At 48.3% G+C, this 46,200-nt stretch carries 34 protein-coding genes and 1 pseudogene; 8 read left to right on the top strand and 27 right to left on the bottom strand.

The annotated features are described in order from the left end of the window. Window positions 1-181: 181 nt before the first annotated feature. From F4X88_09225 to F4X88_09240, 4 genes are all read right to left on the bottom strand, one after another. Complete coding sequence (locus tag F4X88_09225) at window positions 182-1,006, bottom strand: phytanoyl-CoA dioxygenase family protein (GenBank protein ID MYA56463.1); 825 nt, start codon at window positions 1,004-1,006, stop codon at window positions 182-184. Between the two features lie 188 nt (window positions 1,007-1,194). Next, a complete protein-coding gene (locus tag F4X88_09230) occupies window positions 1,195-2,295 on the bottom strand; it encodes a hypothetical protein (GenBank protein ID MYA56464.1) in 1,101 nt (366 codons plus the stop codon). A gap of 19 nt (window positions 2,296-2,314) precedes the next feature. Continuing rightward, complete coding sequence (locus F4X88_09235) at window positions 2,315-4,846, bottom strand: T9SS type A sorting domain-containing protein (protein ID MYA56465.1); 2,532 nt, start codon at window positions 4,844-4,846, stop codon at window positions 2,315-2,317. A gap of 13 nt (window positions 4,847-4,859) precedes the next feature. Further along, on the bottom strand, window positions 4,860-5,606 hold the full coding sequence (locus F4X88_09240; GenBank protein ID MYA56466.1) for a hypothetical protein: 747 nt from the start codon (window positions 5,604-5,606) through the stop codon (window positions 4,860-4,862). 415 nt (window positions 5,607-6,021) lie between these two features. Here F4X88_09240 and F4X88_09245 point away from each other — a divergent pair, with 415 nt between their 5' ends. Next, on the top strand, window positions 6,022-6,459 hold the full coding sequence (locus F4X88_09245; GenBank protein MYA56467.1) for a hypothetical protein: 438 nt from the start codon (window positions 6,022-6,024) through the stop codon (window positions 6,457-6,459). 36 nt (window positions 6,460-6,495) lie between these two features. Here F4X88_09245 and F4X88_09250 read toward each other — a convergent pair. Continuing rightward, window positions 6,496-6,588: pseudogene (locus tag F4X88_09250) on the bottom strand (hypothetical protein). A 31-nt stretch (window positions 6,589-6,619) separates the two neighbouring features. Between F4X88_09250 and F4X88_09255 the strand changes: the two are divergent. Next, a complete protein-coding gene (locus F4X88_09255; GenBank protein MYA56468.1) occupies window positions 6,620-7,438 on the top strand; it encodes a phytanoyl-CoA dioxygenase family protein in 819 nt (272 codons plus the stop codon). Window positions 7,439-7,566: 128 nt separating this feature from the next. Here F4X88_09255 and F4X88_09260 read toward each other — a convergent pair whose 3' ends face one another. The 10 genes from F4X88_09260 to F4X88_09305 all read right to left on the bottom strand — a co-directional run bounded on the left by F4X88_09260 (window position 7,567) and on the right by F4X88_09305 (window position 17,469). Beyond that, window positions 7,567-8,664 (bottom strand): amidohydrolase, encoded by a 1,098-nt coding sequence (locus F4X88_09260; protein ID MYA56469.1) that lies wholly within the window; start codon window positions 8,662-8,664, stop codon window positions 7,567-7,569. Between the two features lie 136 nt (window positions 8,665-8,800). Next, window positions 8,801-9,520, bottom strand: a complete 720-nt coding sequence (locus F4X88_09265) for a restriction endonuclease (GenBank protein ID MYA56470.1) — start codon at window positions 9,518-9,520, stop codon at window positions 8,801-8,803. Next, entirely contained in the window at window positions 9,510-10,625 is a 1,116-nt protein-coding gene (locus F4X88_09270; protein ID MYA56471.1) for a DNA modification methylase, read from the bottom strand. The genes F4X88_09265 and F4X88_09270 overlap by 11 nt, the downstream gene beginning before the upstream one ends. Before the next feature lie 194 nt (window positions 10,626-10,819). After that, a complete protein-coding gene (locus F4X88_09275; GenBank protein MYA56472.1) occupies window positions 10,820-11,866 on the bottom strand; it encodes a hypothetical protein in 1,047 nt (348 codons plus the stop codon). 154 nt (window positions 11,867-12,020) lie between these two features. Further along, on the bottom strand, window positions 12,021-12,164 hold the full coding sequence (locus F4X88_09280; GenBank protein ID MYA56473.1) for a type II toxin-antitoxin system VapC family toxin: 144 nt from the start codon (window positions 12,162-12,164) through the stop codon (window positions 12,021-12,023). Continuing rightward, entirely contained in the window at window positions 12,115-12,333 is a 219-nt protein-coding gene (locus F4X88_09285; protein ID MYA56474.1) for a hypothetical protein, read from the bottom strand. Before F4X88_09285 ends, F4X88_09280 begins: the two co-directional genes overlap by 50 nt. Continuing rightward, window positions 12,327-13,418 (bottom strand): amidohydrolase, encoded by a 1,092-nt coding sequence (locus tag F4X88_09290; GenBank protein MYA56475.1) that lies wholly within the window; start codon window positions 13,416-13,418, stop codon window positions 12,327-12,329. Before F4X88_09290 ends, F4X88_09285 begins: the two co-directional genes overlap by 7 nt. Before the next feature lie 122 nt (window positions 13,419-13,540). Further along, window positions 13,541-14,614 carry a pyridoxal-phosphate dependent enzyme gene (locus F4X88_09295; protein ID MYA56476.1) on the bottom strand — a complete coding sequence of 358 codons (1,074 nt, stop codon included), beginning with the start codon at window positions 14,612-14,614 and terminating at the stop codon, window positions 13,541-13,543. Between the two features lie 26 nt (window positions 14,615-14,640). Then, window positions 14,641-16,185, bottom strand: coding sequence for a GMC family oxidoreductase (locus tag F4X88_09300; GenBank protein ID MYA56477.1), 1,545 nt, complete (start codon window positions 16,183-16,185; stop codon window positions 14,641-14,643). Between the two features lie 114 nt (window positions 16,186-16,299). Then, the gene (locus tag F4X88_09305) at window positions 16,300-17,469 is read right to left on the bottom strand and encodes a tetratricopeptide repeat protein (GenBank protein MYA56478.1); all 1,170 of its coding nucleotides are present in this window, start codon (window positions 17,467-17,469) and stop codon (window positions 16,300-16,302) included. Between the two features lie 154 nt (window positions 17,470-17,623). On the opposite strand from F4X88_09305, the gene F4X88_09310 reads away from it, so the two are divergent. Together F4X88_09310 and F4X88_09315 are read left to right on the top strand one after the other, a co-directional pair. Continuing rightward, on the top strand, window positions 17,624-18,472 hold the full coding sequence (locus F4X88_09310) for a phytanoyl-CoA dioxygenase family protein (protein MYA56479.1): 849 nt from the start codon (window positions 17,624-17,626) through the stop codon (window positions 18,470-18,472). 134 nt (window positions 18,473-18,606) lie between these two features. Next, the gene (locus F4X88_09315; protein MYA56480.1) at window positions 18,607-19,635 is read left to right on the top strand and encodes a Gfo/Idh/MocA family oxidoreductase; all 1,029 of its coding nucleotides are present in this window, start codon (window positions 18,607-18,609) and stop codon (window positions 19,633-19,635) included. Window positions 19,636-19,754: 119 nt separating this feature from the next. Here F4X88_09315 and queF read toward each other — a convergent pair whose 3' ends face one another. The 9 genes from queF to F4X88_09360 form a co-directional block, all read right to left on the bottom strand. Continuing rightward, window positions 19,755-20,147 (bottom strand): NADPH-dependent 7-cyano-7-deazaguanine reductase QueF, encoded by a 393-nt coding sequence (queF, locus tag F4X88_09320; protein ID MYA56481.1) that lies wholly within the window; start codon window positions 20,145-20,147, stop codon window positions 19,755-19,757. Window positions 20,148-20,352: 205 nt separating this feature from the next. Continuing rightward, complete coding sequence (locus tag F4X88_09325; GenBank protein MYA56482.1) at window positions 20,353-23,154, bottom strand: T9SS type A sorting domain-containing protein; 2,802 nt, start codon at window positions 23,152-23,154, stop codon at window positions 20,353-20,355. Between the two features lie 234 nt (window positions 23,155-23,388). Further along, the gene (locus F4X88_09330; protein ID MYA56483.1) at window positions 23,389-24,006 is read right to left on the bottom strand and encodes a hypothetical protein; all 618 of its coding nucleotides are present in this window, start codon (window positions 24,004-24,006) and stop codon (window positions 23,389-23,391) included. Between the two features lie 42 nt (window positions 24,007-24,048). Next, a complete protein-coding gene (gene queG / locus F4X88_09335; protein ID MYA56484.1) occupies window positions 24,049-25,230 on the bottom strand; it encodes a tRNA epoxyqueuosine(34) reductase QueG in 1,182 nt (393 codons plus the stop codon). Window positions 25,231-25,300: 70 nt separating this feature from the next. Continuing rightward, the gene (pheA, locus tag F4X88_09340) at window positions 25,301-26,368 is read right to left on the bottom strand and encodes a prephenate dehydratase (GenBank protein MYA56485.1); all 1,068 of its coding nucleotides are present in this window, start codon (window positions 26,366-26,368) and stop codon (window positions 25,301-25,303) included. A gap of 573 nt (window positions 26,369-26,941) precedes the next feature. Further along, window positions 26,942-30,109, bottom strand: a complete 3,168-nt coding sequence (locus F4X88_09345) for a UPF0182 family protein (GenBank protein MYA56486.1) — start codon at window positions 30,107-30,109, stop codon at window positions 26,942-26,944. A gap of 233 nt (window positions 30,110-30,342) precedes the next feature. Further along, on the bottom strand, window positions 30,343-33,438 hold the full coding sequence (locus F4X88_09350; protein ID MYA56487.1) for a BamA/TamA family outer membrane protein: 3,096 nt from the start codon (window positions 33,436-33,438) through the stop codon (window positions 30,343-30,345). 124 nt (window positions 33,439-33,562) lie between these two features. Beyond that, window positions 33,563-34,279 carry a hypothetical protein gene (locus tag F4X88_09355; GenBank protein ID MYA56488.1) on the bottom strand — a complete coding sequence of 239 codons (717 nt, stop codon included), beginning with the start codon at window positions 34,277-34,279 and terminating at the stop codon, window positions 33,563-33,565. After that, on the bottom strand, window positions 34,221-34,700 hold the full coding sequence (locus F4X88_09360; GenBank protein ID MYA56489.1) for a tetratricopeptide repeat protein: 480 nt from the start codon (window positions 34,698-34,700) through the stop codon (window positions 34,221-34,223). Before F4X88_09360 ends, F4X88_09355 begins: the two co-directional genes overlap by 59 nt. A 285-nt stretch (window positions 34,701-34,985) precedes the next feature. Here F4X88_09360 and F4X88_09365 point away from each other — a divergent pair, with 285 nt between their 5' ends. From F4X88_09365 to F4X88_09380, 4 genes are all read left to right on the top strand, one after another. Continuing rightward, window positions 34,986-36,323: a hypothetical protein gene (locus F4X88_09365; GenBank protein MYA56490.1), complete on the top strand. Its 1,338-nt coding sequence runs from the start codon at window positions 34,986-34,988 to the stop codon at window positions 36,321-36,323. A 318-nt stretch (window positions 36,324-36,641) separates the two neighbouring features. Further along, window positions 36,642-38,327 carry a site-specific DNA-methyltransferase gene (locus tag F4X88_09370; GenBank protein MYA56491.1) on the top strand — a complete coding sequence of 562 codons (1,686 nt, stop codon included), beginning with the start codon at window positions 36,642-36,644 and terminating at the stop codon, window positions 38,325-38,327. 12 nt (window positions 38,328-38,339) lie between these two features. Continuing rightward, complete coding sequence (locus F4X88_09375; GenBank protein ID MYA56492.1) at window positions 38,340-40,940, top strand: restriction endonuclease subunit R; 2,601 nt, start codon at window positions 38,340-38,342, stop codon at window positions 40,938-40,940. Window positions 40,941-41,185: 245 nt separating this feature from the next. After that, the gene (locus F4X88_09380; GenBank protein MYA56493.1) at window positions 41,186-42,286 is read left to right on the top strand and encodes a Gfo/Idh/MocA family oxidoreductase; all 1,101 of its coding nucleotides are present in this window, start codon (window positions 41,186-41,188) and stop codon (window positions 42,284-42,286) included. Window positions 42,287-42,312: 26 nt separating this feature from the next. Here F4X88_09380 and F4X88_09385 read toward each other — a convergent pair whose 3' ends face one another. The 3 genes from F4X88_09385 to F4X88_09395 form a co-directional block, all read right to left on the bottom strand. Beyond that, window positions 42,313-45,021 carry a PIG-L family deacetylase gene (locus tag F4X88_09385; protein MYA56494.1) on the bottom strand — a complete coding sequence of 903 codons (2,709 nt, stop codon included), beginning with the start codon at window positions 45,019-45,021 and terminating at the stop codon, window positions 42,313-42,315. Between the two features lie 62 nt (window positions 45,022-45,083). After that, entirely contained in the window at window positions 45,084-45,947 is an 864-nt protein-coding gene (locus F4X88_09390; GenBank protein MYA56495.1) for a sugar phosphate isomerase/epimerase, read from the bottom strand. 47 nt (window positions 45,948-45,994) lie between these two features. Then, on the bottom strand, window positions 45,995-46,200 hold a 206-nt coding region (locus tag F4X88_09395), incomplete at its 5' end, for a transposase (protein MYA56496.1).

Below are 46,200 nucleotides of genomic sequence, written 5' to 3' on the forward strand. Positions count from 1 at the left end.
AAGGCGGTAACGATTTTTAATAGAAGAGTATGTCCGACTATTCCCAGCGCGCCCAGACGTTCGGTTCCATGTTTTTAACTATTGCTCCTGGGCTGTGCTCCATTACATTACGCACAGGTTTTTGGCTAATTTCATGCTGCATTCAAGGCGGTAACGATTTTTAATAGAAGAGTATGTCCGACTATTCCCAGCGCGCCCAAACGTTCGGTGTGACATAGCCTTCGTCAATATACGGATCTTCGCCTGCGACAGTAACAACACCGCGATAATTCCGCTGCCCCTTCCAACCTAACCATGATGCCGTTGAACAGTAGTGACTCACCAGAATTCGCCGGAATGTATCGCTTCGATTCTTTTTGGAGCGGTGCAAGAGGTAACCGTTGAAAAAGAGAACGCTACCGGCTGACATCTCAATCGGGATTTCGTCTGTGTCATCAAAGCCAGCGGCTTCATGACAACTGTCGAATTCGTGGCGTTTGTTGTGTGGGAAACGGTCATAAATTACACCCGAACGATGGCTGTTCGGCAGAACCCAGAGACACCCGTTTTCAATCGTAGCATCATCTAATGTAATCCAGACACCGATTAGCGATCGATCACGTGTCGGAATCGGGTGCTCGTCCTGATGCCATGGATTCCCCGTATGCCCCGGCACCTTGCCTAACATCATTGACTGCATACATTTCACACCCCCCTCCCAAAACGGGATGTGTGCGCCGACGATCACTCGGAGGATTTCACAAATTGTTGGATGTTCAATGTAACGCCGAACCAATGAGCTAAAGACATGGGGTTCGCCGACACACATAATTCTATCCAAAACTTCCATTTCACGGGCTGTCTCCGGCATGGGTGGGATCGCCTCACACGGGTAATCTCCACGAAAGATTTTCAGCATCTCTGCTTTCAGGTCATCGCATTCTCCCGGCGTAATGAGATCTGGAAGCAGTAAATATCCATCATTGATGTATGATTTTGCCCAAAGATTGGACTGCTCTTGTACCATTTTTTACTTCTGTCCTCCTGGACATCGTTCCACTTCGTTTCACGATGGTTTCTGGTGAAGGTGCAGCCCGGTAAAGAAACCGCTCGGTCTTAGCAAAAAGCTGCCTAAAAGGAGTGGAAGGCAGTCAAGAAGCGATTATTTAAAGAGCGTTTTCACCCAGTGTCATCGGAGGTTGGAATCGTCGTGGATTATTCTGCCCGGATAATGCGCCACGTCTCCGCTTCATTCGCGAAAACCAACGTTAATTTGCCAGATGTCTGTTCCACCTGACCGTTCTCTTTCGGTGCATATTGCAACGTGTAGTCCCCTGTTACAATCGCTGTATCGTCAACAATGTTCGGATGGATGTCAACATCGGTCAGTGTCATGTCAATCTGATGATAGACCTGAAAAAAGTGTGCCGCCTTTGTTTTAACGTCTTGGTATGTGCGACCATTGGAGAGATACGCTTCCGAAAAACAGGACATAACCTGTGTTAGGTCGGACATGTCGTATCCGAGTTCATATTGGTTTAGGACGCGCTGAATAATCTCTTTGATCGTTGGTTCGGTTTGCGGTTCACCTTCCTGTGTCTCTGTTGCTACAGGATGCGCCATTGATTCCGGTGGAATCCCTTGTGCGATCTGCTTGAGCGTATGGACCTCTGGAGCGGCATACCCCCAAACCTCCAATTCCATAACACGTGCAATACCGTCTACTTCATACACAGGTCGCCTGCCTGCCATGTGCTGGTAGTTGCGCACTGTATCATTTGAAGAAACGGGAACGAGCCGTATTTTGCTCGCAATTAGGCGTTGGTGGACTTCATGAACCCGCTTCCCTTTGGTATTATCTCGCGCTGTATACTGCTTATCTTTGGTATCGCCTGATGGAATAAGCCCCCACCCCGTGCCGTGCCAATACTCAATTCGATAGTCCTTCAACCCGAATTGCGGTGCGGGATATTCCTCGGAGTCGATTGTCCACATAACAATCTCACGAATATCGACCGGTTTCGCGAGCGTCACGGACACATAAGGACGCTTATTCAGATCTGAAGTGCGTAGATGTTCTAAACTGCTCCCCCACCCACTCCCTTCATCCCATGTCTCGGAGTTGGTATCACCATCAATAACCTCTTCTGCGCGATGGTTGGGAACGGATTGTGAGGCATGCGCGGTTGCTCCGTTTCGGTTCAGCGCGAAATTGATGAGAGGGGGTGGGGGCTTTAAAAGATGTTCTTGAAAAGTTTGTGATTTACAACCCATCACTGAAAGTAAGAGTGTCAGACATACACATATACGAAGCATCTTTAACCTCCTTCTTATTTCACCGTAACACTGCTAAACGTCCGAATGTCTGTGCTGTCTGGTCTCCGACGACAGCACGTATCCTGAAAAAATAGACACCATTGGCAAGCAATATACCGTCAGCGTCTCGGGCATCCCACATAAATTCGTTGTAGCCTTCATTCCCAGAAGCCCCTTTCAAGATATTCACGACCCGTCCGGATGTGGTGTAAATTTTAACAGAAACTTCATCTGCATCCAACGATAATTGATAGGTAAACGTTGTTTCTTCTTTCAGAGGATTCGGATAGTTGTGAACATCCCAAATTCGGAAAGGGGTTTCCTCGGGTGAGAAACCCGCATCGTGTTTCTGGAGCGTTTTATAATCGAAACTCGTTAACCAAGCAACTTCTGCGTTTAAGGCACTCAGTAACTCTGCTTCAATCGTCCGGTGCGAATACCCGAAGAGCGGGATAAATTCCTCAATCCCTCTAATATGTGGTTGTATAGACTTTGAAAATTCTATTGCACTCGTGATTTTTGAACGGATCGTTTCTTCCGTCCCGGGTTCATAGCCGAGTGCTATTGCTTCCACCAACTTGGCTCGACTTTCAAAGAAAAGCACCCAGAGTTCCATCAAGCGAACGGCATCTCGTAAATCCTCGGTCGCTTCCACATCAAAAGGTTCTGCGATCTCACTCGCTACTCGCATCTCGTTTGCGGCTTGCTGTTGTGGTGCCAAAAGTGCAGTGAACCGATTTACGGCGAGTCTTGCGATGTCCAGTTCTGGGATAGCCAACGTATCTTCAACAGCCCGCGGTCCAATCAAGGTCCAGAACCGTGTTGCGAGTCCAGCAGAGCCGCTGCCATAAGTGCCCCCAACGGTCAAGGATCCAGCATAATCTGAGAAATAACTTGCCATGTTCCATCCGTTGACTCGCAAGGCGCTGAGAATGTGTGCCGCGGCTTCGGGGTTTCCGTATCGGGCTACCAACTCATTTCGGAGGAGTTGATAATGGTCAAGATTGATATCCCAATTGAGACTTGCGCTGACAAGCCGATCAAGGTATCCTAACCCTTGTGTTGCGCCTTGGACAGTAAACCCCCCGAGTCCGACGACTTCGGGGTTATTGGCAAGTTGTCGGACACCTTGCACGAACAGATCGCTCTCCAGCATCCAGAACGGCATTACCTCCTCTACTTCATGCGAAAGGACTATAAAACGGTGTCCGATTTCTCCGAGTGCCCTCACTTGTGGGATCGGCACGCCTGCACTTGCGACGGGTTCGCCATCAGCGCCCCATTTCCGCGAGAAAATAGTGCCTTTCGGTAACTGCTGTGCATAAACGCCTGCGGCATCTTTGAGCCAACTGCTGTCATACCCGGAAATATAAAATTTGAAGTCTGGACGTATCTCCCGTGCAGCACTGATAATCGTAAAGTAGACTTGCCAAAGTTTTGCTTGTCCCTGTTCCGTTCTATCACCACATTCAGGACAATCACAGCCGCGGGTCTCATATCCCCAAGAACGTAGATGAAAACCCGCAAGCGCAGGATAGGTGCGCACGATCGCCTGTGTCAGCTCCCGCGCGAGCGTATGAAACTCGGGTTTAGACCAACAGAAGGGTCGATAAGATACTTCATTGCGAGACGCACCGTAAAGCACCGCCGGTCCAAGGACATCAGGACGCTGTTGAATCAATGCCTCTGTCGGTTCACCCGTTACATACATGAAAAGATAGGCATCAATCCCGCGTTGTTTGAGTGCCTTAAACCGATCTTGTAGTGTTGTAATGCGTTCTCGCCGTTGTCCTATCGGTTCATCCTGCAAGGCTTCAAAGGCAGGCGTGTCAACGTATTTAAACGCCGTTCCGAATCCATCTTCAATACCCGTGCCTGTCCATACCCCCTCGCCCCCACTCATGTTGATACGGTGGCGTGCGAGCCAATCAGGATCCTCTATCTCCAACACAGCACGCACAGGATAAAATGGCGATGAGGTTTCATTCATGAACGGCACGAGCAGTGCTTGCGCCTTGGCAACCGGTAACTCTGAATGGACAGGTTGTAAACCCGTTAACGCCGTAATACAGTTTTCTATGAAAGCGTAGGCACCATAAATCACACCTCTCTCGGTGTGCGCCGTCACAACAATGACGATCTCTCTGCCGACCTCTACTGTTTTGATACGATACCCTTCGTCTCCGAGTTCTTTTGCCAATGTCAATTCTACATTCGCCTGTAATCCTGCGATCGTTGGATTCGACTTTGGAGTGCCGATTACAATCACGGTTTGTGTTTCCGTTTGTTGGCGATTGGTCCGGATGTCGAGTGTGGCACCTGTGAATTGCTGGATGAAGAATTGGATTTCAGTAGCTGCGAACTGCTCCTGTTCCGAGGCGTTCGCACCCACCTGAAGCGTCGCCCTCGGTTCACCGGATACTGCAATCGGAATTTGATCACTCCTCGCTGGCAGGACGCACACGACACTACAGAAGATTGCCGTCATTAGAATAGCTATCAGTGGGCCCGCTGAAAACCGATTGCTAACTGTTGATGGTTTCCAATGCACCGATGGTTTCCATTTAGTGAAAATGTTCACCCTCAAATCCCTGAAAGAAATAGATAACGCAAAAGGTTAAGACGAAGCTGATGACGAAAAGCACTTTGGCAAAACGACTCAAACCGGTCTTTGCGGTGGTATAGTTGCCACGAAATCCGTCCATTACGACGTGTAAGAGCGTGCCGATAGCGAATGCTGTCAGGTAGTCTGTCAATTCACCGAAAGCCCCACGGAGGAGTTGCTCCCCGAGCGCTGCTCCAACAACCGGTCCAAGTATCAGCGGTGTCAGTCGAATGAGTGCCTTAACAAAAGTCTGATTTCGCAGGAGCGCGACGGCGATAAGCGTTCCGACGGGTAAGCGATGGATCAATATGCCGAACGCGAGCGCGCCGCCGAGCATCTCCTCTCTCGCAGCGATAACCAAATTAAGTCCATCTGCCAGTGAGTGCAACGATAGCCCAAGAACGGTTAAGTTGAGGCCCCATCTTTTGTCTGTGCTGTTTGTGTGCCGCTCCGTGTCCGCGTGTTGATGTGTCGTGAGATGTTCTATTGCCGAAATTAAGAAAAACCCGCCCCACATCACAAGGATCGTGATGTAACCGACCTTGTCGTAAAGGTGTATCATCATCGCTAAGACGATACCGAGTACTGCGCCCGCCGTCAATCCAAAAATGTGTCTGAAATGTCGCTGCTGTCCTCGTGAAACAAAAGCGATTCCCGCCCCAAGTGGAACCGTCGCCACCGCAATTGCCAGATAGAATATAAGCATAATGCAAGTATAACAGACTTCAGATCGTAATGCAATTCTTTAATTTTACCTTGCGGTTCGGTCAGGTGCGTTGGGGTCTGAAAGTACCTATCCGTCCGCCGCTCCGCTTACGGGCTACGCGTTTAGATTTACCGTTTTTCCACTAAAACTTCCAATCCCGTAGCGATGGGGTCCCCCCTGACTGTCTTAACCGAAAATCCGTAAGGATAATGGACGCAGCGGCTCAGGCACAATAAATTAAAAATCCACTTTCAAATTGCTGGACGGATTTATTTTTTTTGCTTGACGCGTTTTCACATTAATGTTAAAATTTTCTTCCGATAGATACGACTTAGCACGAACCAAACCCGAAGTAGGTGTTACGTTTATAATTTGCTATATGCATAATTTGCTATATGGTAGAGGATTAATAGAAATGTTAGACAAAATTTTTGATGCTATTATTGGATTTATGCTTAATCGAGACTTGGAAAAAGAGGTCGGCATTCGGCATAAGTTATTGAAAGGTAAAGTATTACAGATTCCCTCAAAAATCTTAGATAGATTCATTGATTTTATGATAAGTACTCGATACGCTTACTACGTAAAGATGCGAAGTAATATGCTCGAGGGGGGTGTTGTTGAGATGCCCTCAAATATCTTTGATTGGAAAGCACTTGAACGCACCAGTGGCTATCTACGCGTCTACATGGAAGACTGCCACGATCAGTTCAAAGAAGAGTATGACGGGAACTTCCTTGATGAAGATTTTAAAGAATGGTTCCATCATTTTCATGTTGAACGTCCAGCGCGTAAAGCGGCGAAAAAATCTGTTTCCGAGGCTTTACTCGCGGACGATTTGCCGAGGGTTTGAAGCTAAAGTTCTAAGATGCCGGGAGTCGCGAGAATGTTAAACCGGCATCTCATCATAAGTTCGTCCGTTTAGTTTTCTTCCTGTTTTCGATTTACGTTTGCCGCCCCACTGTTTAAAGAAAAACGGCACGTTGGCATCTGCACAAAGGAAAATTAAAAGAATGGAATTCGTCCAGTTGACAGACGCACAACGTGAGGAATTTGAGGAGAACGGATACCTTATCGTGCGGTCGGTACTTGACAGCGACATGATAGATCGTTTGACTGAGGCAGGAGACCGACTCATGGTGTCGTTTGAATACAATGGCTACTATGCGCATAAGCGGGACGGTTTGGTGCAGGAGCCTGTCTTCGCAGAACTCACATCGCAGACAACAGCGATTCCCTTAATCATCCAACTGCTTGGCACAAATATCCATATCACGAATACTGCACTCATCTACAAACACCCACAACCGCCTGAGCAACTGGAGAGCCGTGGATGGCATCGAGATGCGGGTATATTTTTAGACCTCGGATACAAGAATTGCCCACGCGTCGGCTTGAAAGTCGGCTACTGTTTGACGGATTTCACCGTGCCGAATTCTGGTGGGACGCTGTTTGTTCCAAAAAGCCATCTATCCGACGAACCGTTGGGTATCCCTGAAGGCGAAATTGATCCAATCGAACCCTGCGATGAACCCGTCTTGCGTGCAGGCGATGCGTTTTTCTTTGAAAACCGAATCTATCACGCCGCCGGTGTCAACTTTACGGAGAATGTCGCTAAGGTTGTTATCTACGGATACCACTACGCATGGCTCAAGCCGGAACCTTATTTATTATATTACAACGACACACTGCAACCTGAAGCGTCGGTGATGGAGAACCTTGACGATCTTGGCAATCAATTTCTTGGTGGCGGCGGGGGTGCAGCGGCGGCGTGGGCAGCAGCACATAATTTGCAGTTTGAGGAAGTCCCACACGTCGTGACAATTTTTTAATTTTCCTTGCGGTTAAATGAAGCAGTCTGAACACTGAAGTTTTTCGCCTTAGAGTCGCCCTCCATTTCATTACGGGCTTAGTTCCAGCTAGTAAAAAAAGATAGAGAGCCCGTTTTCGCTGACTCCTGTTAGGTGGCTGCCGAGATAGGCATCTTGTAGAGGGCGCGAGCATTTTCTGCCATGATTTTGCGCCTGAGCGTTGGAGAGAGACTTTTCGGGAGTGCTTGATCGGGAGAATCGAAATCCCAATGCGGATAATCGGTTGCGAACATCAACCTATCATCCAAGTCGAGTTGCGCGAGCAGTTGATCGAAGTATTCCTGTTTGGGTGGTTCTTCAATCGGCTGTGTTGTAATCCAGAAGTGTTCCCGGATGTACTCAGAAGGCAACCGTTTCAGCTCAGGTACCTCGTCCCGTAGTTTTTTCCATGCCCGATCCAGTCGCCACATCAACGGGGGTAGCCACGCGAAACCGCCCTCAATGAGAGCTACCTTGAGCGTCGGGAATTGTTCAAAGACTCCTTCGCAGACGAGACTCGTTACCTGTGTCTGAAATGCCTGTGTCATTCCGGCGTGGTCTTCAATGTAGTGTGAGGGTCTCCCGACAGCGGTAATCGGTCCGACACCGACACCGGTGAAATGGATACCGATGGGAAGGTCGTGCTGGACTGCCGTTTCATACATCTTCCAGTATCTCCGTCTTCCTAAAGGTTCCATCGTGCGAGCGAGCAGGAGTATTTGCACGAACCCCGGATGGTCAGCCACTCTATTGATCTCGGCAGTGGCGAATTCTGCGTCGTCGCATGCGACGATGATGGAGGCGCGGAGTCTCGGTTCTTTTTCAAGCCATTCCTCAATCTGCCAGTCGTTCACAGCACTTGCCCACGCCGCGGCGAAGGCGAGATTGGGCATCTCGCAGACCGGAGTCAAGCAGTTGAGGATACCGTATTCGATGTTGAATGCGTCCAATAACTGCTCACGTAGGAAATCGAGATCGGAGCCGGGACGTTGCCCGGAGGGGGTCCATGCATCGTATCTCGCACCGAAGGGGTGGGCGCGAGGGATATATGCGCCGACGCGGTCGGTTGTCCCGACCATACCGTGATGTTTCCGCCACCGTTCGGAGAGATAGGGATACAACACCGTCTCGGAAGCGAGGGTGTTATGCACATCACAGTCAATAACTGATGGTTTCTGCTGTTGTTTGCGTGCCTCTGTTTTTGCCATCTTTTTCCCTCCTGACAGTTAAATGCCCGGTTTGGTTATGAGCAGCTTTATCGCCCATTATTCTTTTGGCGTTCTCGGTACTACTGATGCCTTCTAATGAGGTCTATGTATTCCATGTTTCACCATAGTTGACTATTCAATGAGAAAAATCAGTGAAATAATCTTCACGGTACTTAGAGAAGTAGTATAGCACAGCGCGTTCTGCAATATCTGTCATAATGTCGAACATTTCATCAACGGTCCATTCCTCGGCACGGAAATAGAAACTACCACGATTGAATCGTCCATCTCCCTCATTATGGAGGTAGGTTTTGTTGAGTCTGCCAAACATTGCCATAGTTGAGACCCGATCCAAAATTGGGGATGTTTCCTCAAAATCGCAACCATATCCGAAACAAACAAACGGGAAAATACTTTCGCGCAGTAACGCGGTCCGAAATCCTATTAAGTTCTTGCCAAGACGTTCAATAGCGTTCCCCTGTGCTTGCTTGCGTAAACCTTCCTTTGCCCGTAAATCGTTTGTCCCCTGATTTTTGACCTCCGAGATCAGAATTGGATAGGTTAAGTTGTTGTCTTTGATGCTCTTTATTGCGAGAATACCTCCATCCGGTTTCATATGAGTTTTCTCAGAATGACAATGTAAGTCAATGTCAGGGAAATCTGGTTTCAGTTCATTGATAATGTCTTTCAAGCCCCACTGTTTTTTATGAATTAAAGTGATTCTTTTCTCAAATCTGTCTTCCAAGTATTCAACAACCTTGTACAGTGCCTGAATAAGTTCACTTTCTTGCTGTTTAGCCGTTGCGTTGATTACAGTGTCTGTCCGCGCTTCTCGCAGTCGCTCTTTATTTCCCATTGAAATTCCTCTCTACAAGAAATAACTGCTCAGTAACATGAATGTTTCGGTTTCTTAGATTCCTCGATCCACGAAATGTATTGTACCGAATCTCAAACTCATCAACAGTGCCTATTTTTCGGAGCATAGCACGCATCTCATCTGGCGGAATAAACCCTTCATTATTAAAGGAAATAAGAAAAAAGCGTGTGTCAAGTGTATGCAGTAGATCCTTAAATAGTTCTTTAGATTTTGTTTGAACATTATAGCCCGAGCGTTTCCAGCCTTTTGGAATACCTGATATTCGACTTATCTCTGTAGGTTCTTTATAATGCACAAGTAAATTTAGCATAAAGTAGTTTGAACCATAAGGATGTTGATTGTAAGGGGGATCAATATAAGTCAAATCAAGTTCCCTTATCTGATTAGCGACTTTATTTGTGTCGTCATGATACACCTCGTAATCACATTCAAATTGGCTTAGGACAGGCGGTTCCAGTTCAATTTGCCCTTTAATACGACTTAGTGCATCGGAGTTAGTTCCCCCGTATTGCCCAATTCCAGTCATCTTGTTTTTGTAGAAGCCCTTAAATATTCCTGAAGTGTTTGAGTGGACAGATGCTTTACTAAGCAAAGGTCCTAACAGTGAATCACGAAAGTTTAAGGGGTAGTCCTCAACCATTCTACGATAATTATCCAGCCGGCGGGCATTATCGCGTGTGTAGAAAACTCGATCGTTTCGCGTAATTCTTGATTCATCTTCAGGGGCATAAAGTCTCTCAATAAATCCTTTAGGAGATGATTCATTCACACGGTGATTGAGTTCTGCAATAATTTTGGCAATTGTAGTTAAATCAACTGAACTGCGGTTTTGGAGATAGCATCTTGATATTGATGCAGCATAGTCTTCAAAATCATTGCTTGCAAGATACGAGGTATGAGCTTTCATAAACCGGGAGACAATACCAGAACCACTGAAAGCGTCAAATACACGAAGGTGGGATTTACCTATTCGTTTTTTCACTTGTACAACTGCTCTGCCTATATGACCCAGCAGCGAACGCTTATTGCCTATATATGTAATGAGTTGATTTGAAAGGTAGTCAATGTCTTCTATTCCAATCATGGAGAGTACTTCCTCAGGAATATAGTGCTTTGTCATGCCAAAGTTGGTGGATGGAAACGTCGCGCTTCGGAACTCGTCCTTATAAAAACTCAGCAAACATCGGAATATCCAGACGCGCTGAATACGTTTCACCCATCATTTTACGTTTCACCCATCATTTAAAGTGGACAAAGCATTAGCAACCTTAAAATTCCTTAAACAATTTCTACTTTCAGTGGCTCACCGAGATCTGCGGCAATTTCCTCAAGAAGGATTTTTTTCTTCTTAGTGCTATTGTGAGTCATTATGTAATATCGTCCGGATTCGCGTTGGGTGTATTTGTCATTTTTGTCGGTTGATATGATAGGGATGATGTCTGATTTATTCAGATCCCTCACCCGCTCTATTCCAAATTTTTCAATTACTTCAGTGAAGGTAGTTGCTGCAGTGTTATGATCAATTACCTGTCGATCGGGCATAGTAACAACAAGACGTGTCTGCGGTGTCTTCTGTGTTCTATGCGTACGGGATTGTGTCGATTCTCCAGATGGAGCAGATGGAGAGAAGGCTTCTTGCCGATCCAGTTCGGTTTCTCTTTCGAGGCTTTTCAGAAAACTTAATACTTGTTCATCGACAGGTCTATATCCACACAGACTTTCCACCTTCTCTGCCACAACATCTAATAAAAACTCATCTGCTTCTTCTACTAATTTACTCCATGCTTCCGGTAACTGTATTGCAACCCGCCTTTGCTGAACAACCGTTTCATAGTCCTTCTTGATTGCCTCAATAGCTTCACTCGTCCGTATTGATTCGTAGTTTAGGTATCTGTCAAGACGCGTGGCACTTTCCTCACTATCATTTTTCGTTAGATCGATCCCGTGTACTTTGCGCTCTTTGTAGTTGCCCTGTCCAATTGGGTAAAAAAAGTGCCATTCTCGTCCATCGGTGAGAATAGCGATCGGTACCCCGCTGCGAAAAGCATATCTAAACAATTGATCCTCTGCATTTGCATCAATATGTCCGACTTTCTTAACCTCAATGAAAACGCAGGGCTCCGACGGTGGGTGACATAAGGCAAAGTCAACTTTCCCCCCCTCAACAGGGTACTGAGGATAGACAATCTGTGATTGGAATCTCGGCCACCCCAATTCATGAACCAGCCTACGCACGATGTCATCACAGACTGCAGCCTCATTTGGTGGAAGTTCCCCTTTTTCTAAACTTTCGCATATGTCGTTAATGTGTTCCTTGAGAGTCATTGCTTAACAAATCAGTCCTTTCAATTCTAATGAAAAATTTGGGGGCATCGCGGATTTACCGAGAACTCTCCACGAACTAATGAATTTAATTTTTCCATTATATAGAATTTTATCCAAATGTCAAGAAAAAATGGTGAGGCGACATCTATTGGATTCACCATTCTCTGCGTATCCCGTAAGCCTCAAAAGCCGTGTCGGTCCTAATTATTGGAAGATCTTCAACAAGGGCTTGTGCAATGATCAATCTGTCAAATGGATCTCGGTGGTGAAAAGGCAAGTTTGAAATCTGGGAGCTCATCCTCAAAATCTTCACTGACGTGAATAAGCCCTTTGGCACTCCCAAAGCCGACCTTTAACCAAGGTTCACAGAAAATGCTTTTCCACTCGTATTGATAGGTTGGCATCAACGTGTCCATTGATTCAGCGTGAAAAAGAAAGTGGTACTTCACATACGTCTGATCTAACAATTTAAGTGATAGAATTCCTTCGCATTTTCGGACAAGATTTTGCGTGCCAACGATTGGGGTAACTGTGTAGGAAATGCCTCTTCGGGAGAGTCGAAATGCCAGTGCGGATAGTCGCTTGAGAACATCAACATGTCCTCGGAATCGAGTTGACCGACGATCTGAAGGAGTTCCGCCGCGGTTGGCGGGGCATCGATGGGTTGGAGCGTCATGCGCATGTGTTGACGGATATACGCTGAGGGTGGCTGTTTGACCCAAGGGGTCAGATGTCGTAAGCCGCGCCACTCTTTATCGAACCGCCACATGAGCGACGGCATCCAAGTAACGCCAGTCTCTATGAGCGCAACACGTAAGTCAGGAAACACCTCAAAGACTCCCTCTGACACGAGACTCAGCACCTGTGCCTGAAATACCTGGGACATACCGACGTATTCCTCCAGATAGGTCGAGGTCCATCCGACGGAGGTCGGTGGTAGGCCGGGTGCACCACCGTAATGGATGCCGATTGCCAATCCATGACGCACAGCCGCGGCGTAGATCGGATGATAGCGTCTGTTGCCATAAGGGACTTGCGATCGGGCGGGTAGCATCACTTGGACGAACCTCGGATGTCCTCCCAAACGCTCAATTTCCCTCGCGGCGAGTTCTGGGTTTTGGCTCGGCACAATCAAGGAACCACGTAAGCGAGGTTCAGGATCCAGATAGTGTTCAATCTGCCAATCGTTGACTGCCGAAGCGAGTGCCGCTGCGAAATCTTCGTTGTGTACGCTCTGGACCCGATAGCCACAGGTGAGTATGCCGTATTCGACCTCCCAATAATCGAGTGCATGCTTACGCAGGCGTGCTAAATCCGAGGCGGGATGATCTTCCGAGGGATGTATAATTTCTGGGCGTGATGAAGTCGGGACACCGTCAGGATAGTCGTCTGCATCGGGTCCGGGGAAGCCGGATTCCTCGCAATAGTCGCACCAATAATCGGATAGGTAGGGATAGAGCATCTGATGTGACGGGAGCCGATTATGGAGGTCGCAGTCGATGATGGACATACCCGCCTGAACAAAACTGGGTTTACCGTTCTCTGTTTCCATATACTTTTTCCTTTGGCATTTAGGGTCGAATTATACACTACTTTGCTGAGGTTATCAAGTTTTATGTAGGGCAGCTATAGTTTAGCCAATGGTGTTTGTTCGGAATCCGGTGCGGTTGCGTTTCAGATTGTGCCATACGTATTCCAGAACAGGACGTGCTCGCCTTCGCATCCCTGCTCCTTTATGTAGTGAGCGAGTCCTGCTAACGTCTTACCGGTGTAGGTATTCTCAAGCGTAATGCCTTCATGCTCACGCATCATCGCGACTGCCTGCGTGCCGGCTTCCGTTGGAACAGCATACCCTCTTCCAAAATCGTTGTGCCAGAGTTCAATACGGCGTGGATTGATGTCATGAGCGTCCACTGCACCGATGAGACGCAGGATACGGCGCACCATACGGGAGATTGCCCATGTGTTTGCAACCACTGCGTCAGCAACACGGACACCGACGATTTGAGTGCGCAATCCCGCAAGTCGCACGCCGACGATCAAACCTGCTATGGTTCCGCAAGTCCCTACTGGAACGAAGATGAACCGCGGCTCTGGCAAGATATCCGCCTCAATCTGGGCCTTCAATTCCGAAACCGCTTTCACATACCCCACAGAACCGAGCGGTGAGGAGCCACCCGCTGGAATGAAGTAGCGTTCCTCTCCGATCCCAAGCACCGTTTTAGCCTGTTGATATGCGTAACGCGCGAACATTGTGCTCATACGTTTCACTTCGTAGACCCGGTAGGCATTTTCACAAATTTTGCGATAGTTTGCCTCAGAATACTCAGTCGGGGGTTGTTTAAAGAGCAAACATTCTACACGAAATCCCGATGCTTTCCCATAAACCGCTGTCGCCCGGACATGGTTAGAACCTGTCGGCCCGATTGTAAAAAGATTCTTTTTCTCGTCTCCATCGGGAGATGCCTGTGCTGCTGCGAACATGTATTCCAATTTACGGACCTTGTTACCCCCACCTAACCGACCACTGAGGTCGTCCCGCTTTATCCAGAGCGACTTTAAACCGAGGGCACGCTCCAGGTTCGAGAGCCGCGCCACCGGTGTTGGAAAGTTGCCGAGTGAAAGGGAGGGAACGGCAGATAGAAAAAGCGAAGAATTGGATGAAAGATTTCCGTTCCCTCCTTCTCTCTCATCCACTCCAGTTTTCGCGTCCTCTCTCCTTTCAGCTTTACAGTCTTTTTGTTCCATTTTCCCATCCTTCCAAAGCGAGAATCTTATACCATGTTCCTCTTAATTATCTGACCTGCGACATGTGTAGCGAGCGCGGCGATCGTCAACGTCGGTGGTATACCGACGGAGTTTGGGAAAAGACTCGCATCAGCAACGAATAAACCTTTCACCGCGTGGGATTCCCCTGAAAGATTAACGACGCTCCTGTTCGGATTTTCGCCCATCTGAAGTGTCCCCTGGGGATGACTGGAAGCCAACATGATGTCGTTTGGCACGATGCCGCGTTGGCGAATAATCTCAAGATCGACCTCTGTTTTGATAGGAAAATGTTGTGTGTAAGGCAGTAGCACCTCTGTTGCCCCTGCGGCGAAAAGGAGGTGCGCGGCGTTGATTATTCCTTCCGCCAATACCTTCCTATCCGAACGGCGCAGTCGGTATGCAATGTTCGGAGTCCCCTTATAATCTACCGATACCCGTCCGGTTGTTCTGTCATGCAAAAGGACAAGGAGCGCAGCAATGTGACGATAGCGTTCCATGAATTCTCGATGATTTTTACCGAAACCCGGCAGGCTTGCCGCTACTATCATCTGTGAACCGAAAGCCGGCATGAGCAGATAACCACTGTCCGGTCTGCGTCTCAAATCCAGAAAGTGATCAATATAGTAACTTTGTGGGATGCCGAGATGTCCATCAATCGTTTCGTTAAAGACACCACCAACAAAGACAGCAGGATGCAAGTGGAGATTTTTTCCGACCCGTCGGTTCGCGTTAGGCAGTCTGCTTTTTAACCAGAGTTGTGGCGAGTTGATTGCGCCAGCGGCGAGCACCACTATATCGCTTTGAACATGCAATCTGCCCGATGGCAATCGAGCGGATACACCAATCACCCTGCCTTTCTCCTCATGAATTTTTTCAGCCATACAGTCGCTGTGAAGTTTCGCACCTGCGGCACGTGCTAAAGGGATATACGTGACCGCCATGCTCTGCTTGCCTGTTCCTCTCGAACCATTTTGTGGGGCTTTGGAAACAGGACACCCAAAAAGACATTGAGCACCACATGCAGCGCATTCGCCGCGATTATGGCTTTGCAATCCACCGCGCCACCGCATCGCCTCACACCCATAGCGAACAACAGCGTTCAATAGATTCACGTCTGTTTCCTGCATCTGTGTAACGCCGAGCGTCTGCTCCACTTGATTGTAGTGGGGCCAAATTTCTGGAACTTGCCACCTGTATAAGAGTGCTTGCGGTGGACGAACGGCATAACAGAGATTATGGACCGTTGAACCGCCAACGCCTTTGCCTTGCGAAATGACAATTGCGTTGTCCTGTGTGCCCCGTAAACCGCTATCCCAGAAAAGACGCCGCAGCATTTCCGGCTCGTAACTGCCGAAGGTACTTGGATCGTGATTTTCCCCTGCCTCTAAAATAATTACCGATAGTCCGGCTTCAGCGAGTTCCTTGGCGACGACGGCGCCTCCCGCTCCAGAACCGATAACGCACACGTCGGCACGCTCTGTCCGCTCTATACTTTTTTTATTCAACCATGCGGGTCGAAAATTGGTTTTTAATTTATTAAATCTGGACATCGTTCCACTTCGTTCCACGATGGTTTTCGGTTAAGTTAAGAAACCTACTTTAGGTTATGAAAGGTCTGTTCGCAATTGGGAATCCGCAAGGACAACGGACGCAGCGGCTCAGATTCAATCGTTTAAAAAGCGGTAATGCTGATACGCCTGTTCTGCCTTCGCCCGTTCGCCGATTTGACGATAAGCGTTTGCTAAGTTTCGGTAAAGTTGTGGATTCGTTGTGCCGAGTCGTGTCGCCGTTTCAAATTGCGTGATCGCCTGTCGAGGTCTTTTCTGCATCATATAGACAATGCCGAGACTGTTCCGGTATATCGCGCTCTCTGGGTGTGCCTCAACGAGCCCTCCATAGACTTCAAGTGCCTCCAGATACGCCTCTGTTTGCAGGTAAATGTAACCCAGCAGCTCAGATGCTTTTTCATCGTGCGGTGCAATGGCAAGACATGCTTTAAGTTCCGTCGTCGCGAGTTCCCATTCCGTTCTTTTTATAAGGAGTTCTGCAAGCTCATAACGAGGTTGAAGGCGTTGCGGATCGTTGCGGACTAAACGTTGCAGCGCTGATAGTTGTTCCTCTTCGCGCATGAGTTTTTCAAATGCGCGGAGTGTCGTGCGCCCTTCAGCAATTTTACCCGTGCGGAGATAACAATTTCCAAGATTGAAATGCGCTTTGGCGTGTCGACTTTTGCGTTTTATGACGGCTTCAAAATGCGGTATTGCGTGTGTAAAATCTTCCTTTTGGAAATAGGCAAGACCGAGGAGATACCTGGCTTCACTATCCTGCACCAACTGTTTAAGGTGACGCATCGCATCGTCGATTCGGTTCTGCCGGAGATATGCCGCGCCTAAAAGTCTTCGTGCGCGCGAGAGATCAGGCTGCAATTGTAGTGCGCGTTCCAAGGGTTCAGTCGCCTCTTTAGCACTCGCCATACCGATAAGGTATGCCTCGCCGAGACGAACGTGGGCAGCGGCGAAATCGGGGGTGAGGTTAATCGCAGTCTGGAGTGCATCAATGGCTGGTTTCCATTGCGATTGTTTACCGTAAAGCACCCCAAGTTGATAGTGTGAGTCAGCGAGCGTTGGATCCAGTTTTACTGCCCGCTGAAACGCTGCAAACGCCTCACGGTTTTTCCCCTGCGTGAGTGCCTGCAAGCCTGCTTCGTAGGTGCGCGCAGCCTTGTCGGGTTGGTTTCCTTCTTCTGCTGGTGCAAGACACGCTATCGATAAGAAAATGAGGAAAGAAAGGCGAAAAAGATTCACTTTCATTTTTTTAATTATTGCGATAGACATTGTTTGGCATTTATGATAGCATACTTTTAAATGTCTATCAACTTTCTACAGGCTAAAGAAAACGCGCAGCTCGTAATGAAATGGAGAGCAGATATACGGAACGGAACATTAAGGACGAAACCCAGCTGACCGAACCGCAAGGAAAAATTAAAAAATGGAATTTGTTCAGTTGACAGAGACACAACGCCAAGAATTCGAGGAGAACGGTTACCTCATCGTGCGTTCAGCAATCGACAGTGAAATGATTCAACGCTTAACCGAGACAGGTGACCGGCTCATGGAATCGTTTGAGTACCACGGCTACTACGCACATCGGCGAGACGGGTTGGTGCAAGAACCCGCATTCGCTGACCTTGCGACACAGTCGAAGGCAGTGCCATTGATCCTGCAACTGCTCGGTACAAATATCCACATCACGAACACCGCACTTATCCATAAACACCCACAAGCACCCGAAAAACCTGACAACCGCAATTGGCATCGAGATGTCGGTGTGCATCTGGACGTTGGGCACGCAGGGTGTCCGCGCGTCGGTTTGAAGGTAGGCTACTGCTTAACGGACTTCAGTGTGCCGAACTCGGGTGCGACGTGGTTTATCCGAAAGAGCCATAAACTGAGTAAACCGTTGGGTATCCTCGAGGGTGAAGTTGACCCACCTGTATATGACGAACCGCGCCTCCACGCAGGAGATGCGTTTCTGTTTGAAAGCCGTATCTATCATGCCGCGGGACTGAATTTCAGAGAGAATATCTCTAAAGTCGTCATCTACGGGTATCATTATCGCTGGATTAAGCCGGATTACTATCTGCGCTATTACAACGATAGCCTGCAACCGGATGAAACATTAACGGAAAACTTAGACGATCTCGGCAGGCAGTTTCTCGGTGCTTCCACGGATACACAGGGCAGGCGCGATCCGAACGGTGTCCACTGGGCGGGTTCAGAATGGGCAGCAGCGCATAATCTGAACTTGGAACAAGCCCCGCAGATCACCACGATTTGAGAAGAAGAAAACCAGAAGGACAGCGTCTTGATTGTCCTAAGTACATAGCCCATAACGAAGTGGAGGGCAGATTTTTGAGAAAAGAACATCAAACACCAAACCCACTTCATTTAACCGCAAGGAAAAATTAAAAGATGAAAGAAGTCAAGGTAGGTATTGTTGGTTGTGGTGGCATTGCTGGCGGTAAACATCTTCCGGGCCATAAAGGGGTCAAAGGTGTTTCGATTATCGCAGCGTGCGACATTGACGAAACCCGAGCGAAAGCATTCGCCAAAGAGCACGACATCCCGCACGTTTTCAGTGATTACGAGGAATTGGCAGCGATGGACGAGTTGGACGCCGTGAGCGTTTGCACGCCGAATAATTTCCACGCGGGTCCAACGATTGCAGCGTTGAAAGCGGGAAAACACGTTATCTGTGAAAAGCCGATCGCTGCTAATGCGATTGATGGACAAGCGATGGTGGATGCACAAAAAGCGAGCGGTAAAGTCCTACAGATCGGGTTACAATCTCGGTTCCGTGCTGAGGCACGCACCCTCCGCAAACTCTATGATGAAGGTTTCTTTGGAGACATCTACTATGCCCGTGCGATGTCAATGCGACGCCGTGGTGTCCCTGCCTCACCCTCTTTTCTCAGCAAAGCTATCGCGGGTGGCGGCCCACTGATTGATATCGGGGTGCATATCCTTGATGTGTTGCTCTGGATGATCGGCTGTCCGAAACCCATTGAGGCGTTCGGCGTGACGGCAACGAAGTTTGGGCATAAAGAGAATGTCATCAATCCGTGGGGGAAATGGGATCCTGAAGAATTTGAGGTGGAAGATTTCGCGATGGGCACCATCAACTTCGAAGGCGGCTTGACGGTGACTTTGGAAACGGCGTGGGCATCGCATATCGAGAACATCGGCGGGACGTTCTTCATGGGAGATTTAGCCGGGGCGACTTACGAACCGCTTCAGATTTACCTTGATAAAAAAGATGAGATGGTGAATTATACCCCGAAACTGCTCAAAGGATTACCGAGCGAATTTGAATCGTTCCACACGGCTGTTCGAGAGGGATTGCCGTCTCCTGTGCCCGCTGAAGAGGTGTTGAACATCGCGAAGATCTTCGATGCGCTTTACGAGTCCGCTCGAATAGGTCGTTCCGTCCCAATATTTTAAGCTTACCTTGCGGTTCGGTGAGGCAGGTTTGAACTTTGAAGTGCCTTTCCGTATATCCGCTTGCGCCGTTGTTGCAAGCTACGGGTTTGGTGCTAAAGAAACCCTCTCAACCGATAACCTTAACCCTGATAGCTTGCACGCACAACCGTTTTGATGCCGCCGCGGATGTTAAAATCACCGACGACTTCTGCCTTCCGCGGCTGGCAGGCTTCCACAAAATCCTCAAGCACCTTATTCACGACGTGCTCATGAAAGATACCGACATCTCGGTAGAAAAGGAAGTATTCCTTCAACGATTTTAGTTCAACGCAGTACTGGTTTGGCACGTAAGTGATACAGAGGGTTGCGAAATCCGGTAACCCGGTTTTAGGACATACCGCAGTGAACTCTAAGTTGGTCATCTCAATCGTGTAATCTCGGTGGCTATACTGATTTTCCCATGTCTCGATTTCAGGGGCTTCCAGTTGACGGATATGGGTTTGTAAATCATCATAGCCGATACTTTGGTTCATTTTTTAATTATACCTTGCGGATAAGCAATAGGATTTGGACTTTAACGGTTCTCGTGTTCGAGCTGAAGAAACGCCCAAGCAAAAACCCTTCCACTTCGTTTCAGGCTTGTTTTCTTGTAGATACAAGTTTCCAAATCCGTTGTGACGTGACCGAAAACCTGCAAGGACAATGGACGCAGCAGCCCGGGAGCCCATAGTTAAAAGACTACTTCAGGATTACCATCCGACGGGTGCGTTGGAAATCGCCCGCAGTAAATGTGTAGAAGTAGATGCCGCTTGCGACCTTCGTGCCATACTGGTCTCTCCCATCCCAGTACGCGGCTTTTTCTTGACTTCGATACCTGCCCGGTTCCTGTAACCCAATATTCAATTGACGGACAAGCCCACCACGGACATCGTAGATTTTGAGAGTAACTTCTGCTACCTCTGCAAGATCGTAGGGGAACCACGTCTCTGGGTTAAAAGGATTCGGATAATTCTGGAGAATTGTTGTCTGTTTGATAAACCCAAGCATCGAGAGCAAATGCGAAGATGGATCCACAGAGAAGGGGACATCCGCAGCACGGAAGCCGAGGTCAATTGGGTTAAAGATAAACGCGGAGCCAGAGTTATCACCGGCATTGTCGCTCCCTGAGGCACCGACGATAGCAAACGAGCCTTTGATCGCAACAGCGGCTCCAAACAGATCCGATCGGTTTGTGCCAGCGGCTTCAATTCGGCGCTTCTGTACCCAAGACAACCCGTCGCGTAAAAAGGAGTAAGCCGCCCCCCTGTCTATTAGTACGTTTGGATCATCATGCGGATCCTGCAGGGGATGGTTATCCTTCCATGCCCCGACGATTGCGGTATCTTCGTGAATTGCGACGGCTGAGCCGAATTCATCTCCAGCATCGCCATCGGAGGCGGTTAACTTTGCCTGTTGGACCCAAGCATCTCGTGTCTCCACAAAAACATAAGCGGCACCGAGGTCATTAAGACTTCGATCCTCTCTGGGGGAACCGATGATAGCAGCCCCGTTCGTTAAACTAATAGAGTAACCGAATCTGTCGCCGATACCAATATCATTGGGCAGAATCAGCAAATCTTGTATCCATGTGCCCCCATTGCGTGTAAAGAGATAGACGGCACCCGAATCGGGGCCCGCTGCGTCGCTCTCATGGGCACCGACGAGGATATTATCGTCATAGACAGAAACAGCAAAGCCAAACTGGTCGCCCGGCACAGCCCCTGGGTGCACGAGTTTCGCCTGTTGTGTCCAAGAGGCTCCGTTTCGGATAAAGACATAAGCGGCCCCCGAATCCGTGCCAACCTCATCCTTTCCATAGGCACCGACGACAGCAGTATCTCCATGTACCGCAACAGCAGATCCGAACTGATCAAAGATTCCGATGTCGCTACCGATTAATCGCGCCTGTTGAATCCATTCATCGCCGACCTGCACGAAAATGTATGCCGCGCCAGCCTCCGGTCCTGCCTCATCGACCCCAGGTGCGCCAACAAGGACGGTTGTGCCATCCATTGCGACAGCATTCCCGAACATATCGCCCGCCTTTGCGTCGTCGGTCGTAAGTTTCTTGCGTTGCAGCCAGAGTGTGCCAGCGCGCTCAAAGACGTACACTGCTCCCGCGTTCGGTGCGATGTCATCATCCTGCTGTGCGCCAGAGATAGCGAAGTTGCCGCTGATAGCAACAGATATTCCGAATTGATCTTCTGAAGCGGTCTCACCATCACTGAGCTTACCGCTCTCTACCCACGATCCATCTTCTCTTTGTTCAAAGATATACGCGGCACCGGAGGACAACCCACCCGCATCTTGCAGTGGCGCGCCGGCGATCACTTCATTCTCACCGATTGCGACAGCGAATCCGAGCTGGTCGCCAGCCTCTCTGTCCCCCGCGACTAACTTTGTGTGTTGATTCCAAAATGGCGGTTCATTTTGCGTAAAGACATAAGCGGCACCGGTGACATCGTCACCAACATTACCTCCTGTCGCGCCAATAACAGCGGTTTCCCCTTTGATGTCTACAGAAACACCGAAAGTGCTCGCGCCATCAGGGTCGATGGGAATCATGCGAAAACGAACGCGGTTCCTTTTTTGCTCCCACTCGGTCCCTTCACGCCTATAGATGTAAGCAGCACCAGTCCCTTTGTTTTTAGGTGAGGCCACAATGGCGAAATCCCCATCAACATCGACTGCGTATCCAAATCTATCTTCCGCTTCGGTGTTGTTTCCAATGAGTTTCGCTTGGGGTAGCCATCCGAATTGGTTCCGGACGAACACATAAGCAGCACCGGCATCCTGCCCAGCTTCATCATCACGAGTTGCCCCAATAATAGCGGTATCTCCATCGATTCCAATGGAAAAACCGAAGTATGCGAAGTTAGATGCATCCGGTGCAGTGAGTTTGGCTGTCTGATTCCAAGTCTCTCCGTTCCTCTCAAAAACGTAGACAGACCCGCCATCCGCCAAAGGTTCGTTTGTCCGGTGGGATCCCACGAGAACGGTATCTTCATCAATCGCCACCGAGATACCGAAATAGTCCCCACGTGTCTCCTCAGGCGAGAGGAGTTTGGCTTGCTCTATCCATTCAGTCCCTTGTCGTCTAAAGACATAAGCGGCACCTGAGTTCCTTCCGACTCCATCGTTCATCGGGGCACCAGCGACGAGGTAATCGCCACTCATCGCGAGTGCTGTGCCGAATCGGTCTCCCGCCTCGGCATCGCTGGCGAACAATTTTTCATGTTGAACCCATCCGGTTTCGGTGCGCAAAAAGACCTGAAGCGAGCCCGTGTCCCTGCCGAAGTCGGTATCGTCATTTGGAACCCCCACTACTGCGTAATCACCGCTAATACCGACACTCGCACCGAAACGATCCTGGATTACAGCAGCACTCGTGTTGAGTTGCACTCGGTCAGCACTGCTTTGCACAATCAACCCAATTCCGAAGAATAGGGTTAGCATGGTTATTTGTAATTTTCTCAATTCTCTTCCCCCGCTATTAGACATTACCTGATGCACTGAACCGACAAAACAGGCGTGAGTTAAGGTGAACTGTTTTGATTGGTAACGTTTTTCTTGAATTCTGTTGTAATGAACCTTCCTTGTCCTTAATTTTAGTGACACAATTTATAGCCCAAAAGGGTGCATAATTCTGGGAAAATCGTAAAAATCTGGGTTTTACCCCCAAAATTGAACTCACCACCTCATTTGTCGAACACTCCTATCCGTGAACGCCCAATGTTACGCCGATATACTGAGGCTACAGATTGTCTTTGCTTTATCATCACCGTACCATAAAGCCGTGCCATCCCAAGTAAGTCCATGTGGTTCGCTTGGACATGCGATTTTATTAAGCACCTCACCGGATTCGGGGTGGATTCGGTAAACAATATGGTCGTTCGTATCGGCGTTCCAAAGTGCCTCACCATCCCACGCCAATCCGTGTGCGCGACCCCCTGGTGTCTGAAATTCAGCAAGGATTTCGCCAGTCTCAGGGCACTGTTTGATGAACCGGCTCGTGTTCATGTCAACACTCCAGAGATGCTCGCCATCATAAGCCAATCCGTGTGGTCCTTCCCCAGGCGATGAAAATGTTGTAACGACTTCCAGTTCAGGAATTGTGAGTTTGTAGAAAGTTTGTTGCCATATACTATTATACCAGAGATGCTCACCGTCCCATTCTATGCCAGAACTGCCGGGGTAGGGAGGCGTAAGCGTTAGTTCAACTTCGCCGGTTTCAGAGTGGATCTTGTGGATAGGTCCAACCCCTTCAACACTCCAGAGCGATGTTCCTTGCCATGCGAGTCCATTTGTGCCAGCCCCGGGGGCTGGGATTTGATGTCCAGTTGTCTCACGCATTTTTGTCATCTCTCCCTTTTATAGTTGTCAACCGAAGACTCCCTAAACTGCTTCGGTGAGTGCGTCCTGAATTTCAGTGATAACCCCTTGATCGGTTTCAACAGTGAGTCGCGTTTGCAATACCCGCTTGGCGGTTTTGCCTCCGATTTTTCCCAACGCCCAAGCAGCATGACCGCGGATTAAAGGTTCGTGATCCGCTAATGCGCCTTCCAGTGCCGGAACAGCACGCCGTGCGCCCCAATTACCGATGGCAACAAGGACATTTCGCAAGAACCCTCGACGTTTCGCACGTTTGATTGGACTCCCTTTGAATCGTTGACTAAATTCCTGTTGCGTCATACCAACAAGCGAGAGTAACTCGGGAGCGAGGTTTCCATCGCGCGGCTGAAATGCCCGTTCGGTTGTCGGCACCGCCTTACTGTTCCAGGGACAGACTTCTTGGCAGATGTCGCAGCCAAAAATTAAATTCCCGACCTTGGGGCGCAGTGCCTTCGGTATACTCCCCTTCAACTCGATTGTCAGATAAGAGATACAGAGCCGAGCATCGAGCAGATTCGGTTCAACAATTGCGTCCGTTGGGCACGCTTCAATACAACGCGTACAAGTGCCACAACTTCCACGCAGATCCGGCAGGTTGTATTCGAAGGCAACATCAATGAGGACCTCCGCCAGAAAATACCAAGAACCGGAACGCCAATGAATCAAGTTCGTATTTTTACCGATCCATCCGATGCCTGCTTTCTGTGCGTACTCCCTTTCAATAATAGGCGCGGTATCAACACATACGCGGGTTCGTAATTCAGTTTCAGCCGTCTGTTTAATAAAAGTAACAAGTTTTAAAAGGCGTTCACGAATAAGTTCGTGATAATCATCACCCCACGCGTAGCGGGAGATCTGGCCCCGTCCGGGATCTTGTGTCAGTGCCTCTGATGGATCAAGTGTATAATAATTCATGGCGAGACTAATAACAGATTTCGCCTCTGCCAACAATCGCCGGACATCTGTCTTAAGCGGGAGATGCTTTTCAAGATAACGCATCTCCCCGGCGTACCCGCTTTCTATCCACTGCTGATACCGTGTGATCGTTTCACTGTGCGCTGCGGGTGTAATTCCGACGAGTTCAAATCCAAGTTCGTTGGCGCGCGCATGAATTTGCTTTTTAATTTTTCCTTGCGGATTTTTAATTTTTCCTTGCGGATCGGTGAGGTGAGTTTGGATTTTCAAGCACCTCTCCGTATATCCGCCCTCCGCTACGCTTACGGGCTACAGGTTTGGGTTAGTCAAGCAGAATAAATTAAAAAGTTCCGCGTGGATAGGATCCGAGAACATTGACGTTCCGACACAATTCCTCAAGTTGCTCAATCGCGATGATGACGCGTTCTTCAGCAATATGCCCTTCCATCTCAGTAAAGAAGATATATTCCCAGGGTTTGGCTCGGGACGGCAAAGATTCTAAATAACTCAGATTCAATTGTGCCTGTTCTAAAATACCCAAGGCTTGGTGTAGTGCGCCAACCTTGTCCGGAATTGCGAAAAACAGGGCAGTCCGATCATGTCCGCTCGGATCTGGAATATGCTTTCCGATGACAAAGAAGCGGGTTGTGTTATCAGGTTCATCCATAATCGAGTTTGCGATGATTGGAACCTCATAAAGTTCACTTGCGAGTTCACTTGCAATGGCAGCTGCTGACGGCTCTTGCGCGGCGCGCTGTGCTGCCTCCGATGTACTCACAACCTCGATCTGCTCAGCACCACTGAGATGCTGCCTTAACCATGTCTTACATTGTGCGAAAGGTTGTGGATGTGAATAGATACACCGAACTTCCGCGAGCGGTGACCTTGATAAAAGGTGCTGTTTTATCGGTTGGAATGTCTCTGCACAAATCCACAACGGTGTCCGTTGAAAGCGTTCTAAAACATCACGAACAGTGCCGTGCGCTGAATTTTCAATAGCCACCACCCCGTAGTCCGCCCTCCCCGCTTCAACCTCAGTAAAAATTTCAACCTGTGGGTGAACAGGGATAAACTCAGTTGATGTACCGAAATGAGAGAGAGCCGCCAAGTGCCCGAAACTGCCAACCGGTCCGAGGAACGCCACTCTCTCCAGATCTTGCAAGGAACGGGACGCAGATAAAATCTCGGTCCAGATCGTTTCAAGTGCGGCTTCAGGGAACTTCCCCTGATTCCGTTTCTTCAAACGTTCAATAATCTGCTTCTGCCGATGCGGAACATAGACCTCCGCAATGCCTGTTTCAGCCTTCACGGCACCGACCCGCTTGGAAATCTCAGCGCGCTTCTGTAGCAATCCTAAAATTTGGTCGTCAATCTCGTTAATCTGGTCTCGGTACTTTGTTAAATCCAATTTTTAAATTTTCCTTATGGATAGATATCGCGATCTGTGCAATAACGGTTTCCGTGTTCGAGGCGCCCGCGCCGATGTTGCGGGCTTGTGCCTTCTCACAGATATTACAAAACCCGCCCTCCATTACATGACGGGCTATATGAACAAAATTTATCAATCATCAGTTATCAGTTATCAGTCACGAGAGGTAACTTCTAACCGAAAACTGACGACTGACCGTTATTCAGTTAGCTATCCAATTTCTTCATAGCTGCAATCATTTCCTCGTCTGAGGGGTTATTTTTCACCATTTCAGTAAAGGCCTCAGCACTTATCTCGTGTTCCTCCAGGAACATCTTATCCTGCGGTCACGGGTAGATATACTCACCGAGGATCCCCTGCAGTTTTGCATTGGCTTTATCACTGATTCTGGCTAACCATGGTATATCTCCAATAATCATGTCTCGGTGCCGTGGTTTCCAATCGAGAGCCATCTGTTTCACCTCCTTTAATAGTTTTCAGTAAATCAACGGTATGAATGCCGTATGGCATTCCCCGGGGTTGCTACGCAACCCTTTTAGTTATCGCCAATAACTATTCAGCCAGTTGACGTAAAGTTTCCTCCAAAAGCCGCTGATACCGTCCATATTCTGTCCAATTACCAGCACGTAGTGCATCCTGGCCTGCATTGAAATAACGGTTCGCCTGTTCAATGAGTCCTGGCAATGAGGTCTGGTCTGTGCTAATATCGGTTCCCACGTCAATGTCGTCAGTTGTTTCTGTTGCAGCGGTGGTTTGGAACCCTGTTCCCTGTCCGAACATCTTGACGAGTGCCTCCTCAAGAGTTTCACCCCATACGACTTCGTTCCCGTATCCGATGACGACGCGCCGTAATTCAGGAATAGCGGTTTTTTCATCTTCGGATTGTATATAGATAGGCTCAACATAAAGCAGAGAGTTATTCATCGGCAGAATCAACAGATTTCCACGTAAGACGCGGGACCCCTGCGTATTCCAGAGGCTAATCTGCTGTGAAATTTCTGGTTCTTGGCTAATAAAATTCTCCACCTGCATCGGTCCAGCGATCTGTTTCCCTTTCGGGAACCGGTAAACAAGGAGCTGCCCATATTGGGGCAAATCACATCGGGCAGCGAGCCATGCAGTAAGATTCGGTTTGTTGAGCGGTGTGAACGGCAACATTAACATGAATTCCGATTGCTCCTGCCCCGGCAGTCTGATAACGACATAATAGGGTTCAACGGGTTGCCCATTTGCCCCGGAACTTTGGGGGACCTGCTGCGGTGCGAAAGGACTCCTCGGTTGCGGAGGCGCGGAAGCCTGTCGCGTTTGGGCATCTGTATTGTCATAAAGCTCCCTGCCGATCTCCCATTTATCTTCACCTGCGTAGAAGGTTACGGGATCTTTCATGTGGTAATCCTGATAAACGCGGGCTTGGATAAGGAACATGGAGGTCGGGTATCGGATATGCGCCTTTAGCTCCTCCGGCATCTCCTCAAACGACTTGAAAAGGTTCGGGAAAATCCGTCGATAACATTCTGCGATTGGATCCTGCTCCCGCTCCATAACGTAAAAATCGACAGTGCCATCGTAAGCATCAACGACGACTTTAACAGAGTTTCGGATGTAGTTCCCCCACGGTTCAGCGTTTTGCTGTGTATCAGCAATTTGCCGCCTTCTCTCGCTGACGAATTCTCGCATGGAAACGGAATAAGGGTACCGGTGCGTGATCGTATAGGCATCAATCATCCAAACCAATCTACCGTTATGGATAATAATGTAAGGGTCTCCGTCGTATCGTAAGAAGGGTGCGATTTTTTGGATCCGGTTTTTGATGTTTCGTTCGTAGAGGATCCGACTTGTCGGTGAAATTTCACCGGGTAGCACGAAGTTAATTTCGTTATCGAACTTAAGCATGTATACCATTTTACGCCAGAAAGAGTTCAGTTGGACCCCGCCCTTTCCTTGATAGGCGTATTCGGCGTATTGTTGACCTTCCTGCGGATAGTCAAACTCAAGTCCTTGACTGCGTTCCGGATGAACGATGACATAGCGATCCGTGCGTTCACCATAATAGATACGGGGTCCCGGTGTTTCGGTGAACCGATGTTGCCACTGCTCGTCATAGTCAATTGGTGGCAATCCCTGAATGTACATGTTAGGTTTGCCATTATCAATTTCGTTGACGGGACTCACAACGGCACCGTAGCCGTGCGTGTAGGTATAGGTCTGCTTATACCAGTCATTTCTAATTTCGATTGGGAGTTCGTTGATATTGAGTTCCCGTCCAGAGAGCATTACCTGCCGAATCTCACCATCGACGACATAGCGATCGATATCGACATCGTTAAAATCATACTGTGTCCGCAATTCTTGGAGTTGTCGGAAAGTTCTGCGCAAGGGTCGCCAATCCCAGAGACGAATGCTATTGAAAACAGAAGCGTTTTCGGGACTTCTTATATCATCATAACTGAGTTGCTCTGTCAACGGGTATTCTTCTTCCGTCACAGTATTCTCAGCCAAACCATACGCCTGTAGCGTTGCTTTGATGTTGTAGTTGATATAGTCCGCCTCTAACACCTGTTTTCTGGGTTCAACCTGCCATCTCTGTATAGCGACCGGATAGACCTGTCCAAGGAATCCGGCAATCAGAAACACGGCGAATCCACCAAAAGCGAGGGTGTTGCGTTTTAAGAAGATACTAATGATGAAAATGATGGCACACAGGATTGTCAGTCCAATCAAGAAATATAAAATAGGAAGTCGCGCCTTCATTGCGGCGTATCCACCACCCCCTCGGACGACATCGTTTGTCGTGTAGAGGAGGTCAAACATAGCAAACCGGTAGTTCCATGCTCGGAAGAGGAGTGTCAACCCCACAAGCGTGAACAAATGTGCTTTCACATTGAAAGGTGGACGGAACCGAAACTGACTGGTATCTCCCGTGATTAGCCCGTGAAAAAAGTAGATGACGATCGCAAATATCGTCACCAACATAAAGATACCGAAAAGCGTTCCGCACACATAGCGTTCCGCCGGCATTCTGAAAACGTAATAGGCGACATCCTTATCAAAGATAGGATCGCGCGCGGGAGATGTCAAGAATGCTTTCTGTCCGGGTTCAATTTGAACAGGCGTATTCAAACGGATAGCATCATTCAAAATAGCTTCAACCCGTGCGTCCTGATTTGTCCCGTTTACCTGTAAGCTTATCTGATCTCCGACCCTTATATTTTTCGCTTGGAGTTCGAGTTGCGAGACAGGAATTTCGGCAGAATTGAGACTTTCTTCTACAACAATAGGCGTAGCGGCAGGGAAAGTGAGACTCTCAGCATTGGCATAGCGTAGATAGATTTCCCACCGGTCGCTGGCTGCGTAGCCCATCATGATACTAAAAAGGACGGCAAGCAGTGTGAGTGCCCCGTAAATCATTTTTCGCGTATCACCGGGATTTTCTGCGCCGCCCCCCATGAAATCCGCACCGCCCATAAAAGCCGGACTGAGATGTGCGGGTGTGAACCGATAGATTAAGGCAATGTTGGTTAGCAGGATCGCTAAATAGCAAACGCCAACAATTGCACCGATCCAGATTTTTGTTGTGAGAATTTTAGTGTAAACGCTGAAATAGTTCACTACCTCAAACCATAGGAAGTCGGGATAAAGGTTAACCCAGATGGCACCTAATCCGCCAACGACAGCGAGAATAGCGACAGTGATAATAAAGCGTTTGGTTCGTGAATCCATTTTTTAATTATTCCTTGCGGTTCGATGAGGTAGGTTGAATAACCAACGAGCCTCTCCGTAGATCCGCCCTCCATTATATTACGGGCTGCTGAGATCGAGCAAGAACCTGTGCGTAAATGTAGCGGAGCCCAGGTGCCCATAGTTTAAAATATCCGCCTGCGTGTTTTTGTGTATTGTTGCAGGCTACAATTCAGGTTTCCGACAACGGAGGAAAGCAACCAGCGTTAAACAGCTTAAAAAGCTTGCCCGAGTCCGAGATGGTACTTCATACCGGGTTCAACGCTCGTCAGATCCGTATGCCATGCTGCTGCGAAGTCTACTGAAAATACACCGAGTTGCAAACGCAGTCCAGCCCCGATTGAGGCTTTAACGTCCTTAAGGTGAATACGATTTTTATCGCGAACAAATATCTGGAAGGGATTCTCCGGTCCATATTGCCAATCCGACCAAGCCCCTCCCAAATCTGCGAAGGCAATTCCGCGTATCCCGCCAATCGTCCATTGGACGGGCCATCCGAAATGAAGCACATCTATGAACGGAATACGGACCTCGAAGTTAAGGAGTCCGATGCGTGTTCCGACTAACTCCTCATAATTATAGCCGCGTAGTGTATCAATCCCACCGAGATAAAAATAGGATCTATCACCCCCGAAACTACCACCGAGCAGTAACCGTGCTGCAAAGGTAGAACGTCTGCTGAACCCGAAATAGCGTCGGGCATCAAAAATAACATTTGTGAGTGACAATTCACTACCGAGTGCGGGGAAGGATTGCTCAAGTTCAATACGATACCGCGAACCTGTATACGGTGCCCACTCCCGCCACATCGTTGTATCTCCAACAAATGCAACGGACCCCATCGTGAGCAAGCCTCTATCGTCAAATGGATCCAAAGGTTCGCGCGTTTGGAAGTTGAAAGAGAACGGCTTCGAGTACATTGAGAACGCAAAGTCAAGTCGATGGTATCTGTCAAACGGATAATTGAGGTATGCGCCGAGTCCAGTAATCCGCTGCAGAATGCCGCGTCTTCTCTGTATACCCCCCAAGATATGGTATTCATGGTAGTTATAAATCATTGCCCCAACATCCGTTCGGTGTGTCAAAAAACCGTATTGTGCGATAAAATCCGGTGTCAGGTAGCTGGATTGGTTCATGACGCTAAGCCCGATACGATGGTTCCCTAACATGTCGCTGCCAACGACCTGGACCGTACTTCTCAGGATGCCATCCGCCCCGAAACTGAAATCCGGGAAGATCGCATCTAAAGCAAAAGAGGAGCTTGTGCTATATTTTCGTCTGGCAATCCTATAATTTTCTGGTTCTTCTTCCGTTAAAATTGCGGAGGGTTCTGCCACGCTCGAAACCTCGATTTTTTCCGCAATCGCTTTGGTAATCTCCATGATACAGACATCGTATTTTCCATTCTGGTAGGCACTAAACAGCAGATGTTTACCATCGGGAGCCAAACTTGGATTGAAACAACCTGTCATCATATTGGTAAGGCGCGTCAACTCAAGTTCCACAGGTCGAGAACCCACAGGTTCTACACTATCGTCTTCAGCAGAGACGACGGAATGGCTATCAGCGGAATCGTTATCGGTTTCCATGTTTGCCTCGCTGTGAGCGTTATCAGTTGAGGGATCTTCTGATTTAACCGAACCCTCTTTTAACTGATCACTGTTAACCGATGACGGATGACTCATTTCAAGTTTGTGTATATCGTAAATGCCCTGCCGATCTGAACAGAAAAGGATTGATTTTCCATCGGGTGTCCAACTTGGGCTGATGGCGTTATAGGTGCCATCGGTCAGCAGGCGTTCTGTCCCTTGATTGCGGTTTATCAGCACCAGTCTATTTTTCGCGCCTCGTTCGGAAGTGTAGACGATTTCGCCAGTTATTGGATGCCACGATGGATGTGTATCGTTAAATGGGTCGAAGGTAAGTCTGTCCACTTCACCCGTCAACAATTCGATTATATAGAGATCCGACTGCCCCTCTTTTAGGGCAGAAAAGATTATCCGTTCACCGCTGCCATCGTAGTCGGGTGAAATGACGTTATCGAAATCTAACTCGAAGTATTGGGTCAGTTCCTCAGTCAAAATATTGACTTCAAGGAGGTAATTTGCATCGTGATGTTTGGCGATGAATGCGATCCTGTCGCCATCAGGTGCCCAGGCGAGACTTCTCCCAAATCCACCGAAATCGGTTCGGATTTCCTCGTATTTCTCACGGAAAAACCGCTTGGTGACGCGTTCGATGCGCTTACCTGTCTTTGCGGACATCAGGACGATTTCCAGAAACCCTTCGTTTCCTGTGACGTAAGCGATAATATCGCCGCTTGGCGACCAGACAGGTTTAATGTTATGGGAGTATCGAGATTCCTCGGTAAGGTTCTTTGCGACCAGATCGGGCAATTCCCGATCCTCAATGAGGGGCCAGTAGCGTTTGCGGACTGTCTGCCGCCACGCTTTATCAAATTCCTCGAGTTCTACGCCGAGTACCTCTTGGAAAACACGGTTGATGTCCTTTGTGCGACTTTGGCGTAACCCCTGCAAAATCTCAGCGATTTTCTCTCGTCCATACGTTTCTGTGAGATACGCCACCGCTAATTGCCCTAACTTATATCCAATGTAAGGTGAACTGAGTCGGTTGAAATTGTGAAGTTGCGGTAGTGGCACGATATTGTTATTCATGCTGGCATCTCGGACGACCATCTCTCCAATCGCATCATTGTCTTCTGCAAAATAGTCCGCCATTCCCTCCATAAACCAAATTGGCGGGGAATACAGGAACTCGCCGCTATAGATACGGGCATGTGGTTTCTGGTAGATAATATCGTATTGAAAAATATGAATGAGCTCGTGAAAAATTACCTCTCGAAACGCTTCCAAGGATCCGGTGAACGGTATAACGATACGGTGTTTAAATAGCTCAGCGAAACCGCCAATCCCTTCGTGCAGTTCCTGGAGAATTATGTTGGTTTCCTGAAAGTCTTTATGGGATTTGTAAAGGATGAGGGGGGTCCTGCCTTGCAGCTCATGTTCAAAATCTTCGCTGTGCTTTTCGTAAGCTTCTTCGGCAATAGCCGCCATAATAGGCACGAGTTTCGCTTCACTTGGATAATAGTGGATGTCGAAATGCTCTGTCCGGTGAATGTGCCAATCGAAACGTTGTCCGGTAATTTTGTTTTTCCCAAAACTTTGCGACCACGCAACGCAAGGTGATAACAAGCTCAGAACAACGAGTATCAACAGGGCATGCCTGCCTACCCATCCTTTTTTCCTGCCTTCCACTTCTACCGATGCAGTTCTGTTTTTATCGTCCTTCACACTATTCACCTTTTTTATAGTTATCAGTTGTCAGTACGCTCACTACGTTCGCTTTCAGTTTTCAGTTAAGAGGTTTTCGTTTAATAAAGGTTTCCGCTTGTAGCTGATAACCGATAACTGACGACTAATTGACTAAATATCTATCTTCGCTCTCATAATGTGGAGAGATTTGGCGCGTAAATTCTGATACGGCACGTTTACCGAGTTCCCGAATCGTATTCGCTTGCGGTCCAACCTGTGAGAAAATGAACGATCCGATGGTATGTGCCTCAGCGGTGCTCCTCCGGTAGGACTCATCCCAGACGACCTGTCCGGTTTCAACATCAACAATCATTACACGGAGTGAGAGTAGATAGGTTTTCTGCATGTAATCCTGATAATCCAAGACGTAACGTTGGCGTCTCACGGAGTAGCGTTCTCCATAATAACGCCTTGGACGACTATCGGAATAAAATCGGAAACTCCCGATGATAACCGCTTTTACCTCAAAGTACTCACCGAGCTGACGCAAGTGTTTCATATCCGTCAGCCAATCTTCTTCAACGGTTTCCCCAGTGAGCATTCTCGCCGTTTCTTGTGAGCTGACGACCTCGAAATGTTTTTGGCGTGCTAAACCTCTTCGGAGTATTGAAGCGATCTCCTCACCAACCTCTGGCGGCAGTTTTTCGTTCCGTTCCACCTGTTTCTCGCTGACAAACGGTAAAACGGCAAAGTTGGAGTAGCGGGTGATGTCGATTTCAGATTGGACCTTGACCGGAATAGAGACGCGCGTCACAGCACTGCTACATCCGAAAATCGTCAACATACCTAATAGGATCCCTATCCCTTTCGCTATCTGCATCCTGTGTATCCTCGTCCAGTAGGTGGGGCGGTTCTTCTAACTGGGGTGCATCTTTATCGTCCCCTCCACTTCGCCGGAGGTGTATCCGGCACCGCCGATAGTTGAGTCTGTAGTATTTATTATTGGGTTCTAATTCGGCTGCGCGCTCATACGCCGCAATCGCCTCTTCCATATTTCCGAGTGCCTCGTAAGCGACACCGAGGTTATTATGTGCTTTAGAATCCCCTGGATCGATACTAATCACCTGCTTCCACCGGAAGACGGCTTCATTCCAGAGCTGCGCTTGCGCTGCCTTGATTGCGAATCGATTGTAAGCTTCGGTTCGCGTAACATCTCGCGATATTATAGCACATCCGGATAGCATCAAGCAGAGAAGAATAGCGATAGACGCGAGTTGACTGTATCTTAACACGGTTACCATCCTAAGATTTTGCGATATTTGGTTTGCAAACCACCATCGTATATATTACACCGTATCCGCCTTTTGCGTCAAGGGAAAAATGAGCATCTGACAATTTTCCAGTTGCATACTGTCTACTGATGTGATATACTATCTGAACCTGTTTGAGGAGCACTACCATGAATCGGAACCCATTCTGTTTCTGCCACCCTTCCACCATGGTAGGTGGATATAGGACTGGGGCTGGGAGATCTGAAATAGATAGTAAAAGTGATCTAAGCGCGAATGTTGCAAAATGGAGTTTTTATGGTACAATCCAGACGACTTTTTACTTTGGAGTTAGCATCGTTTGATCAACTTGTGATAGAGCCCAATTTACTTAAACTCCGCAGTGAATTTGGAATGAGGCAGTATCAACTTTCAGAGAGCCTGTTGATTCGGAAAAACCAGAGTGCAGTTGGAAGTTGGGTGCTTGCAAATTTTAAAGACAAGAAGATCTATTATATTGACAGAACAAATGACCAGGAAGTAGAAGTGTTAGAAGCACGTTGGCAGCCAAGAAATCTGACAAATAATCCCAATGAACAAACTTATGGAACCCATGAAGGTTTTATTGACTGGCTAAAATTGTGCAGCCTAGCGGAATCTGATCTGGAGTATCTAAAACGCACTGATTTGTCCCCACAACAACTTGACGTTGAAATTGCGCACGCGCCTCTGTTGGAGGCTTACAAACTATTGCAAGAGATTCTTACATCTCCACGCGAATGGCTTATTGGTTTATCAGAAAACGATGTTCAACAAATTAGGAAATGCTTAGAGCAGTGGTATATAATAGAAACGAAAATTAATACTATTGAGCAAGATACTGATAGACAGAGCTATATGGATATTTTACAGGAGATTTTTCTATTCTCCAATGAAGTTAAGAAATACCTGGGGCAAGTTGCAGTTTATTTACAATCAAAGAAATCGGAACAATTTGAAGCCAAGGTGAATACAACTGTTACTGAAGCTGTGGAAAACCTTAAGGAGACGACGGATGAATTGCAAAAGCACCGCGAAGAAGCAAAGCAGAATGAAGCCGTGAGGGAAAACGAATTTGCTGAACTGAAAAGCAAAATGCAGGATGAACTCGCGAAGGAGACAGTTTCAAAACATAAGGCAATCTTTGCCAAACAAGCTGAAGAACATCATAAGGCATCACGGAATTGGCTTTGGGCAACAAGTGGACTGGTTGTTGCGTTCGGTGCTATTTTCTATTGGTTGTTTTCGGTCTTAAAACTTGATGGAACTGAGTGGATAGGGGTTTTGCAAAATGTTTTTACGAAAGGATTCTTACTTACCTTAATTTACCTTGTGCTCAATCGTTCCATTAAGAATTATACCGCTCATAAACATTTAGAGGTTGTCAACCAGCATCGACAGAACGCTTTGGACACCTTCGATGACTTTGTTGAATCAGCAGGGGAGAACCAAGAAACGCGGGATGCAGTATTATTGGCCGCGACGAATGCAATTTTTGATGCAAATCAGAGTGGTTATTTACCAACGAAAACAAAGGGAACTGACAACGCCAATCCGATCCAACCAGTAGTTAGAACCTTTCTCTCCGGTTCATCATCGACAAAACCTGAAAATTAATTGGATTAATCATGGACATATCCATATCACGAAGCGAACTTCCCACCGTTTCTGCCCCTTCCACCGTGGTAAAGGAATGGGACGAAAGCATCCCACGGATCACTGCTTCCGTTTTCAAAGGGAACGGGAAATCGAGCTCATGGGTGTGTAAGCACCTTACCAGTAACCGTGAAAAACAACCGATCCCCTGAGCAAATCGAAAAATTGCGGGAAGGCGTTGCTGACTATGATAAATGGGACAGGGTTTTGGAATATTTTCAGTCCCTAATTCTGTGACGAGCAATTTGTGAAGTCACTTTAAAGAGGAGAATTTTTGGTATGCCAACACTCAATTTCAAAGGAAAACACCACATCTACGCCCACCATCTCTCTGTCCCGTACCATCCCCTTGAACCTGACGAAAGCCGATCCTGCAACCCATCCGGCGAAGAAGATAACCTCATCATTCACGGCGATAATCTGAATGCGCTTAAAGCGTTGCTCCCTCGCTACGCGAACCGCGTCAAGTGCATCTACATAGACCCACCCTACAACACCGGTAATAAGGATTGGATCTACAGAGACGACGTAAATAATCCACCTATGCAGGAATGGTTCAAGGAACACAGTCCCGTTGACAACGAAGATATGGAGCGGCATGACAAATGGCTTTGCATGATGTGGCCCCGGTTGCATCTACTCAAAGCATTGCTTGCGCCCGATGGGGTCATCTTCGTTTCTATTGATGATAATGAACAACATCGTTTACGGATGCTAATGGATGAAATTTTTGGGTTAGAGAACTCCATCGCACAAATAGTGGTCCAGACAAATCCACGTGGTCGTTCTTTGCAGCGACATGTAGCACAAACTCATGAATATGTTCTGATGTATGCCAAGGATATAAAAACGGTAAAAGTTTATAAAATCCCGAAAACAGAAAAATCTCTTTCAGAATATAATAAACAAGACAAAGGCGGATCCTATCGTCTCTTACGTTTACGGAATACTGGAGTCCAGTTTTTCAATCGAGAAACTCGCCCGAACCTATTCTTTCCGATCTATGTAAATCCAAAGACCGGAGATACATCTCTTATTCCCAACCTAAATTTCCCTATTGAAGTTTTACCGACAACTGACGACGGTGTAGAAGGGTGCTGGACATGGGGCAAAGATAAAATCAACAAAAATCCCGGACTAATTGTAGGCCAAAAAGTCCGTGGCGGTAAATGGAGGATTTACCGTAAGGATTACTTGAAAGACGAAAGTTTGCTGACCCTGCCTAAGTCAATGTTGACTGGCACAGAAGTCAATCATGAGGTTGGTAAAGAGATGCTAACAAAATTATTTTCCGCTGCACCTTTTGAATATCCTAAATCAACAGAACTGATAGCAAGTTTAGTGAGGATTGCTTGTAAGAGCGATGGGATCATCCTTGACTCTTTCGCTGGTAGTGGAACGACCGCTCACGCAGTTTTAGCACTCAACAAAGAGGATAGAGGTAATAGAAAATTTATCCTCGTCGAATGCGAAGAGTATGCAGACACCATCACTGCTGAGCGCGTTCGACGCGTCATAAACGGCGTTGAGAACGCTAAAGATACAACGTTGAAGGAAGGTCTCGGAGGTTCTTTCACTTACTGCACTCTGGGCAAACCTATTGAAATAGAAGCGATGCTCACAGGAGAATCTCTGCCCTCGTATTCAGTCCTCGCTGCCCACTTGTTGTTTGCTGCTGCCGGTGTTTCTATAGGAGATGAGAAATTGGAGAAGAAAAACGACGACGGGCTTTTTTACTCCGATGACAAAAACGATTACTACCTGCACTACCAATCCGATCTTGATTACTTGAGCAGCGACGAGGCATTACTAAAGCAGGAGCACGCCGAACGCATCCGAGACACCAGTCGTCAGAATGGTAAAAAAGCGATCGTCTATGCAGCAGGCAATTACATCGGGCAGCGTGAACTCACAAAAATGGGAATCACATTTTGTCAACTCCCTTATGTCCTGCATGAAAGGTAAAGAGGTGGAATTATGATGGAATTAAAAGTATATCAACAGAACGCACTGGACGCTTTTAGCCATTGGCTAGAGGCACTTGAGGAGACGCAGAACACCTCGAAAACCGCTATAGAGGCATTGAAACAAGCAGGGGTTGATAGCATTCCCGCCGAGTTGCAAAATTATCCCCAAAATGCATGGCAGAATTTGAAACAGAACGACAGCGTTGCCCCAACTGCTGGCGAATACGTTACGCGCACCGATGACGCAAAACGTCCCATCCCACACGTCTGTTTTAAAGTGCCAACGGGTGGCGGGAAAACCTTGCTCGCAGCGGCCGCTTTGGAACGTCTCCATCGGCAGCGCGGGCTAACACTATGGATTGTGCCGACTAAGGCGATCTACGCACAAACGAAAACAGCCTTATGGAACAAGGAACACCCGTATCGTAAAATGTTGGAGCGGGCAAGTGCCGGTAGCGTCAAAATGCTTGAAAAGGATGACCCTTTCAATAGGGACGATATTGCTAATTACCTATGTGTTATGCTCCTTATGTTACCCGCGGCGAATCGACAGAAAGGTAGGGAGTTTCTCCGGATGTTCAAAGATACCGGGAAGTATCCGAGTTTTTTCCCTGACAGTGACGACATCTTCGGCGACGCTCGTATGCGAAATGAATATCCCGATCTGGAGTGTAAAAGCGAAAGGGAAGGTGGAGTCGTCAAGCAGAGTCTGTTTAACGTGTTTAAAATGCTCCGTCCTGTTATTGTTTTAGACGAAGCACATAAAGCATACGGCGCGAGCAGACAGAAAGCAAACGAAGAATTTGCCCGCTCCATCAACCGCCTTGATCCTCGAATGATAATAGAGCTTTCCGCGACCCCTAACCGCGGCATCAGCAATTTACTCGTTGATATTGACGGAACCGCCTTAAAAAAAGAAGAGATGATTAAGTTGCCTGTCCAAGTGAAATCCAATTCCAGGAAAAACGCAGAAACGACTTCTTGGAGAGACGATTGGCAATACACTTTACAGCAAGCAGTGGATGAACTCCAGCGACTCAATGATGCGGCAGAAGCCCTTGAAAACACCACTAACCGATATATCCGACCGATCGCTGTCGTTCGCGTCGAGCGGACAGGCAAGGATCAGAGAGATGGCGAGCGTATCCATGCTGAGGATGTGCGCGAATATCTCACGCGTTTAGGTGTGTCACCGGAAGCAATTCGCGTCAAATCCTCCGAAAACGATGAACTCCAAAACGAGGACTTGCTTTCTGAAATGTCGCAGGTTCGCTGGATCATCACAAAATCCGCACTCATGGAAGGGTGGGATTGTCCGTTCGCTTACTTGTTAGTAATGTTAGACAATACACAAGCACAAAAAGCAATCACACAACTTGTAGGACGTGTGATGCGGCAACCGCATGCACAACTTACAGGACAAAAAGCATTAGATCAGTGTTATGTCTATTGCAACAACACCGACGTGGGCATCGCCGTCGAGCAGGTCAAAAACGGGTTAGAATCCGAAGGTCTCACCGGTTTAGGAGATGAGGTCGTTGGTGCTGCAGGCATACAGGAAATCGAGGATTTTCGCACACAAATCGTGAAGCGCCGAGCGCAATTTCAAGATCAGGCGATCTATTTGCCGGTGGTCCTCCATAGGGATGGAGACGCGTGGATTCAACTCAATTATCAATCACATATTCTACCACACATAAAGTGGTCAGCGATTCAAGCTCCCACCCCAAATGCTTCTGCATCCGATAGTATGATATGGCAATCTGCAACCGTTGACGTTGGCGAGGCACCGCCTGTTTACCACCCTGATCAAGAACCCTATGTTGACAAAACAGTTGACATCTCCGATTTTGCGCGGCGTCTGTCAGACCTTTTGCCGAATCCGTGGCGAGCCGCTTGCATTGCATCGCAGATGCGCGAAAGTCTCAGACAAAGCGGCAAAACTGAAGAAGATATTTACGATAGACGTTCTTATCTCGTGCATGCGTTGCGGGAGCATGTAAAGCATGAAATCGAACAGCAGGCGGAGTGGGTATTTCGTAGAAAGTTGGATCATGGTGAAATCCGTTTTGACTTAGAGACAGAGGAACCTAATTACAAACTCCGATATCAGTATGAAATAGAGGTTAGAGCGAATGATAGACCACTCACAAGGTATGGTAGTCCTGTTCAACTCAGCCTCTTTGAACCCATATTTGAACAACATTTTGATAGCGAGTTTGAAAAGAAATTTGCGTATTATCTTGATGAACGTCGCGCCCTACAATGGTGGCATCGAATCGCTGTGCGTCAACGCGGAGAGTATTACGTGCAAGGTTGGAAACAGGGACGTATTTACCCAGATTTTGTTGCGATGACCCGCGAAATTGCAGGTGTAACGCGCGTATTGATTTTCGAGACAAAAGGAGAACACCTTGGAGGCAACCTCGATACTGAATATAAGAAAAAGGTCTTGAAAACTCTTGAAGATACATTCAACAACGGCGGCACGATGATGGTCCGCGAAGGAACAACACGGGCAGGTATCTTTCAACTCGTATTCAGCGAGCAGGAGTTTCCAGAAATCACTGCGCGTCTGGGGGAGCATAACTTGACGGAGGCGGATAACTAATACCATTTCTGATTGAAATTGTAGCATAAACTTCAGTTCGTGCATGCTTGTAGCATAGACTGTTAGTCTGTGCACTCAGGGGCTGCTAATGCAATATAAACTTTTAGAAGTGGTATAACTTTATAACGTAGGTCGCCGTATTTGTCCAATTGTGAGGATCGATAAAGGATTGTTTTATAAACCTGAATCTGTTAAACCTTATATCTTGGATATTGTGATAAAATGCGCAATAAGGAGAATATTGAATGTCTAATACGACTCCACTTCGGACAGTGATCGTTGGATGCGGTATGATAGCGGCGGGAGGCTACCAGCCACGATGCCAAGCGTACCCACACCGTATTGAACTCGTTGGCTATTATGACGAAGACGAGAGACGCGCCGCAGCATTGGCAGAACGCAACGGCGGACACGTTTACAAATCACTTGAGGAAGTGCTGAACGATCCAAATGTAGAAGCGATTGTGAATTTGACAATTCACATCTCCCACTATCCAGTTTCATTGGCAGCACTGAAAGCGGGAAAACACGTTTACTCCGAGAAACCGATTTCCATCCGAACCGACGAGGCGAACGAACTCGTAGAAACAGCGGAAGCGATGGGATTAAAACTGGCGTGTGCCCCATCGGCGATTCTCGGTTACGTCCAACAGAACGTCTGGCAACGGATTCGTGAGGGTGAAATCGGTGATGTGATCTCTGCGATCGGGAACTTCGGGGGTCCCTTGGAACACTGGCATCCGAACGCAGACGCTTTTATCATGCATGCGGGTCCCTTCCGAGATGTCGCGCCTTATCCGCTTACTGCGATGACAACGATGATCGCGCCGGTCAAAACCGTGCACGGCTTCGCACGCGTCGCTGTTCCGAAACGGATGTTGCACCAAGGTCCACGGAAAGGCACCGAATTTGAAGTAAATGAGAAGGATCACGGATTCGCTGTGCTTGAGTTCGAGAACGGCGCACACGGACTCATCTATCACAGTTTCACTGTCTCTTCTGGGATCCCACCCTACGAAATCCACGGCACGGCAGGTGGATTCTCCCTTCAGGCACACGACGATGGACGCGGTATCCAAAAGTTCACGCCCCAAGATCGATGGCAAGCTGAAGTCTCGCCACCGAAAGCGTTTACCGGATTAGATTGGGGCAAAGGCGTTGCGGATTTCGCGGACGCAATCCGATCTGACCGAAATCCGCGCTGTAACGGCGCACAAGCACGACACGCCTTAGAGGTATGCGAGCGGATCATCGAATCGTCTGACGCGAGGAGACCTATCGATGTCGAGAGCCGTTTCCCGGCACCGCCGCCTGTCGACGATGTAGCACCGTGGGAAGATGCTTAATATGAATCGGGAATCGGAGTTCCCTCCTACCGAAGGGTGAGCATGTTGATGAAAAGGCGGTACGCGCCTCCTACACCTGCTGGGAGTTGCCTATAGAAGGCGTAAGCGGCATAAGTGTAAGTGCCTTGTCCGTATTTCGCTGTGAGGAACCCGCCGTGTTGTGGCTCTTGCTCACGGTCGTTGCAGGTGAGGAGTGCCTGATAGTTTGCGTCCCATTCGGTGAGGAATTTAGAACCACGCTCCTCAACCCATCCCTCGAAATCGGTCTCCGCAATTGGATTGGGATGCTGGAAGATCGGATGGTCGGGCATTAAAATCGTTACGTGGGCGTCCTCTTCGGAGACTTCCTCGGGTCGTCTGCCCATCGTATACGGATAGGGCCCAAAAGGCGCGGCATCAAATTCCGGGGTTTGATATTGAACGATAAGGTTACCGCCGCCGTGCACGTAATCGAGGAGCCTGCTGTTATAGGCGATGAGATCCTGCCGAACGGCATACGCCCGGATGCCAATGAGGATCGTGTCAAATTGATTCAGATCGCCGGTGCGGAGTTCTTCTCTGTCGAGCATCTCCACGTCAATACCGATCTGCTGCAGTGCTTCGGGCACTCTGTCGCCTACCCCCATGATATACCCAACACTCACATTCGATGGGACTTTGAGTGGGATACTGTGAAGGGTCATGACAGCAGGGCGATACAGGTGCCGCGGTTCAAGGTCTGGATGGTCGATTGTCTGATAGCCGGTGGTATATTCCTCGCCATTGTATGCCGCGATTGCCTGGATCGTGTACTTTCCATCAACTTCAACATCCTTGGCAGATACCTGAAAAGCAAACATTTTGCTCGCCCCTTCGTGCGTAAACGCGAAAGGTGCGTTCTCAGGTGATGATCGCCATCCCTCTGGCAATTTGAGGGAAAGTGTGCCTTCTGCCACACCCTTTACATTATTTAGCATCTCCACTGTTGCGGTAAATGTTGTTTCTCCACTTGCCACATCGGGTTCGGAGATCGGAATCACACCGATATGCGGTGAAACAGATACACTGATAGCAGGGGCGACCGTTAGCAAACGTCGTCTTTCCCCCCACGGTCTATTAATTGAAACGGTTTGTGCTGGCTGCGTCAGTGTAACGTCCACTCCATCTACGCGATAGGTTACAACGCCATTGACTTCAGGTGATGCGAAAGGGAGGAAGCGAAATTCAGGATGTTTCAGTGTATAGACAGCATCGTGGTATTCGGACACTCGGGTCCAATACGGTTGCGTGTAATCCACGTTCTGTGGCACTTGCACCTCAAACGCGATAGAGATGGGACCGTTCGTCCGAATAGGGACTATTTCTGCCCGATCCGAGTCCTTCTCGGCACGATGCACATTCCAACTTTCAGGAGTGTCGAGCCAAGCATTGACGAGTTCTGTAGCAACGGGACTGGGATTCACCATTCGCATCCCAATTGAAAATTTTTGTCCCGGAATTGCGACAGCGAAGGTTTCAGGAGAACGGAAAAATCCTTCTTGCGCGCCTTCGGGCTGGACGAGTACCTCCAACGAACAGCCGAGTGCAGTGTTCACAGCATCCATCAATTCCTGTTCTTTATTCTGGAGGAGAAAAAGCAGATGTGCGCGTATAGCGTCATCAAGGTCTACGCGCTGGAGATTTCCGATTAAGCCGCGAGCTGTTTTTAACCCGTTTGCGAGATGCGGAACGACTGTCCAAGGCTGGCGGGCATCATAATCACGAACTGCGGCATCAATGCTTTCTTGAAGTTGTGTGAATTCTGCGTCCAAGGCAGATGTGTTTGCCACCTTCGCCATGCCCTTAAGGGTCGTGTCAATCCCGTCAAAGAGACTCTCTTCGGGTTTTTCTTTTTCGGGGGTTAGGGTCGTATCCACTAAGCGTAATTCCGTAACGGCAGATCCCTTGGAGGCGCGGGTCTGTCCCATACCTTGTGACCGTTGGAAGCTCAGTCCCTGACGCGCAATTTGGGAGTATGAGAGTCCTAACAAGGCATTATATTCACCTGTATCGATTTTTAGCATAGGTGTATCGGGCGTTTCAGTGTTACTGCGGCGCCATCTGGAACGCGAGATATAGAGTTTCTTCGGTTGCCACGGGTGTAGCCCTTCAGAAAGGTGTTCCGGGAATCGATTCGCATCGCCTGCGGCACGGAACGCCTCCAGCGTCACGACCCCGGATACCTGATGGTGTCCGTGTCCATCTTGGCGATTGCCTTGAAACCGAGAGATGATAACATCGGGACGATAGAGACGGATGAGGCGCACCATATCCTCCAACAGCATCTGATAGTCCCATTTTTCCAGGGTCTCGTCCAGTCGCTTGGAATACCCAAAATCGACAGCACTGCTGAAAAAGAGGTCGATACCGTAGTAGCGCACAGCGGCGAGATGCTCCTCGGTTCGGACGATACCCAGCGCGTCAAACAATTCGGGTCCGATAAGGTTTGCACCGCCCTCACCCCGCGTGGTTGAGTATAACCCTGTTCTGACACCGCGTGCGCGGCTGAGCCACGTTAACAACGCGCCGTTTTCGTCATCAGGATGCGCGACGGTGTGTAGAACGGTAGCAGTTGTCTGTAGACGTTGCAAGGCGCGCCAGGTTTCTGAAGCGTTTGTTGCTCCCGCCATTTCTCCCGTGTCTGCCATTGTCATATTCCCTCCTACTATTCCGAACAATGCGAAAACTAAAATTGGACCTACGATTTTTCTGTGCATGAGAAGATTCTCCAAGGGAAGACGAGCGTATATTATTCACTGTATGGAAAGATCATGCGCTGCTATTTACAGAAATTCGCGCGGAGCATTTCCACGCTCTGTGGGACACCGATGTGTGCATCGGCTTTTCCTTCAAATTCAATGGATACGTATCCCCGAAATCCAACTTCTTTTAGAATATTGCCTATTTTAGCATAATCTAAATCCAATGTATACCATTCCCCGCCACCGTAATAGGTTTTGGCATGGACAAGCACTGCCTCATCTGCAATTTGTTCCAGTTTTTGATACGGATCTGACAGGAAATTTCCGCAATCCATTGTCACCTTCAGCCAGTCTGAGTCGATGGCAGCAACGATGCGATTGACCCCTTCAGGTGTACAGGTGAGTCCCCAATGGTTTTCGAGTCCAAGAACAACCCCGTATTTCTCGGCATCCGGGAGGCATTTTTCGATAGCGGCGATGACCCACGCAAACGCCTCGTCTTCTGTATGTCCGGGGAGTGTCGGTTCTTGTCCTTCGGTTTTCATCAATTCATCGAAAGAGGGAACAGTGCCCCAACGTCCTGAGTTGAGGCGAATTGCGGGGATACCGAGTTCGTGTGCTAATCGGATGCAGTGAATCGTGTGATTTATATTTTTTTGTCGAGTTGCCTCGTCCGGGGAAACGAAGCCTTGATGGATGGAGAGTGCGTATAGATCGAGTCCGTGAATGAAGGCGAGCCTTTTCAGTTTCTGCAGATACGGATTCGCTTCCGATGCCATCTGTTGATGTAAAATTTCAATGCCATCGAGTTCAAGCCGTGCGGCTTCCTCAATGACGTGTTCAATCGGTACCCGTTCAGGTTTAAAATGCCAATAAGAGTAAGTGGATACACCGAGTTTGACACTCCCACGTCTAAAGTCATGGGATTCTTGCTTCTGCATTTGTAACCTCCCGCAAGTGGAGGAATTACACAAACTCCACAAGCGTTTTAACTCTCCGCGTGCCCCGCGGCGAGCGTTCTTAAATTGAGTGCTGCGTTGACATCTCTATCAAGAAACGTTCCACAGCGACTACAATCATACTGTCTATCTGATAGGGTTAAGTTGTCTTTCTTGTGTCCGCAACTGCTACAAATCTTTGAACTTGCGAAAAAGCGATCCGCCTGCACAATCGGGATACCCAATGCTTGGGCTT

The sequence above is a fragment of the Candidatus Poribacteria bacterium genome, from assembly GCA_009839745.1.
Classification (GTDB): Bacteria; Poribacteria; WGA-4E; order WGA-4E; family WGA-3G; genus WGA-3G.

Excerpts from the sequence above, each read along its gene's own strand:
- F4X88_09310 (MYA56479.1), top strand. The coding sequence starts at position 17,624 with ATGGAATTTGTTCAGTTGACAGAGACACAACGCCAAGAATTCGAGGAG.
- F4X88_09265 (MYA56470.1), bottom strand. The coding sequence starts at position 9,520 with ATGGGAAATAAAGAGCGACTGCGAGAAGCGCGGACAGACACTGTAATC.
- F4X88_09385 (MYA56494.1), bottom strand. The coding sequence starts at position 45,021 with ATGCACAGAAAAATCGTAGGTCCAATTTTAGTTTTCGCATTGTTCGGA.
- F4X88_09380 (MYA56493.1), top strand. The coding sequence starts at position 41,186 with ATGTCTAATACGACTCCACTTCGGACAGTGATCGTTGGATGCGGTATG.
- F4X88_09245 (MYA56467.1), top strand. The coding sequence starts at position 6,022 with ATGTTAGACAAAATTTTTGATGCTATTATTGGATTTATGCTTAATCGA.
- F4X88_09360 (MYA56489.1), bottom strand. The coding sequence starts at position 34,700 with ATGGTAACCGTGTTAAGATACAGTCAACTCGCGTCTATCGCTATTCTT.
- F4X88_09270 (MYA56471.1), bottom strand. The coding sequence starts at position 10,625 with ATGATTGGAATAGAAGACATTGACTACCTTTCAAATCAACTCATTACA.
- F4X88_09355 (MYA56488.1), bottom strand. The coding sequence starts at position 34,279 with ATGCAGATAGCGAAAGGGATAGGGATCCTATTAGGTATGTTGACGATT.
- F4X88_09300 (MYA56477.1), bottom strand. The coding sequence starts at position 16,185 with ATGTCCAGATTTAATAAATTAAAAACCAATTTTCGACCCGCATGGTTG.
- F4X88_09315 (MYA56480.1), top strand. The coding sequence starts at position 18,607 with ATGAAAGAAGTCAAGGTAGGTATTGTTGGTTGTGGTGGCATTGCTGGC.
- F4X88_09375 (MYA56492.1), top strand. The coding sequence starts at position 38,340 with ATGATGGAATTAAAAGTATATCAACAGAACGCACTGGACGCTTTTAGC.
- F4X88_09225 (MYA56463.1), bottom strand. The coding sequence starts at position 1,006 with ATGGTACAAGAGCAGTCCAATCTTTGGGCAAAATCATACATCAATGAT.
- F4X88_09230 (MYA56464.1), bottom strand. The coding sequence starts at position 2,295 with ATGCTTCGTATATGTGTATGTCTGACACTCTTACTTTCAGTGATGGGT.
- F4X88_09260 (MYA56469.1), bottom strand. The coding sequence starts at position 8,664 with ATGGCAAAAACAGAGGCACGCAAACAACAGCAGAAACCATCAGTTATT.
- F4X88_09325 (MYA56482.1), bottom strand. The coding sequence starts at position 23,154 with ATGTCTAATAGCGGGGGAAGAGAATTGAGAAAATTACAAATAACCATG.
- F4X88_09255 (MYA56468.1), top strand. The coding sequence starts at position 6,620 with ATGGAATTCGTCCAGTTGACAGACGCACAACGTGAGGAATTTGAGGAG.
- F4X88_09365 (MYA56490.1), top strand. The coding sequence starts at position 34,986 with ATGGTACAATCCAGACGACTTTTTACTTTGGAGTTAGCATCGTTTGAT.
- F4X88_09345 (MYA56486.1), bottom strand. The coding sequence starts at position 30,109 with ATGGATTCACGAACCAAACGCTTTATTATCACTGTCGCTATTCTCGCT.
- F4X88_09295 (MYA56476.1), bottom strand. The coding sequence starts at position 14,614 with ATGGAACAAAAAGACTGTAAAGCTGAAAGGAGAGAGGACGCGAAAACT.
- F4X88_09240 (MYA56466.1), bottom strand. The coding sequence starts at position 5,606 with ATGCTTATATTCTATCTGGCAATTGCGGTGGCGACGGTTCCACTTGGG.
- F4X88_09390 (MYA56495.1), bottom strand. The coding sequence starts at position 45,947 with ATGCAGAAGCAAGAATCCCATGACTTTAGACGTGGGAGTGTCAAACTC.
- F4X88_09275 (MYA56472.1), bottom strand. The coding sequence starts at position 11,866 with ATGACTCTCAAGGAACACATTAACGACATATGCGAAAGTTTAGAAAAA.
- F4X88_09280 (MYA56473.1), bottom strand. The coding sequence starts at position 12,164 with ATGAGCTCCCAGATTTCAAACTTGCCTTTTCACCACCGAGATCCATTT.
- F4X88_09330 (MYA56483.1), bottom strand. The coding sequence starts at position 24,006 with ATGCGTGAGACAACTGGACATCAAATCCCAGCCCCCGGGGCTGGCACA.
- F4X88_09290 (MYA56475.1), bottom strand. The coding sequence starts at position 13,418 with ATGGAAACAGAGAACGGTAAACCCAGTTTTGTTCAGGCGGGTATGTCC.
- F4X88_09370 (MYA56491.1), top strand. The coding sequence starts at position 36,642 with ATGCCAACACTCAATTTCAAAGGAAAACACCACATCTACGCCCACCAT.
- F4X88_09305 (MYA56478.1), bottom strand. The coding sequence starts at position 17,469 with ATGTCTATCGCAATAATTAAAAAAATGAAAGTGAATCTTTTTCGCCTT.
- queF (MYA56481.1), bottom strand. The coding sequence starts at position 20,147 with ATGAACCAAAGTATCGGCTATGATGATTTACAAACCCATATCCGTCAA.